Origin of the sequence: Sutcliffiella sp. NC1, assembly GCF_027594365.1 — a bacterium.
GTDB classification, from domain to species: domain Bacteria; phylum Bacillota; class Bacilli; order Bacillales; family Bacillaceae_I; genus Sutcliffiella; species Sutcliffiella cohnii.
The window spans coordinates 2163608-2221278 of sequence record NZ_CP115153.1 but is presented as its reverse complement, the minus strand read 5'-3'; the positions used below and the strand labels follow the sequence as shown (position 1 = coordinate 2221278).

Sequence of the window (57671 nt, the reverse complement as noted above, 5' to 3'; positions counted from 1 at the left end):
TAGCATTCCTTCCTTCCATTAAAATTTCAATAAAAAAATTAAAACCAATACGTCATTATTTCCCATATTCCTAGCACTATTAATATAATTCCAGTAATCTGTTGAAGAGCAACTCCAAACTTACGACTTTTCTTTACTAGTTTCTTTGCATCAAACAGCCATAATAGTATAAAGAAAAATAGCAATGGAACAGTTGTCCCAATTGCGAACAACCCAGGATAAATAAAACCAACTGGTGAGGCTAACGCTACAGGCATGAGCGTTAAAAAGAATAGTACAAACATAGTCGGACAAAAAGCGAGTGAAATCGTAAATCCTAATAAAAAAGGTCCGAATAACTTTATTCGCTTGACTCTTTCTGAAAGCTCGAAACTAGTCCAATTCCACCGCAAACGAAAAACTCCGAGAAAGAACAAACCGATTAATAGAAACATAGGTCCAACTAATTTTCTTAACAACGGAAAATACGGAGTTAACGCACTCCCTATTTCTCTACCAAACAACCAAACAATTCCACCTAACATTGTAAAAGCTACTATCTTTCCGACGGTAAACGAAAGCAATGGCAGGAAAACTCGTTTCTGTTTGACAGCTTGATTACTATATAAAAAGAAGACACCTGCATTACCAGTAATTTGGCAAGGAACAAGAGCACCTACGACACCTAGTAAAAATACAAAGAGTATCGGTACGTGTTGTAGTTGCTGGCTCAGTTGTAAAAACGGCTGACTAAAAAATTGGCTTATTTCACTTAATAGTTGGTACAAAGTACTTCTCTCCTGTATATTAAGATACATTCACCGCTGCTTTTAACTTTTGTTTATGCGAAAATAATAGCGCCATAATAAAAATTATGAGTGTTACCGTTATGAACGATCCATGCATGATCCACACCATTACTTCCATTGAGAACTTCTCTAAAATTGCTGGTGCAATAATAAATCCAACCGCAAACCCAAGCGATTTTAAGAGCATCCCTACTCCAAAAACTCTTCCCCTAATAGAATTATCTGCTTTCTGCAAAATGCTTGCATGTAACGTGTTAAAGGACGCATCGAATATGCCGGTAATAAATGCAAAAAGAAAAATGATAAATAGTATATTACTAGATAAAAACGTTATAAATCCTACCGACATGAACATTTCAGCTACAAAATAAACAAAGTAAATTCTATCATCTCTAACGATTTTTAGTTTTGGTAAAGTATATGTTGCGAGAATGGAACCAATGCCCCATACTCCCCAAATCATTCCGTAATAAAACGTTTGTCTTTCGAATGAAATACTTTCCGCCAATAGTGGAATACCTAGGTTATGAGAACTGCCTGCAAAAGCCCCAATTAAAAATACCGTGTTCACCATTAATAATAATGGTGCTACTTTTAAATAAGCAAATACTTCTTTCATATCAAACCAAATGGAAGTTAGTTTATTTTTTACACCGCTTAATACCTTTTTGGACGTTTTTGTACCTGCTTCCCATTTAACCGCTAGTAAAACTAATCCTGAAAAGATGTATGTTAAAGAATCAATCAATAATGTCACATTTGTACCTAATAGCTCCGTTATAATCCCCGCCCCGATAAAGCCAACTACTAAACTAATCGATGTCAGTCTTGCTACGAGTGAATTCGTCTCTACTATTTTATCTTGACCAAATATTTGTGGTATTTCAGAACTAAAGCTTACCATAAAACATGTGTTTAATAATCCGATGAGAAAGGCAACCGATACTACCATGATTGGTTCCGGAAACGGTATTAGGAGAAGAATGATTGCTGCACGGATAAAGTCCGTATATATCATTATTTTTCTTCTATTATATCGATCTGCCAATATTCCTGAAAATAAGCTTGCTACTACTCCTCCTATCGTTCTTGCAGCCATTACAGCAGCCATCCATACAGCGCTTCCCGTCGCCGTATACACAAGTACGTTTAAAATAATGATATCCATAAATGAACCAAAATCTGATAATGCCTTTGTATATAATATGTATTTCTTTTTCATCCTAGCTAATCTCCCTTATACTTATATGTTCATTATTTTAATCTTCACATAAGTATTTCGCAATACGAAATGATAGAGATATCGAAATATTTATTTAAGTTTCCTTTTTCTGACTTTATAATAGAAGTACAAAGGGGGTAACAGAATGATTCGATTAGAAAAAGTAAGTAGCGTTAATTTCCGACAATGTATTAATTTAAAAGTGGCAAAAGATCAAGAGCAGTTTATCGCACCTAATATGTACACAATTGCAGAGGCATATGTAGAAGAACATCTAATTCCATATGCAATTATGGTGGAGGAAGAGGTTGTTGGACTTTTAGCAACCGAAAATATTCCCGACGAAATGGAAGAGGATCGTTTCTGGATTCCGCGTTTTATGATTGGGGAAAAGTATCAGCGTAAAGGTTATGGAAAAGAGGCAATGCAAGAAATAATTCAAAACCTTGCAAAAGACCCTACTTGCTATCGTATACGACTCTCGGTTGTACCAGATAACAAGCAAGCAATGAATTTTTATAAAAATATTGGTTTTATTAGCACAGGAATAATCGCCCACGGAGAAGAAATAATGGAGTATATAGTAAAGTAACACGCCTACCAAAGTATGTAGTCAATGTATTACGAATTTATAATAATAGAAACAAAAGCTCACTACAAATGCGAGCTTTTTTCTATCTGACTGCCCCCTTTAATCAGTTAAATCCATCACAACTTCTGTTAATCGATGCCTAATAACTAGTTGTGTTTTTCGAGCTTGATTATGTAGATGTTCAATATCTTCTGTTTGTATTTCCCAGCCAAGCTTCGTTTCTTCCTCTAACTTTTTCACTTCCGATTCAATTATCGATTGATGTTTTATGTACAGTTGTTTTGCTATTTGCTCATCTTGGAATTCTTCCGGGAGCTTGAAATGTAGGTTAGCTAGCCATTCTTGAAATGCCTCTTCTCCTTGACTATTAAACCTGCTTTGGAGAGAACTAACTATGTCTGCTGCAAAGCTTGCGCTAAGCCCTATTTTTTTCATTCCCATCTCTAGATTTTTCATTGTAAGGTTATGTATATTGTTACTATGATTTAAAAACTTCCACATTTTATCATCTCCTTACTTATATAATAAGAAATAAACTCACTATTTGCGAGTCCATAAGACAAGGTGAACCTCGTTAGTTATCTTATACGATTACATTTTTAAATAGTTTCATATTCTATATCGGAAGTTTAATTTTTAAACATAAGACAAGAAAAAAACTCGGATCGAGCACGACCGAGTTTCTTCTATTATATATAATGGTTAATTGTTCTAATCATGTTCGTGTAATCATCGCATTTTTACGCTACAACTATACTTGAAACTGGTTTTATTTATCACCGAGTGCCATTTTTTTATCACCAAGACGGTTTTATTTATCACCGCGTGGCATTTATTTATCACCAAACTGGTTTTATTTATCACTGAGTGCCCTTTATTTATCACTGAGTGCCCTTTATTTATCACCGGATACCGTTTATTTATCACCAAACCGGTTTTATTTATCACTGAATGCTGTTTATTTATCACCGTGTCGGTTTTATTTATCACCAAGACCTTTTTATTTATCACCGGGTCCCATTTATTTATCACCAAACCGGTTTTATTTATCACCAAGACCTTTTTATTTATCACCGGGTCCCATTTATTTATCACCAAACCGGTTTTATTTATCACCTGTTCTCTCCATTACTTAACGCTATAAAATTGCTCTTCTTCCGTCGACCCTTTTAAAGCTTGAGTCGAAGCTGTACCGCCAGTAACTACTTTTGTTACTTCATCAAAGTAGCCTGTTCCAACTTCACGTTGGTGGCGTGTTGCTGTGTAACCATATTTTTCACTTGCAAACTCGTTTTGTTGTAATTCGGAGTAAGCACCCATGCCACGCTCTTTGTAGCCTCTTGCTAATTCGAACATACTGTAATTTAATGCATGGAAGCCAGCAAGTGTAACAAATTGGAATTTATAGCCGTATTCTGCAATTTTCTTTTGGAAGTTTTCAATCGTATCATCGTCTAATTTCGCTTTCCAGTTGAACGATGGAGAACAGTTGTAAGCTAACATTTTTCCTGGGAATTTTTCATGAATTGCTTTTGCGAACTTCTCCGCTTGCTCTAAATTCGGTTCTGACGTTTCACACCAAATTAAATCTGCATAAGGAGCATACGCTAACCCGCGTGCAATTGCTTGGTCAATTCCTGCTTTTGTACGGAAAAACCCTTCTGTCGTACGTTCGCCAGTTAAAAACGACGCATCGACTGGATCAATATCACTCGTAATTAAATCCGCTGCATCTGCATCTGTTCTAGCTATTAACACTGTCGGTACGCCCATAACGTCGGCAGCTAAACGTGCAGAAATTAAATTTCGTACAGCTGTTTGCGTTGGTAATAATACTTTTCCACCTAAATGACCACATTTTTTCTCTGAGGATAATTGGTCTTCAAAGTGAACACCAGAAGCACCTGCTTCAATCATGCCTTTCATTAGCTCAAAAACATTTAATTGTCCACCAAAGCCTGCTTCAGCATCAGCTACAATTGGTGCAAAATAGTCTACATCGCCACTTCCTTCTAAATGTTGAATTTGGTCCGCACGTTGTAACGCTTGGTTAATACGCTTCACTACACTTGGTACACTGTTTGCTGGGTATAAACTTTGATCTGGATACATTTGTCCAGAAAGGTTTGCATCTGCAGCAACTTGCCATCCACTTAAGTAAATTGCTTTTAATCCAGCCTTCACTTGTTGAATTGCTTGATTACCAGTTAATGCTCCTAGTGCGTTTACGTAATCTTCTTCTTGTAATAGTTTCCAAAGCTTTTCTGAACCTCGCTTCGCTAACGTATATTCAATATCAATTGATCCTCTTAACTTTAATACTTCTTCCGCCGAATACGGTCTAGTTACACCATTCCATCTTTCTTGTAATTCCCAAGTTTCCTCTAATTCTGCTACTCTTTTCTCCATTGTCATTTCGTTTCTCCCCTTTTTTTAAAATTATAATAAACGGTATGCAGGTAACGTTAAAAACTCTGTAAATTCATCTTCTATTACTAGTTGTAAAAACAACTCTACTGCTTGATCTAATTTTCCTTCAGAAAAGTGAGACGGGCCAACTTTCTTTAAGATTGCTTGTTTTTCTTCTTCCACAAACAGTCTCACTAGTGCTTCGTCAATATTTCGACCATCCTCTAAAATTGCTAAAGGTTGGCGAATCCATTGCCATAGTTGTGCCCTAGAAATTTCTGCCGTTGCTGCATCTTCCATTAAATGAAATATCGGAACTGCTCCTCTACCATCAATCCATGAAGCGATATATTCGATGCCTACATGTATGTTTTGACGAAGTCCAGCTTCCGTAATCTTTCCGACTGGTACTTGGAGAAGTTCTTCTGCTGTTACCGTGAAATCTTCACGTTTCTTTTCAATTTGATTAGATCCTGTCATATGTTCATCAAAAACTTCCATCGCAACTGGAACTAATGCAGGATGAGCAACCCATGTGCCATCATGTCCGTCCATCACTTCGCGCAGTTTATCTTGGCGAACTTTTTCAAAAGCAGCACTGTTCGCCTCTTCATCGTTCTTTACCGGGATTTGCGCAGCCATCCCCCCAATTGCATGAGCATTTCGTCGGTGACAAGTTTGCACAACTAATTGTGTGTATGCCCTCATGAACGGAACCGTCATCGTTACTAAACCACGTTCTGGTAAAAAGAAGCCGTCTTTATTACGGAATTTTTTTAAGAAACTAAAGATGTAGTCCCAGCGACCGCAGTTTAAACCTGCCGCATGTTCTTTCAATTCATACAGTATTTCATCCATTTCAAATGCAGCTGTAATAGTTTCTATAAGTACAGTTGCTTTAATGGTCCCACGTTCAATCCCTAATTCATTCTGTGCAACACAGAACACTTCGTTCCAAAGCCTTGCCTCTAAATGACTTTCTAGTTTTGGCAAATAAAAATATGGCCCACTTCCATTTTCGATTAATTTTTTTGCGTTATGATAAAAATAAAGTCCAAAATCGAAAAGACTTGCTGACACTTTTTCACCGTTTACTCTTACATGTTTTTCCTCTAAATGCCATCCTCGCGGACGAACGAGTAACGTTGCAATATTGTTATTTAGCTTATATTCCTTTCCATTATCAGCCACGAAATCTATTGTACGATGAACAGCATCTTTTAAATTTATTTGTCCTTCAATCACATTACTCCAAGTTGGGGCTGTCGCATCCTCAAAGTCTGCCATAAAAACTTTTGCACCAGAGTTTAATGCATGAATGATCATTTTGCGGTCAACAGGTCCAGTTATTTCTACTCTACGATCCTCTAAGTCTTTCGGAACAGAACCTACTGTCCAGTCACCGGTCCGAATATAATCTGTTTCTGTTAAGAAATGCAGCCTTTCCCCACTATCTAATCGTTTTTGTCTTTCCTTTCTTTCTAATAGCAAGCGATTCCGTTTTGCTTGAAACTGTATGTGGAGCTTTTCAATAAATTGCAATGCTCCTTCTGTTAGTACAGTGTCATAATGACGATTCATTGGACCAATTACTTCTACACCAACGGTTTCTGCCTTCAACTTCTCTCCTCCTATTCAAATCTGTTATCAAACAGCCATTACTAATTCATATGTATTATATAACACATATGATTCAAAATTAAATAGTTTTTTTAGAAAATTCTTTCGACTTTTTTTGACAAAAGTAAAAAAACCTTGATATATCAAGGTTTCCCCCTAATTATATAACGATAAATTTTCGTCTTTTCCTGTTTCAATCAAGTTTTTCACTATTCTACCCAACACCTGGTTATAAACTGTACCATTATCTCCGTAACCAAAAATGAAAAAACAACGAGGATACTGTTCATACATTTTTATCATTGGTAATCCATTATGTGTGCCACCATAGAAAGCGCCGAGGTAAAACTCTGCTTGTACATCTATGTTGGGGAATAACTTCTGAAATTCGGCCAACAGTAAGTCTCGTTTATGAATTATTTTTTGATCCCGCTTTTCTGGATTGGAAGTTGTTTCATCTAAGCCACCAATTATTACACGATTGTCTGCCGTCGTCCTCAGATAAATATACGGACGAGCAGTTTCCCATATTAATGTTTGCTTGTACCAACTGGATAAATCAGTAATTGGCGTCGTCACAATGGAGTAAGAGCTTTCCAACACTGCATTTTTATCCTTTTTCATATCTAAATTTTCGTAACCACCTGCAAAAACAACGTAATTTGCTTTAATACAGTATTTTTCTTTTGTATATAAAAAGGCCATTTCCTTTTCTAATCGCTTTCCAACTATTTCGGTATGTTCATATATTTCAATACCACTTTCTTTACAAGCTTCTAGTAATCCATATACGTATTTTAACGGATTCATTTCACCATCATTATAGGAATAGATTGCTGCCTCTTTTTCAAATGGATACCTTTCACGAATTTGTGACTTTGTTAACCAATCTACTTGAAACCCGTGTTTTTTTAACATGTTATAGTCTGTTTCCAGCTCATGTAAATCCTCTTTCGTACTAGCAAAATAAAGGCTATCACGCACCTTATACTCTGGATCAATCGGTAATAGGCGGCATGTGTTTTCAATTTCTGAAATCGCTTTTTGACATAGCTGGTAATGTAGTATTGTATTTTTTTCTCCAAATGAATTAACTAACGCTGTTGTCGTCTTGTCTCCTAATATTTGAATTAGTGCCGTATTTGTTGACGTACTGCCTGCACCAACTGTTCGTTTATCAACAACTACTACTTTTGCACCACTATCTTTTAACATATATGCAAGTTGTGCACCCGAACTACCTGCACCGATAATACAAATATCACATTCAATATCTTCTGATAAACTTTTATAAATTGGTTCGTTTTCCATTGTAGTTGGCCAGTATAGCTTTCCTGTTTGTAAATTCATCTCTTCACACATGCCCCCTTATTCCCTAATAGTAATATCCAATAATTGCAGGAATCATCAATCGTATAAATTGATAAGAATATTTAAAACTAACATTATGAATTATTTAGAAGTAGGTGAAGAAAAAGTATGAACAATCTACATGAAGGAGATTCGATCTATATATTTTATCGCAATCCTCATACACAAAACGTGGCAACGATTGAAGAAGCGACTATTGTACAAGATCCTCATAGTGGAGAATTAGCACTAGCGCTTTACAATACGTTTTATCCAATTACAGAAGACTTAGCTTATTACACTTCGCTAGAAGAAGCAGAAACAGTGTACAACGATTATTTCGGTGACACTTTTTAAGGGGAGAAAATTATGAGACCATTTGTTCCTCAACTCGTTTATATGGAACCTAGAGCGTTGGAATATCCATTAGGAGTTGAATTAAAAAATAAATTCGAAGCAATGGGTTTAGAAATTAGGGAAACAACGTCCCACAATCAAATACGTGATTTACCTGGTAAGAACGATTTTCAAAAATATCGAAATGCGAAATCAACGTTAGTAGTTGGTGTTCGTAAAACGTTAAAATTCGATACTTCCAAACCTTCTGCAGAATACGCTATTCCATTGGCGACTGGCTGTATGGGACATTGTCATTACTGTTATTTACAGACTACAATGGGGAGTAAACCTTATATTCGTACATACGTAAATGTGGACGAAATTTTTGAGCAGGCCGAAAAATATATGGCCGAACGCGCACCTGAACCTACTCGTTTTGAAGCATCTTGTACGTCAGATATTGTCGGAATTGACCATTTAACACATACGTTAAAAAAGACGATTGAATTTTTCGGTAAGAAAGAAGAAGGGTTACTACGCTTCGTGACGAAGTTTCATCACGTGGACCATTTATTAGATGCGGATCATCAAGGAAAAACACGTTTTCGTTTTAGTGTTAATGCAGATTTCGTTATAAAAAACTTTGAACCTGGGACGTCTCCGCTCGATTTACGAATTGAGGCAGCGGAAAAAGTGGCAAATGCAGATTATCCACTCGGATTTATCGTTGCACCAATTTATATACATGAAGGTTGGCAAGAAGGCTATAAAAATCTGTTTCAAAAGCTTTATGAAAAATTACCGAAACACGCGACTGAAAATTTAACTTTTGAGCTCATTCAACATCGCTTTACAAAACCAGCAAAACGGGTGATCCAACAAAATTATCCGATGACTAAATTAGAATTGGATGAAGCGAAACGACAGTATAAATGGGGTAAATATGGAATCGGTAAATATATCTACCCGAAAGATGAAGCGAATGAATTAAAAGATACACTTTCGGAGTATATTCAGTCTTACTTTCCACAGGCAAAGATTGAATATTTTACTTAAATAAGTAAACGCAAGTCTGCTTTGATAACAGGCTTGCGTTTTATTTTTAAGTTGGGACATAACTATTTTTATCAAAGTAAAAACCAACAAAAAATAGGACGGGTGAATAATTACTCGCTCCGGAAAACCGCGTTAGGCCGATTTTTATCATGGTCAACTTAATTTTTGTACCATCCTCTGTTTTTAATTAATATTTTACTAACGGTGATTGTACGTATTGTAATATTAATTTTTCTGTATTGTCGATAGACGTTTCATGCGTACGTTCGAAAGCATGAGAGGATTCAATTCCAGGACCAATCAAGCCATGTACGATGTCATGTCCAGAGCGGATAGCCGCTGATGCATCCGATCCGTAATAAGGATAAATATCTACCTTGTAATCAATGTTGTTTTCTTGTGCCAATTGAACTAAGTGTTTACGTAAACCGTAATGATACGGACCACTAGCATCTTTTACACAAATAGAAACCGTATACTCATCTGAAGATTGTCCATCTCCTAACGCCCCCATATCAACAGCTAAATATTCGACCGTTTCAGGTGTAATATTAGAATTACCACCATATCCAATTTCTTCATTATTAGAAATTAAGAAATGGGTTGTATATGGTAAAGTAACTCCTTCTGTTTGGATAAATTTAATGAGACGTAAAAGAATAGCAACACTCGCTTTATCATCTAAATGACGAGATTTAATATAACCGTTTTCTGTAATTTGTACCCGTGGGTCAAAAGATACAAAATCTCCTACTTCGATACCAAGTGAACGCACTTCTTCCGCATTAGACACTTTTGCATCAATACGAACTTCGATATTCTCATCGTTTCGTGGAGCGTCGCCAGCATTTTTATATACATGGACAGACGTTTGATGCATTAAAATGGTACCTGTATACGTTTTTCCTGAGGAAGTTTCAATTTCACAATATTCCCCTTCAACAGAATTCCAACGAAAACCACCAATCATTGCAAGTTTCAAGCGACCATTTGACTTTACTTCTTTCACCATTGCACCTAACGTATCAACATGCGCTGTTAACATACGATGTTCAGCTTCGTTAACACCTGGAATTGTTACAATTAATCCACCTTTGCGGTTGCGTTTCATTTCAACGTTATATTCTTTTAAGTAATTTTCTACGAATGAAATAACTTTTTCCGTGTTTCCAGACGGACTTGGGATAGATACTAATTCTTTAATTAACTGAAAAGTTTCTTTCGGATTTGGAAAACTCATATATGTACACTCCTATTTTCAAAATGTATTACTAGTATACTATATTTTCAGAAAAACAAGAATTAATAATAGTTTGTTCCCGAACAGATAATTTCACACCAACACAGGAAAAGAGTTGACAAATAATTTCCATGTAGTATAATAAATACTTGGCTTCAGTTTTGGTATGCAAATAGCATTACTAAAAGCCGTTAGTAACTTGATCTATCATAGAAAGGAAGAACGTTATGACATCTATTTTATCTCTAAAAGATTCACAAGGATGCACTGGCGTTCCATCTAGTTTTCACAGAGCTTAATCGATCTGGCACGGTCTAGGAACCGTAAGGACGTATGAGAGGTAGGGCTTACGTTGTTTAAGTAAGAAAAACTACCATGGAATTTTACCGCGGCAATGGGAAATTTTACATTAAACATTTGATATATACTTGTGAGGAAGCAAGTTACTATGAATTAGCAACAAAGTCTATGTCGATACACTAGGCACCGTTGCATTACAAAAAAGTAAGCTACATAACAGTAGCTTACTTTTTTTACGTACTAAATCCCCCCTAACTATCTCACTCCAGTCATCTCTTTCTATCCGCACAATGAATAAAAAACCTAAAATAATATTTATCTTAAGTGAAATTTAACTTCAATTTTCAACTCACAAACTAAAAAAATTTGCATAATATCTATTTATCTAGTAAAATAGGAAACTGTTTGTATAAACTGGGATTGAGGTGGAAAATATGTCCTTCCAAAGCTTATTTTTAGCAGAAGAGGATACGAGAAATAAAGAAGAATTAAAGCGCGACTTAGAAGAACTCGAATTTCAATTGTATCGTATGCAGGACAATATGAAAGAAATCGCAAGAAAATGGCAAGTAATTGGCATTGATCAAACGAAAGAAGATTCTTGGGTAATTGTCTATAAAGAAAAAGATGAAGATTCTTGTAAAATCATGTTATATGAATGTGACACTGCTTTTAGAGGAGAATGGGACTTCTCGATTCATGCAAAATATGAAGACAACGACACCATCTTTATCGGGGATATAAAAGGTCCAACAAATAAAGGATACGGCTCCATTTGTATGAAGCACCTGAAAGAAGTTGCGAAAGAGCAAAACATCCAATACATTACAGGGGATATCGCCGAAAGAGATTGGGACCACGTTGATCGATTAGTTCATTTTTATGAAAAACATAACTTTGAAGTTGATATAGATCAACATAACAAGTGTGGCGAAATTATTTGCCGACCCTTTACAGAAGAGTCTTGATGTAAGACTCTTTTTCTTCTACACTTAAGGTATTCGTAACAATTGTTGGCCTAAAGACGAAAGGAGCTGCACTTCATGCCAAACATACATGGAAGCTTAGTTGATAATAAAACAAGGTGTATACATTGGCACTCGAAAAAAGATATTATCGCCATTAAGTTTTACTGTTGTGGTAAATACTATCCGTGTTACAGTTGCCACGAAGAGCATGAAGATCACCCTATCACTGTTTGGCCACGAGATAAATTTAATGAACTCGCTATTCTATGCGGAGAATGCAAGCAACAATTAACGATTAATCAATATTTGTCATCAGGTTCTGTTTGTCCTTTTTGTAATGCAAACTTTAATCCTGGCTGTAGCTTTCACTACCATTTATACTTTGAAAAATAAACAACATAAAAAGAGCTTAAGGGAACTTAAGCTCTTTTTCGTGTTTACCTATATTTTTCAATTGCGGATTGCAGTTTTAGTGCTAGTGTAATATCCCCTTTTACTTTAAGCTTTCCAGTCATGAAAGCCATTGTAGTGTTCAATTTACCATCGATAAATTTAAGAACATCCCCAGAAGAAAGTTGTAGCGTACAATCTGCTTCTCTTTCTACATCTTCTAATATAAAGACTTGTCCTTCTTTGAAGACGATTTGATACGTTACATCGTCAGTTAGATCAAATTGATATACAGATGACAACCGTTGGATTCCTTCTGGATTTTCATTCATTTTTTTCTGCAAGTCTTCAAAGGCTTGTTTTACCGACATTTCTCTTCTCCCCTTTGTCTAACCTTAGTTATTTTCTTCTTTTTTTAATGCCTCTTGATAGTTACGATAGTTTTTTCTTAATAGAAATGCAGCATAGCCCATAATAACTAACGTTAACCAAAACCTAAAGTCGATTGCATCAGCTGTTCCATAATAAAAGGCAACAATTGCCAAAAAGATGACAAAAACTGTATCGACAATTACTAACACTTTATATCTTTTCGCCATGTATTATTACACTCCCTTCTTCAAATCTAAATTTCCAAGCTCATAGATAGCACGTGCATAAATGGCAGTTGCTTTTAGCAAATCTTCTATTTCGATATATTCATCTGCTTGATGGGCTGTCATTTCTTTTCCAGGAAAGCACATACCAAACGCTACCCCTTTTTCCATAAATCGCGCGTATGTTGCCCCCCCAGTAGAAAGCAATGTTGCCTTTTCGTTCATTTCTTCCTCATACACAGTTTGAAGCGTTTGTATCATCGGATGATCAGCACTAACATGATGTGGTAGTGATTCACGCAATTCCTCAATCATGAACCCTTTTGTATTCACTGCTTCTCGTAATCTGTTTTTCGTTACTTCAAAATCTAGAGATACTGGACAGCGTATATTGAGGCGAACAGCCTTTTCTCCTGACTTTTCATAAGAAATAACACCTGGGTTAACGGTTAATGGTCCTGTTATCTCGTCATGATACGAAATGGCTAAGCTTTTCCCATCATACCCCTCATGCAAACAGGATAAGAAAGATAAAAATGTGGAAGCTTGCTCGTCAAATGGAAGCGTTTCTAAAAAGCTAGCTAACAAAGTCGCGGCATTTTTCCCTTTATGTGGCTCCATACCGTGTGCTGACTTCCCTATGAGCGTAATATGTATTTGTTCCCCATCCTTCTCTATTGTACCTTCTACACCGTTCGTTGTACAAAACTTTTCATAATGAAGCTGGATGTTGTTCGCTACACCTTCTACAATGGCTATAGCTCGTTCAGGTACCATATTCGGTCTACTTCCAGATTGAAACGAAAGAAGTACTACTGTAGATGGATTTACTTCTTTTTCCTTTAGTACGACTTTTACATTTAACTGACCTTTTTCCGCATGAATGATAGGAAAATCCGCATCTGGAGCAAATCCGATCGTAGGCATCGCTTCTACTTCACGATAATGCTTCATACAGCTCATACCACTTTCTTCATCTGTCCCAAATATAATTCGTACGTTATTCTTCAGCGGTAAATTTAGTTCTTTCACTATTTTCAAACCGTAAAAGGCCGCTAGTGTTGGACCTTTATCATCAATAGCACCACGTGCAAATAGTTTTCCATCCCGTACGGTCGGCTCGAATGGTGGAGTAGTCCACTTCCCGGTTGCAGGAACAACATCTACATGACACAATAAGCCAATATGTTGCTCTTCTTCATTATTGCCGTACTGCGCATAGCCAGCGTACCCATCTACATTTTTCGTGTGAAAACCTGCGTTTTCTGATAGATTTAAGACGTACTCAAGTGCTTTTCCTACTTTTATCCCCATCGGATTGTTTATCGATTTTGTTGTCTCATCTTTAACACTATCAATTTTTAATAAGCCTATTAAATCTTGCATTAGCATATCTTCTCTTCTTAATACTTCGCCATACCAATTTATCATAACATCCCCTCCTACTATTAAATTACACGTCGTAGTAGAAGATTACAAACATTCTTTGAATGTAGAATATAATATTTTTAGTTAATAATTTTCATCATTACAAAAACGCGTACCCCTATTGTGTTTTGGATACGCGGTAACACTAATTATTCTTCTCAACGAAATATTCGATTACTTCTTCTAATGTTAGCCTTTGAATATGTGATATCGTAACATTATGACTTTCTAACTCCTGTTGAACTTGTTGAAAATCGTTCGTAGTAATTTGTAATGGTGCATGAGCTACATGTACGATATTAGGATGAGCTTTTAAATTTTCTGGGATTTCCGTTATCCATATCCTTGCCCAACTATCGTATATATCATCCTTTTCAAATGAATAAACGATTTTCCCCTCATCTAACAAATAAATGTAATCACATAGCTGTTTTACTTCCTCCATAATATGTGTTGATAAAAGTATACTTTTTTCGCCGTTTTCCATAAAAAGTGTGAGGTCTTCTTTCATTTTTCGTTGCGACACAACATCTACACCAGAGGTCGGTTCGTCTAACAATAAAATTTCGGGGTGATGGGAAATAGAAAAAATAAATTCTGCTTTCTTTTTCGTACCTTTTGAACATTTTCCATATTTTTCATTTCCGTCCATTTTATATCGGCTTAATAAATATTGAAAGTAGTCGGCGTCCCAAGTTGGATACCAATAGGAAATGTGATTTGCTAACTCCTTTATCGTTAAATGGCCGAACGGCTCTAACAAATCACCAACAAAACCAACTTTCTGTTTTGATTCCACTTCATTTTCTTTCATATTTTTACCTAGCAATGAAATGGATCCTTTATCCTTTTGAAGAATATTCATTACGATACGAAACAAAGTACTTTTCCCAGATCCATTTCCTCCTAACAAAGCTACGACTGTTCCTTTTTCAACTTGAAGATCAAGCGGACCTAAACTAAATTTTTTATAATGTTTTTCTAACCCTTTTATTTCTAGAGCTGAGGTAGTCATCTTGTACCTCCATTAATTTTTATTAAAATGATTTTTCATTACTTCTTCAAAAATAGTCATTATTTCATCTTTCGTACAACCAACCTGTATTCCATGCTCAATAGCTTTTTGAAGAGCATCATATAACACCTTATTCTTTGCTTCTTCTTTTAGAATTGTATCTATTTCTCGCACGAACGTTCCCTTTCCTTGTACAGTTTTAATGAATCCACTGTTTTCTAAATTATGATAAGCTCTCCTTGTCGTTATGACACTACATGATAAATGACTCGCCAATACTCGAATAGAAGGAAGTGGGGTTCCAGGTTGTAACTGACCACCAACAATTAATGCTTGTATTTGTGTTTCAATTTGATGATAAATTGGTTCTCTACTTTCTTCGGATACTTTTATCGGTAGCACCATGCACCCTCCTCCCTTCCACTACAAGTAATCCCTAGTATGCAATCGAGCAGTAAGCATTCTATACCACAAATAACATCCTAAAACTCCAATGAAAAAGGATAGTATTACAATCGGCCAACCTATATTCATTGCTAAATGAAGCGTCCACTCTACTATTCCTATTTGAAAAAAATAGTAAAAAACAAAAGCGACTACAATAAAAATCCCAATAAGGATATAAGGTAAAACATGTAACATCTTACCGTTCGTTCCATATTCAATAAACGTATTAACCCCGCCTATCGCTAACGAATAGCCGAACCAAATAAGAAACAATACGATAAATTCGCTCTTATGAACGAATTGGAATATATCGGCGCGCAATAAAACAAATATTGTACAAAAGTAAGTAGTACCCATAATTAACACAGTAACTAACATAATAAACGTCCTACTTAAAGAAATTACTTTAACAGGTATTGGTAGCGCCCGATAAAATGCCATGATTTTACTAAAGGGATCTTCTTTTATCGTCCTAAAGCTTAAATAAGGTCTAGACATAAAGATTGCAGCGAGTGATGGGGTTAGTATAAAAAACATAAAATCGATTACAACAAAGCTATAATATTCATCTCCTGAATCAAACATATATCTAATTGATTGGTCTAGTATTAAACTTGCAAATCCCGCAAAAACAATGGTTGCTATTATAGTAAAGATAATTGGAAAAATACTTTGTTTTAAATCTTGTCTAGCTAACCACCATGCTTGCTTATACATTTACAATCCCTCCGTGTTAATCATTGGATATCATATCATTAAAAAATCCTCTATCTCCATACCCTAAGAAATCAATGCCAAAATAAGTTAGTACTCCAAACACAAGTCCCCACACTATAATACTTGCCATCATCCAAACTGAAGTACTCTTTTTTGTTCCCCCAAAACTAATACTCATGAATGCAGTTAAATGACTTCCAACTAGTAAAGGTCCTATAAACGCTAATCCTGGTAAACCGTACTTTTTCCATAAACTTTGTGCACGTCTAGCTCGTTTACTAGGTTCCTTATCTACCTCATCACCTTTACGTTTCTTTCTCCATTCTTTTATTTTGTTAACAAAAAGAATTAATAATAAAACGGTTAAGATGTTACCAATCAACGCGATTAGAACTACCGGTATTGCTGGAAGTCCAGCAAAAATAGCTAGCGCAATAACTCCATACGCTTCAAAAAACGGAACTGCCGCAAATACAAAAACTAAAATATATGCCCATAATAAATCTAAAAAACCCATTAGTCTTCCCCCTAAAAGTGTTATAGTGTATATATCAATATACACACTATAACACTTGTGAGTGAGAAATAAAAGATTAAATTTAGTAAAAATAAAAAAACATCTTTCCTATTGGGAAAGATGTTAAGACGTCCTTAAAATAAAAAGGACTCTCATTAAAATGAGAGTCCTTTTTCATTATTATGCTTTAACTACGTTAGTAGCTTGAAGTCCACGTTGACCTTGCTCTGTGTCAAAAGTAACTTTTTGGCCTTCTTCTAAAGATTTAAAGCCTTCGCCTTGGATAGCTGAGAAATGTACGAATACGTCTTCTCCACCTTCAACTTCGATGAATCCGAAACCTTTTTCTGCGTTAAACCATTTTACTGTACCTTGTTGCATGTGTATTTCCTCCTGTGTGGCTTTTTGCCACTGTTTATTACTATTATTGCTCACAATTAGATATCAAAGGCGAAAAGTTTAAATACTTTATTTCCTTTCTAACGTACCGAACAAAAATAATTCTTCTTTATCATAACAGATTGGTCAGTTAATAGCAAACTTCTTTTAAAAAAAATTACGAAAAACTTTTTTTCGGCTATTTTAATAAGATACAACCAAACCTAAAATAGGTCTGGCTGTATTTTTAATATAATTACGCTTCTTTTTCTTTCATCATTTGTTTTTTCTCTTTACGACTTTCCATTAGACTGTAGATTACTGGAATTACAACAAGTGTTAATAAGGTTGAAGTAAACAGTCCACCAATTACCGCAATCGCCATCGGTGCTTGCATTTCAGTCCCTTCTCCAACTCCAATTGCTAATGGTAATAACCCTAGCATCGTTGTTAAAGCTGTCATAATGATCGGACGTAATCTTGCTTTTCCTGCTTCCACTAACGCTTCATGTACAGTTAAGCCTTTCGCACGTTGTTGGTTTGTATAGTCGATAAATACAATCGCATTGTTTACGACGATACCTACAAGGATGATAATGCCAATGAATGCTGTAATACCGAAAGCATATCCTGTTAACAGTAATCCTAATATTACCCCCGTGATTGCTAATGGTAAAGTAAACATAATAATAAACGGCTGTCTTAATGACTCGAACTGACTAGCCATTACCATGTATACAAAGATAATTGCTAAAATAAGCGCTATACCAAGTTGAGCAAATGACTCATCCATCATCTCCGCTCCACCAGCCATCTTAATGGTAAATCTTTCCGTATCAATATTTAAATCGTCTATCATTTCATTGATAGCAGTTTGTGCGTTAACCATAACAGATCCCATGTCTGCACCATCAAAGCTTCCTGATACGATAATAGTATCTTGTTGATTTTCGCGAACAACAGTTACCGGTCCTTCTCCACGTACTACTTCACCAATATCTTTTAATTCTACTTGTTGACCTGTTGGTGTTGAAATGATTAATTCTTCAATTGCTTCTTTTGAATTGGAAATATCGTTCACAGAAACGCGAACTTGCGTATCAAATATGGTTGCTGCAATTTGCCCTTGTAATGACTGATTAATGAAGGACGCAACTTGATAGGAAGTTAATCCATATTTAAATGCCTCATCTTTATCAACGATGTATTGGAACTCAGGTTTACCATCCTCGACTGAATCCGTCACAGTTTTAAACTGTTCATACTCGGATAGGCGGCTTGCTAATTCACTAGAGTACTCTTCTAATTGCTCTTTAGAATCACCTAGAAGAACAATTTCAATCATATTTGGTGCCCCAGCCATCGCCTCCATTGAATTCGACACACTTACAGAAATTTCTGCGTCCTCATTCCAATCTGCAATAACTTCTTCTAAATCATTTACTACTTCAAATGTAGATCGATTTCTTTCGTCACCAGATACTAACGTTACTGTTAAAGAACCTTCATTTTCTCCACTGCCTAAAACTGCCGCCATCATCGGATCAGAATTACCGATGGATGCCGTAACTAAATCCGTATCACTATCTTCTAAAATAACTGTTTCTAGTCTTTCGATTACTTCCATCGTTCTTTCAAATGTTGCCCCCATCGGAAGCTCTACATCAACTCGATATATTCCTTCATCTTGGGAAGGCATAAATTCTGTTCCGATTTTTGGAGTTAGTGCTAAAGACCCTATTAAAATAACCCCTGCAACCAATAATGTAATTAGTCGGTGACTCAACACCCATTTAATAATGGTTTGATACCATTTATACTCTCGCGGTTTTTTCACTTTTTCTTTTTTCAGTAATAATCCAGCTAACGTTGGAACGACCGTTAATGCTACTATTAGAGAGGAAATTAATGAGAAAGCTACTGTTAAGGAAAGCTCTTTAAATAAATCTCCAACCATTCCTCCTACGAAAACAATTGGTAAAAACACCGCTAACGTTGTTAAAGTAGAAGCCGTAATGGCACCGCCTACCTCACTCGCTCCGTTAATTGCCGCTTCTTTTCTCGAAGAACCGTTCGCTAAGTGACGATAAATATTTTCAATTACAACAATTGCGTTATCTACTAACATCCCAACCCCTAACGCTAATCCTCCAAGCGACATAATATTTAAAGACATACCGGAGAAATACATTAAAACGAACGTTGCAATTACTGAAAACGGAATCGCAATCCCAACAATAATGGTTGAGCGAATGGAACGTAAAAATAGAAGAATAACTGCTACTGCAAAAATACCTCCAAAAATTAGCGCAAGAGATACGTTGGAAACAGATTGGTTAATAATATCTCCCTGATCCATTGCAACTGAAATATTTATTTCAGAATGGTTTTCTTGTAAACTTTCAATTCTATCTTGAACACGATTTGAAACTTGAACTGTGTTTGCTGTACCTTCCTTCTGAACACTAATTAGTAAACTTTCCGCACCATTTAATCTTGCAACTGATGAAGAATCGACTGGTGCAAGCTCAACTACTGCTACATCTTCCAACCGAACAACTTCTAGTTCCGTTTCACTCGGCTGAATGCTTACAGGTAAATCTTTAAGCATATCGATTGATTCCACTTTTGCTAACACACGTAAGCTTAACTTTTCGCCATTTTCTTCAATCATTCCACCAGGAAACGTTAAATTATTAGCTTGAATGAGCTGTACTATTTGTTCTTGTGATAACCCATTTTCTATAAGCTTTTCTTCATCTAAACGAACACTTATTTCCTCTTCAAATCCACCAACAACACTTACACTTGCAACACCGTCAATATTCTGTAATTGCGGAACGACCACTTCATCGACTAGTTCTTGTAGTTTAGTTAAGTCTTCTCCACTAGTAATTGCAAATTGCATGATCGGCATCATCGTTGGGTCGAACTTTACAAGCATCGGACGTTCTACACCGTCAGGAAGTTGCACGAGACCAATCGTTGTACTTAAATCCTCTCGAACTTCCGATATATCTGCACCCCATTCGTATTGGGCGATAATTAAAGACGAATTCGAACTACTTCTAGACTGCAACATACTTAATCCAGAACTAGTCCCAATGACTTCCTCCAACGGTTTCGTAACCATTTCGGCTACTTCTTCTGGACCTGCACCTGGATATGTAGTCATAACCGCTACGACAGGTGGGTTTATATTTGGCATTAAATCTAGTTTCAATCCTGTTAATGATGTGAAACCTAATAAAAGCACTAGTAACATCATCATGATAGTTGTTACTGGTCTTTTGACGGCAAACTTTGGTATTTTCACTATATTTTCTCTCCCTTAATACTTAAGATGTTTTGATTACGTTCAATTGGTCAATTGACTACCTAGTCATCACAAGATATAATATAACTGACCACCTAGTCATAAGTCAACCAATATAGTATGTATCAGGAGATGTATTACTGTTGAAAGATAAAAAAGAATTAATTATAAAAGCTGGAATAAAATTATTCGCTCAAAAAGGGGTTTCTGCCACTTCTATTCAAGAAATCGCAACCGAAAGTGGAATTTCTAAAGGTGCGTTTTATTTACACTTCAAATCGAAGGACGAGCTATTACTTTCCATTTTTAAATATTACTACGAGGATATTAAACACAATTTTGCTAAAATCGATGAAATGAACTTACCACCGCGTGAGAAATTTCAGCTAGTGTTAACCGAACTTATTAAGTCCTTTCTCTCACATCGTGAATTCATTATTATGCAAACGAGGGAACAGGCATTACCTAAAACAGAAGAAGTGAAAGAATTCCTTTACCAAATGGTCATGGAAAATCATCTATTTATTTATACGAACTTGCAAGCAATCTATGGGGAAAAAGTTCACGATTACCTTTGGGACTTAACGATTAGTTTTGACGGGTTGTTCCAAGCATACTTAAAAATCATTTTTTTCGAAGAGTCGTCTATTAATGTGGAAAAACTAGTATCCTCTCTTCTACAACGAACAGATTATATTGTCGAAGGATTTTTACGGGATACTCCCGCCCCATTAATAGAAGAAGAAAAAATAAACTTAGCCATGTCAAAGTTTAAAACGAATTTTTTCCAAACAAAAGATGAAAGTATAGAGGATCTTTTAAAAGCGATGAGAAAAGAAATAGATAATTATGAAGATAATGAAAGCTTTCTCATTAGCCTTGAAGTCATTGAAGAAGAATTTAAACGGGAACATCCTCGAAAACCGGTTATCTCTGGAATACTTTCAAATTTTCAAGAATATCCTTCATTCGAAAAATATATAAATAAAATAAATAACTTAATAAAGAAATAGCAAACTTATCTCTACCGTATAGAGGTAGGTTTGCTATTTTTTTGCAGAACTTTCTCTCATTCCATGTTATGTTGTTAAGGGGGGTTTTATATGATAAAAGAAAGATATTTATGGCTGTTCATTATACTTATATTCATTAGTGCCGTCGGGAACTATTTATTTTTCCAATCAAAACAAATAAATGAACCAGTTTTCATGAAACATTATTATGTAAAAGAATATATGGAAGAAGATCCAGAAGTAAGGTTTTCGTTATATTACTTAGTTAATAAACATAATCCAGTTACCATTACAAGTGTAACGGTTGACGATTCATTTCATGCTTACACTGCAAATGAAAATTTCGGTTATTGGCATCATTCTAATCAAATTTCTTATGAACAACAATTTACTCACCATTATTTAATGACATCTACTCTTACTGTTAGGTTGAATTCGGAGATTGTAACGAATAATCCTAGTTTTTCTTTTCAGGAAGTAACCGTACACCTATCAGATGGAACGACTCAAACAGTTAATATCGGGGAAATAAAGATACACCCTATAAAGGAAAGAAACTACACAAATATTGTTGATCAGCGTTTGAGTGCAGGTAGTAGTGATCATAAACAAGAAAACTATTTTATCGCTTTGGAAACATTACGAATTGATAATGTGGTGAGTCCTTTCGACGAATTACTTGGAAACAAAATTAATATGAAAATCGATACCGATCACGAGAGAGTATTAGAAGCATATCGAAAATGGAACTCTCACCACTTTAGCGATTTAGCTGACCAAACATGGAATCAACTACCAGGGGTTCCATTAACGGAATCCAATATGCCCATATCGATAGACGAAGGTTACTGGGCTAATATTACGACAATAACTAATCAAGATTTTCCAAGTTACTTAGAATTCTCCATCGAAGTGGTGGGAGAAACTGAGTCTGGTAACAGTTTTAACTTCCCTATTTATATATACGACCGACCGTACTGGGATCAAGAACAAATTAATGAGTTAATTAAAAAAGATAAGTAGGTGTTGAATATATGAATGAAGGATTTGGAAAATTGTTTTGGGGATTTCTATTTGTGTTTATAGAAATTCATCTAGTTTTTATTGATATTTTACCTGATCCAATTGGATACATATTGATTTACACCGGACTAGGAATTATTGTTTCTAAATATCCTACTATCCACGTAAAAAAAGCGAGAGGATTTGCATTAGCACTTATTTTCTTTTCTGTACCAACTATATTTATTGCCCAAAACGAAATAAAAAAGCAAGTATTTACATTTTGGAGTACTTACTCCTTTTTATTAGAAATAGTGCAGTTTATATTAATCTTTTATACGTTCCAAGTAATGCTAGAGCTCGCCAAAAAGCTTGAATCTGATTTATTGTATAGAGGAACCTCCAATCTATTGAAAGTTTATACATCACTATTCGTCTTGTTAACAATATTACAAACATTTGGGATGAATTTTTATAGTAGTACTTTAACGGGTCTAATCATTTTTTTAAATGTCGTAACGTTTGTTGTCATGATCATATTTTTAGTACATCTTCGCCAATTTAAAAAATGGCCTTAAGATTGAACAACAAGAGGCGCTCCGAATTTGGAACACCTCTTCTTCCACTTATTCCTCTTCTTGATAACTAACTTGCCAGCCAATCCCAAACTTATCTGTAATTGAACCGTAACATTTGCTCCAAAACGTTTCTTGAAGCTCCATGCCAACTTTTCCGCCTTCTTTTAACTTATGAAAGTAAGACTCGATTTTTTCACGGTCATCACTAATGACTGCTAACGTAATGTTGTTCCCTTCTACGTGCGGTGAGCCCGGGAAATTGTCAGAAAACATAATAGGACTACCTTCTACTATCAGTCTCGCATGCATAATTAAATCTTTTGCCTCTTCTGGAAGCGGAAACTCCGGATTCGGAGGTGCTTCCCCAAACGTCATAATTTGTGCCTCTGTTTGAAAGGCTTCAGCATAAAATTCTACAGCCTCACGACAATTACCTTGAAACGTTAAATAAACATTTACACCCATCTTGTAAACACTCCCTTTTAATTATGTATTCCACCTATAAGGATGGACGAAAAGCTGTACTTCAAAACAAGTTATTTGTAAGATTGCGATTGTTTCTCCAATCTTTCCGCCTAAATAGTAGGAACCGTACTAAATGAAAATCGGTAGACTTTATATGCTAATGCAGGATGTTGGTTCATAAACTCATTAGAGAGATCATTAGAATCTTCTGATATGATTCTACTTTAACATATTCACTTAAAAAAAGAGTACAAAATCTTCAGTAGATTTCGTACTCTGTCTGCTACAATTCAACTATATTTTTCTCTAGTTCTTTTAATTCGTAAAAGTACCCATTAGCCACCATTAACTCTTCAAACGAACCATTTTCTATTATTTTTCCGTGGTCCATGACGATAATCTGATCCATTTTTTCAAGACCTGTGAGACGATGACTTACTAGAATAACTGTGTCACTTTTTGCGTGTTCCTCTAATAGACGATACATTCGTTGCTCCGTCCAACCGTCCAAGGAAGAAGTTGGTTCATCTAGCAACCAAAGGTTCCCACTCTTTACTAGTGCACGCGCCATTGCAAGTCTTTGCTTTTCTCCGCCAGATAAGTTTTCTCCTTTTTCTAAAACAGGATCAGTTGGACTAAAATGAGAAAGTTCCACTTTTTCTAGTAAAAACGCGACTTCTTCATCATGCATTTCTTCTGCTGCTAATAAATTATCTTTTATTGTTCCTGAAAAAAATTGATTTTCTTGTAAAATAACTTTTGTACTTGCCCAAATATTTTCTGCTTGAATGTTTTCAATTGGCACACCGCTAATACGAAAGGAGCCTTCATTTATTTGATACATTTTTAATAAAAGTTTTAGCAATGTTGATTTACCAGAACCACTGGCACCAACAATTGCCACTTTTGAGCCTGCTTTAATGTCCAAGGATACTCCACGAATCGTTTCACGTAGTTCTCCTGGAAAACGAAAGTGAACATGATCCAACGTAATAGACAGTGGTCCTTTTGGTAAGTCAACCGTATTCTCTTTGTCACTTTTATCTTCTGACACAACATCCTGCAATCGGCTTGCCGCTCTTTCACTTTCCTCGTAATACACTGGAAAAGCGGCCATCGGAGTAGAGTGTTCAAATACGTTTAAACTAATCATCACGATCATTGCTAAGAAGATACCATCTAACTGATTACTAGCAACTAAATAACCACCAACAGCTAAAACAGACCATAAAATAACAAACGATGCTCCTAAATTAATAGAATGGTTTTTATTCACCTCAGATTCGGACTTTCTATGTTCTTCTACATAAGCATCGGAGGCTGCAATTAACTGTTCTTCTTTCTTCTCTAATTGCTGGTGAATTTTCAACTCTCGGAACCCTTGAAACCACTCCGTAACTTCCGTTGAAAATTTTGCACGTTCTTCCCTTATTCCTCCACTTAATGCTCTCTGTTTTTTCGCAAACCACGCCGGGATAACAAAACCTGTGACTATTAACCCAACTGTTAACAGAATAACAACTTCTATCGAATAAAAAGAAAGAAAAAGTAACGTCGTTAAAAAGACAGTTACCATTAATATAGGTGGATAGACGACTCGTAAAAAGAAGTTTTGCAAGCTTTCCACATCTCCAACGATACGTGCGAGTAAGTCACCACTTCTAAACTGCTGAATTTTGCTAGGTGCCATTTTTTCAATACGCTCATAAAAATAAACACGTAAGTCACTTAACATCGTAAATGTTGCACGATGGGAAAAAAGGCGCTCTCCATAACGACTTGTCGCACGAATGATGCTTCCAATTTTCACCACCGCAACCATCCCAATTAATACGTATAAAGGTGGTTCAAGTGCAGCTTGAGAAATTAAAAATCCGTTCGCCGCGAACAAAGTGACAGCAGCAATTCCTGCTAAATAACCGAACAGAACGGATAAAACGACATCTCTTTTCTCTTTTAAAAGAACAGAAATAATACGGGTTAATTCTTTCACTGCACTTCCCCTCCTTTTTTAAATAATTGTTCGTAACCTATTACACTAGTTCTTAATTGTTCATCAGTACCGATCGCAGCTATTTCTCCATTTTGTACAAATAGAATCTGGTCCGCACTTTTTATCGTTTGTAATCGATGAGCAACTGTAATGACAAGTGCATGTTTCGCCATTTCTCTAATCGATTGCTGTAATAATTTTTCAGTCATTAAATCAAGCCCTGATGTAGGTTCGTCAAAAAGGATAATAGATGGTTTCTTTAAAAAAGCTCGTGCTAAAGCAATCCGTTGTTTTTCTCCGCCAGAAAGACCTCGACCACCTTCACCAATCACCGTGTTTACTCCATCTGGCAATGATTCAACAAGTTCTGTAATATTCGCTTTTTTAATTGCTTCTTCCATATCCGAATCATTTACCTTTAGTCCGAGAGCAATATTTTCTGCAATAGAGCCAGAAAAAAGGTACGGATGTTGTGTAATGTAACTAACGCGTTGAAACCATTCTTTCTCTTCATAGTCGTTTCTATTTTTACCGTTAATGATTACTGTACCTTCCGTAGGTTGCAGTAATCCTGCTACAACGTGTAAAAGAGTCGTTTTTCCTGCACCACTTCGACCAACGATGGCAATTTGCCCTGTGGCTGGAAATGTATAGTCGACTTTTTGGAGTGCAAAACCTTCCCCATAGGAAAATCCGACATTTTGTAGTTTAACTTCCATTCTATTATTAGGAAGTTTTTCTTGTCCCCATTGCACTTTTTTTCCTTGCTCTATTAGCGCCTCTTCTATTTTCGTTGCTGCTCCTGAACTGCTTCGCCCTGCATGGAAAGCACTTCCTAGTTCTTTTAATAGATGGAAGAATTCCGGTACTAAAAGTAAGATAAAAAATGCTGTGAAGAAGCTAATTTGTTGAAAGACAACGAGTCGCAACCCTAACTCTAGCGCTACGAGTCCAATACTTAACATCGAGATAAACTCGAGCATTAAAGAAGACATGAACGCAACTTTTAAAATGTCCATCGTGGAATCACGAAAATGAAGAGAGCTAGATCGAATCACTTCTTTATAATGGTGAGATCGACCGAATACCTTTAAGCTCGTTAACCCTTGAAGCGTTTCAAGGAATCGACCAGAGAACGTATTTAAACTATCTAGTTTTTCTTCCGATTTTTTTTGCGTTTGCATACCGATTATTGCCATAAATAACGGAATGAACGGTGCGGTAATGATGATAATCAACCCTGAATAGAAATGTTGCGAAAAGACCGCAATTAAAATAATGACCGATGCAACGGTAGATAAAATCCGTTGTGGAACATAGCTACTGTAAAAGCTATCAATTTCATCTACTGTATCGAGCATTACACTAACCTTTTTACCAGATTGACCTTTGTAAGATGTTAATAAAGATTGGCCAGAATAGGCTTGAAGAAGCTTTTTTCTAAAGTCACTTTTAACGACTGAAGCCATTTTCACACCAATTTGTCCAGAACTATATGAAAGTAGTGCCCTAATAAAGAGCACTACTGCTAAACCGATAAAAAATGGAATGACTTGTTGAAAACTTTTTTCGCCGAGGAATAAATCATCGACTATCGACACAATGAAGAAAGCTTGTGCAACGACGATGATTCCAAAAGCGATAGATAAACTATATAAACTGTAGAACCGTCCCTTTTGCTCACACGCTAACTTCTGAAGTGTTTTCATCCTAATTACTCCTCATATTTTGTACTTTTTCCTACTACTAGAAAAGAAGTGAAAATAGCTAACAATACGATAAGGAGCGGTGCATAAAACAGTAAAAAGTTATGCATTGTATTCTCCTCCTATACACCTTTTTTAATGTAAGGTTTATTCATAATAAATAGCTTAAACACTAAATATAGTGATGGAATTAATAACATTAATCCTAAAATAAATACAACTACTAATGATATTGCCATCGTTTCATTCGTAAAGCTGTCGTAAATCGTTAAGTTTGGATACAGTAAGTACGGATAGCGTGACACACCGTAAGCATAAAACGCTAATGCGAACTGCAGCACTACAAAAATAAACGACCAGCCGTATCTTGCTTTTTTCAAGAACCATAAGCTTACAGCAAACGCAATTGCGGATAAGGCAAACACCCACCATAAGTTTAGCATTCCTTGAAAATGGTCTTCGTTATGCCATTTCATCTCGATAATAATACCTAAAGCAGTGATAAGTGTTGGAAAACTCCATATCCACGTATATTTTCTAAATAACTTAAGCGCTCCTTTATCTTCCGCTACTGATGAATAATAAGCTAAGAAACTAGCAGAAATGAATAGAACACTTACTAAACTTAAAACAATAATGGACCATGCAAACGGACTAGTAAATAACGCAACATAATCCAACTCTAACGTACCTGCTGCCGTTTCTTTAATAAATCCACCTTGAGAAACAATTAACGCTGTCGTTAATGATGCAGGGATTAACACTCCCGTAACCCCGTACATTAACGTATATCCTTTATGTCCTTTCGTCCCATACGTACCAAAAGCATAATAGCTTCCGCGTAGTGCTAAAAGGATAATTGAAATACTAATCGGAATTAAAAGTACAGTTCCGAAATAATATGCCGTTTTTGGAAAGAAACCTACCATTCCTATGAAGAAGAATACAAGAAACACATTCGTAATCTCCCAAACTGGTGAAAGGTATCTTTGAATTACAGTGTTTACAATATGATGCTTTCCTGTTAAGAGCGTTTGCGCATTAAAGAATCCAGCCCCAAAATCAATCGAGGCAACGATTACGTAACCGAAAAGGAAAAGCCATAGTACGGATATACCTAATATTTCAATCGTCATACGGCAACACTCCCTTTCTCACGCATCTTTTCGATTTCATTTTCAACCGGATTTTTTCTAAACATCCGAGTTAACACGACAACTGTACCGACCATCAAAATAAAATATAAAACAGCAAAGGCGATAAACATTGCCCAGACGTATGGTGAAGTTGTCGCCCCTTCAGCTGTCGTCATATATCCTCTCATTATCCAAGGCTGACGTCCTAACTCAGTAAACCACCAACCAGCTTCAATCGCAATCATCGCCAACGGACCTGACGCAACTAAGCCCCAGCGGAACACTTTAGAACGAATGATAGACCAATTAAATTTAAGACCTATCACATAAACGAGTGACAATAACATTAGTCCTATTCCAATCGACACCATGATGTCAAAGAAGTAATGAATAATATACGGTGGATGATACTCTTCTGGAATATCGTTTAATCCTGTTACTACACCTGTAAAATTGTTATGCACTAAAAAGCTTAATGCATACGGAATTTTAATAGCATACTTTACTTCATTTGTTTCCGTAAGGACACCGAAAAGTACGAGTGGTGCTTCCCCTTCTGTTTCAAAATGCCATTCCGCAGCAGCTAATTTTTCCGGTTGGTACTCAGCAAGGAATTTACCAGATAAGTCTCCAACTAACGCTGTTGCTATCGTAAAAACAAAAGCAATTTTCATCGTTAACGCTAACCCTTTACGATGATATTCATGACGATTACCTTTCACTAAATGAAAAGCAGCAATTGAAGCAAGTATGAAACCTGCTGTCATATAAGCTGAAGTTAACACGTGTGCAACTTTCGTCGGCATTGCTGGATTAAACATCGCTAGCAGAGGAGAAATGTTTGTTAATTCACCATTTAATACAGCAAAACCTTGTGGCGTATTCATGAACGCATTTACGGATGTAATAAATAACGCCGACATTGCACCACCAATCAGCACAGGTGCTAGTAGGTAGAAATGATGCTTCGGGTTTTTAAAACGATCCCACGTATATAAATATATTCCTAGAAAAATAGCTTCAAAGAAAAACGCGAACGTCTCCATAAATAATGGAAGTGCCACTAGCTGACCAGCGAATTCCATAAACCGTGGCCATAATAATGCTAGTTGGAGGGCAATTGCTGTTCCTGTTACAACACCAACTGCTACACTAATGACATATCCGTGAGCCCAACGCTTTGCCATTAATAAATAATGATCGTCATTCCGCTTTAATCCAAGCCAATGCGCAACCATAATAAAAAGCGGTACCCCAACCCCGACCGTCGCAAATACAACGTGAACGGATAGTGTTAACATAGACAAGTACCTACTAAACTCTACTGATTCCATTTATGTCACCTCATTTACTGTTCCTTTACACATTATATATACAGTATAAACCGAATTTGTTTGTGAAATATATCACATTTTGAACAGATTTGTTACGAATTAGTAGCGAATTTGTGACGGAAGAATATGGGAGGGTTAGAATGTTTACTAAGAAGTTTACATTATATATGGAGTAAATGCTTGAAACAATAGACAATAATGCAGGTTCCTTGCTCTAGACAGGAAGATGTAAGTTTGGTGCTGCTTGAGGTGGCGGGAATGTACTTGTGACTGATTTTTGTATCGAGGTAAATTTTATGCTGACTTTTGCCGCTCGATTGCACCAGTTTCGGAGATTTATGCACCACTTCCGGGTTGGATTGAACCACTTTTCCGGGCTTATGCACCAGTACGGTTTTTTGCTAACTTTTGCAGCTCAATTGCATCCTAGGATACTAGACCGCACCATTTCTCCAGTTTTATACATGAAACTAAAAAAAGTGACAACCTACAAAGGCTATCACTCTCTTATTAGTTTATATATTTCTTCTATCTATTACCGCCTCACAAACTACATCATACATTTTTTCCACACCCTTTTCTGATGCTTCGAACTGGAAGGCATTATCGATAGATATGCCGAGCGAATCTGCTTCTTTAACGGCATCTATGTTTGCTCCCATAAAAATGAATTCCCAGTTATATTTTTCTTGTTGATGAGTAATTAGCTTTTTTACTTTTTCATAAGTGAATTCACGACTGGCATTTTCCATGCCGTCCGTTGTAATAACGAAGATTACTTTGCCTGGACGATCCTTTTCTGAAGTACTCTTCAATCGGTTGCCTACCGACACGATACTTTTTCCTACAGCATCAAGCAAAGCAGTGGTACCTCGAACGAAATATTCATTGTCCGTTAATGAAATAGAATATGCAGAAACACCCTCCCATAAGATTTCATATTCGTCATCAAATAAAACAGTTGTTAACTTAGTTTCTCCCGGTAACTCACCTTGCCTTCTAACGAACGTATTAAACCCTCCAATTGTGTCACTTTCTAAACCAGCCATAGAACCGCTTCTGTCTAATAAAAAAATTATTTCTGTTAATTTGTTGTTCATCTAAATCATCCTTCCATCTGTTTATGCTATAATAATAGCCAATTAAAACCAATAAATGGTCGCCTTAAAAGCGACATTTTCGGAGGATGAAGGAATGATAAATCCTGAATTATTAAAACAATTAGAAGCATACATCTCACTACATATGGAACCAAAAGTACTTTACTCTATGGATGCGGATTATTATTTGGAGAAACAAATTTCCGAAAATGTTATCAATATCGAATTACAACAATTTATTAAAAGAAAACAGCAACCTACTTTGACCGAAGTGCTGTTTCAGTTTATAGATAAGAAAGGTTTGAAAGATTCGGAGGTATATAAGAAGGCCGGCTTAGACCGAAAGCTTTTTTCAAAAATACGATCCACGCCTAATTACCGACCACGGAAAAACACGATAATCCAATTAGCATTAGCGCTAGAATTAGATAAAAAACAAACCGACAAACTATTACGTTCCGCCGGTTATACGTTATCTGATAGTGATATGTTTGATCTAACGATACTTTTTTGCTTAGAGAAAAAAATATACAACATATATGAAGTAAATATTGCTCTTGAACATATAGGAGCAAAACTATTAGATTCTTAAATATTGATAGTGACTGTCTAAGTTGTAACTAGGAAAATGTTTAGCTTTTTTTCTGTCTTCCTAAAACCGTTCCAATCTGCAATAGTTTCATCATTCGTTTTGTTGTTTCGTAGAGAAGTGTCTCACCGTTTGTAATTGCCTCTTTTAACGACATTGGTCCGTCTACAATCGAAAGAATAGCTTTAATTCCTTCCTGTTCAAGCAAAGAGGAATTTTCACCGATGGAACCCGCAATGACGATAACTGGCACATCATATTCTTTCGCAATTCGAGCAAGTCCTACTGGCACTTTTCCCATTAAAGACTGGCCATCAATTTTACCTTCACCTGTCACAACTAAGTCGGCCGTCTTTACATGTTCACGAAAATTCGTCATTTCTACAATAAGATTAAGGCCACTTTCGAACTGTACATCTAGCAATGATAATAAACTAAAACCAATTCCTCCAGCAGCTCCACTACCAGGATACAACCTGTAATCCTGTACTGACACATTGTTCATTACATATGAAAAGTGTTCCATTCCTTTTTCAAAGTATGGAAGCTGTTCTGTCGTAATTCCTTTTTGTGGACCAAACATGTACACAGCGCCCTTTTCACCTAATAGTGGGCTCGTAACATCTGATGCAATGGTCAGTTTGACATTATAAAGCCTTGAATCAACGTTTGCTATATCTATACTATGTATTTCGTGTAAACGTCCACCTACTCTATCGATCTCGCATCCTGTTTTATCTAGGACGATTAAACCAAGCGCTTGAAAAAGTCCAACACCAGCATCGACCGTTGCACTACCACCAAGTCCTAAAATTATGTTTTCTGCACCTCTATCAAGAGCATCTTTTATTAACTGTCCAGTACCAAAGCTAGATGTTTGTAACGGATTAAGTTCTTCTAAGGTTAATAACGGGAGCCCCGATGCGGAAGCGGTTTCTATAATGGCCGCCTTTTTAAATTTGAGCCATCCATAACTTGCTTCTATTAAACGTCCTAACGGATCTTCTACCGTGCAAGTTATTTCTTCCCCACCGATTGTTTGTAATAACGCGCAAACAGTTCCTTCTCCACCGTCAGCCATTGGGATTTCGACCACCTCTATTTTGTGATCAAAATCTTTTATCGCTTGGCTAATGATTTGAGTTGCTTTTAAACTGTCGAAGGAACCTTTGAAGGAATCTGGTGCAACTACAATTTTCACTTTGTCTCCTCCTATCACATAGATCCATTCACTCTATTTGAAGCTCATTTAACGTAAGTTAATTTACTTCATGATGTTAAGGCGTTCTCAATTGTCTTCATCACATCATACGCTCCTTCTGACTTATTAGAAGGAATGACAACTGTAAGTTCATTGCTTGGGTAAAAAGCTGAGTGAAAACTAACACCAGGGTCGTAACCCATTACATGATATTTGAAGATTTCATTTTTCTTTTTAGCAACCCATACACCGTAACCGTAACAATCATCCTCTTCTACAACAACATGTGGTGCTAAAAGCATGTTTGTTAATTGTTCCGATAATAATTGAAATCGAAGCAAACTCTGCCAAAACTTAACCATATCTGCTGCAGTAATAAAAGCTCCCCCATCGGAACCGCCTTTTACTGGTATAGAGTAAATATTTGTTTTCCATGTACCATCTTCGTTATCAATGTAACCGAGGGCAGTTTGTGCTGGTAGACTATGTAACTCAAAGTAACCACTACCTTCCATACTACATCGGACAAATATATTCTTCTCTACGTATTCCGTAAACGGTAAACCACTCTGTTGTTCTACGATTAAGCCGAGTAGTATATAGCCTGCATTATTATAATGAAACTTCTCGCCAGGCGTAAACATCATTTCATTATGCTGAAACATCGGTAAAAAGTCATGTAGACGCTCGATTGTATACATAGGACGCTCTTTCCAAAGATCAGCAAAGTCGTCCATAACAGCTTCATCAAAGTAATCAGGAATTCCAGATGTGTGCGTTAACAATTGATGAACTGTTATATTTTCATCAAAGTTCGAAAAAGTGATTGGTAAGCAATCTTTCAATCTAGTTTCGAACGAAAGTACTCCCTTTTCTACTAATTGACTTATTGCAACAGCCGTGAATATTTTACAACCAGAAGCAATTCCAAATCTCGTATCCATTTTGTTATTTATTTTATCACTTCTATTAGAAAGACCGTATGCAGATTGAAAAAGTACTTCTTGGCCCTTTTGTATAGATACTACTCCAGAAAAATCAATTGATTTACATGTTTGTTCTATTAACATCTTTAAATTTTTCATAATCATCCCCCTTCTTTTTATTATACCACTATTATTAGAATTTTCTAGGAGAATCACATTCGGTCTTTTATTTGCATTTGTCAGGTTTTATTTGCAATAATCTTATTGGTAGAGAAAATAGGATAGTTAATATCCTTGTTAAGACATAATTGAAATAAATTAGAGGAGGAATGACATGATCGTCGTTACGAACAGAATAAAAACTAAAAAAGGATTTGCAAAAAAACTAGCACCTAATTTTACGAAAGAAGGACCGCTTCAAGAAATGGAAGGCTTCATTAAAGTTGAAGTACTAGTTGCCGAGAACTTTGAAGAATATGATGAACTAAGTGTTAACATGCATTGGGAGAGTCATGCACATTTTATGGAGTGGAGAAACAGCGATATTTTTAAACAAGCACATAACAGACCGAAAAATGCTGATGATGGGGAATCTCCAATGTTAGGTAGCCAAATAGTCGTAGCAGAAGTTGCTTCTGTATTACATGCCCTTCCTAAAGAATAATAAAGCCATTAGATTATATGAAAAAGAGCATTTCCAAATTTGAAAATGCTCTTTTTCATTACTTTACTATTTTACAAGTGTAGAGAACAAGTTACTTTCTTTTATTTTATCAACTGCTCGTAATAAAAGACTTTCACTTTGGACAAGTGCGATACGTACGTATCCTTCCCCCTCTTGACCAAATGCATTACCTGGAGTCACAACAATTCCAGCTTCGTCTAACAATTTATAAGCAAAGTCCATGGATGTATATCCCTGTGGAATTTTTGCCCATAAGAACATCGAAGCTTTCGGGGACTCTACATCCCAACCGATACTTTTTAATCCTTCTACTAAAACATCTCTTCTATTTTTGTACGTTGCTCTTAACGTATCCGTAAAGGAAGCAGAATAAGTTAATGCTTGAATCGCTGCTTTTTGAATGGGGATAAACACACCGTAATCGAGATTAGATTTTAAACGATTAAGCCCATCTATGACTGTTTCATTTCCGACTACATAGCCAATTCGACAACCAGCCATATTAAAGCTTTTCGAAAGCGAGTTAAATTCTACACCTACTTCGCTCGCACCTTCGATGGATAGGAAGCTAATCGGCTTCTCGTCATAATATAGCTCCGAATAAGCAAAATCATGTAAAACAATGATATTATACTCGTTTGCAAATTGGACAACATTAGCAAAAAACTCTTTAGTAGCTAATGCAGGGACTGGATTTCCTGGAAAATTCAAAATCATTAATTTAGTCTTTTCCAATACGTCTTGCGGAATAGTTTGCAAATCTGGCAGAAAATTATTTTCTTCTTTTAGTGCCATTGGATAAGGTTTTGCACCTGCTAGGGAAATAGCTGCTTCGTACGCAGTATAACCAGGATCAGGCACTAATATATAATCGCCAGGGTTCGCGAATGCTAACGGTAAATGAACTAGTCCATCTTGTGATCCCATAACCATTAATACTTCCCTGTCCTGATCAACATCTACTTGAAATTCTCGCTTATAGTACCCTCGAACTGCTTCATGGAAGGAAGGAATACCCGTTAAAGAGTAACCGTATTGTGTTTCGTCTTGAACTAGTTTCGCCAATTCTTCTCTTACAAAATCTGGTGGTGGTAAATCTGGACTCCCAACACTTAAATCAATTATTTCTTTCCCCTCTTGTTGTAGTTTCTTTTTATATGCTAATAGTTCTGAAAAAATTAGCGTTGGAAATTCATTCATCTTTTGTGAAAATGTAATCTTCACATTAGCCACCTCTTTATTTATTTGAAATTGTATAAAAACTTATTTTAACATTATAACAAGTTTTCGCTTTAAAGGAATAAAAACTTTTAATTTTTTATGTTTTTTCAAAAAATTAAACTATATATCTTTTTTGATTGTCTTCCTTCCAACCCTAAAATAATTTATAAATGAATAATAAAAAAGGTCCAAAATCAGTCTAGACCGAATTTTGGACCTTTCCATTTATGAAGTTGATTCTACTGCAAGATTCATTTCGTTAAAATCTTGTTTAATAGCTAAAATTTCATCCTCTAAAACAGTAACTAAATCTTTATATTTTGCGGAAATGCTGCTACTTGTTATTCCGAAATCTTCTGCAATTCCACTTTGTGTCAAATCTTTAGAGTAAGGACCTAGCTTGTCAATTAAGTAAATCAATGCTCCTGCATAAAGAGCTGGCTTTTGGATTCTCGGGTTTTTTCGACTACAGAATTGTTCCCATAACGAAATTCCTAAACTTGCAAAAGCTTCCTCTCCCCAATATCGTGCTACATTTTCTTCTAGTAATTTTGCTACTTCTTTTTGGGAGACTGTATTCCATTCCATATCTTCTGTTGTTACAAGTACATCATCCAAACCTTGAACGGAATCAAATTCATCTAAAATAAACCATTTAATCAATTCAATAAAGTTTGATTGTAAGTATTTTGCAGGTTCAGATTGGCTTAACAATTTAGACGTTATGTTGTTCGCTTTTTCCCGAGTAACGGTTAGCATCTCAACGAAGAAAATATATTCTTCTTCATTAGGTAGAATCGTTCCAAACAATAAACTACCAACTTCCGTCTTTTGAACAGTATCTAACGCACGGACAATTATATGTTCATTTGTCACAACGTTACGAACATGCATATTAGCTTGTTCATCAATACGTTCAACAACCGAAACAGTAAGCGTGGCAGCTTTCCATGATGCTACTATATCAACTGTCTTTTGTCTTGTACTTTTTATTTCACTGTTTTCTACATATTCTTCTAGTATTGTTTTTCCTTCATTCCGCTTAACAGTCGTTATGTAGGATAATACACTATAATAGTATAACGATTCATTACTTTCATCTATGTCCGGTTTAACATATTCATCAATTTCAGATTTATATTGACTTAATGCAAAATGGATAATCTCTTTTTGTATGTCACCTAGTTCTTTTCTAACTAACTGTTCCACCGAGACAATCGTTTTCTTTTCACAGCATTTTTTATATTTTTTTCCACTACCACACGGGCAGTTATCATTTCTACCAACTTTTGTCATTGGTGTCACCTCTTTCGTGTTGAAAAATATGCGCATAGACTAAATTAACATGTTTTCATAAATAAACATAGTATTTTTCTTTTTTCAGAACATTCCCAACATAAAAAGTACCAACTAGAACATTGCCTAGTTGGCTCTTTCATGACTTTTCTTACACTACTGACACTTGTCTAAAGTTCTCAGCGAATGTTTTCTCTTTTACAATTTGACCTTCTTGTTGCGCTTCCACTTCTGCTCTTCTCATCAGTTCAAACTTTTTTAACGTATCTTTGGAAAAATTCATTTCAGCGATAGCTTCTGTTAAAATTGGTGCTAAAATGTGTGCATCTTTTAGGCCGGCATTAATTCCGATTGCTCCCGTCGGTGTCATCGTATGCGCTGCATCTCCTATAATGACAAGCCCATCTTTTACCCAAGTTGCCGTTTTAGAACTATGAACATGGAAGCAGATAAGATCCCTCCAAGACTGTAGTTCAGCTACTGATTGTTTTAGTTGCGGAAAGCTTTTCGTTAACGGTTCCATAAATGTTTCGAATGGTGTTTGTTTCAATTCATTAAATGAGCCTTCTTTAATGTTCCAACCAATTTGAATATATCCACCTGTTTGAGTAAAAAGTGCAAGCTGATTACCTTCGACTTGAAGCATTCGAACAGTCGGCTCCCAGTCAAATGGAGCAGTTATTTTCGCCCATAACACATCATACCCATGATGAATGGTTTCGACCGGTATATCAGCTAACTTCCGTACAGTAGAAAAACGTCCATCCGCACCAACAACGATCGAGCTACGAATCGTAAAATGCTCGTTTTCTTTCTTTACTTTCACTCCACAATACGCGCCATTCTCATCCTGTAAAAGTTCAGTAACGGTTGTGTTATAAAAAAGCTGAAAATGCTTAAGTTTACTAGCTTCATCTAAAATAGTATGAATAAGATGATCTTGCGGAACGTGGATACCTACATGGTCGGCCGTATCATTCGGTGTAATTTGTTTTACTATTCGCTCGCCATCTACGTATTCTACCTTTTTCATTTTCAGTAGACCTTTTGTTTCTACCTTTTCATATAATCGGTGCTCTTGTAAAATAGCCTCAGATTCAGCATTAATATGCTCGCCTCTAAAAGCACCTACCTTACCAGACGTACGTTCAATAACAATAGTCGATACGCCTTCTTTTGCTAATAAATATCCAAGTAATGCTCCGCTTGGCCCAGCACCAACTATACATACATCCACATGGACATTCATCATTTTTCACCTTCTCACATTGGGACTTTTAATTTTTGTATATGTCCTGATTTTTCTACTTTTGTTTGTAAATAACGCTCATTATATACGGACACATCTCCCCATAACGAAATGTGGGACGTTATATCTATATCATAGTTTCTTAAAGAAGCTAATTTGTTCGGATTATTTGTGATCAAACTAACAGGTTTATTTCTTAACGATTTTAATACACGGATTGCTTCTTCGTAAGAACGGGAATCATCTTTAAATCCTAACTGCTCATTCGCTTCCACTGTATCGAAACCTTCTTGTTGAAGAATATAAGCTAACGATTTAGAGAATAGACCTATTCCTCGCCCTTCGTGATTAGCGATGTAGAATATAGCGCCACTGCCATTTTCTACAATCATTTTCATCGATTGTCGTAATTGATAGCCACAATCACATTTTTTACTACCGAAAATATCTCCAGTATGACAAATGCTATGAAATCGAATAAGCGCGTTGTCGGCATGAGCAAAGTCTCCGTACACTAAAACGGAAGATTGCTGTGATGATGCTAAATCTGCTTTTGGCAATGAAGCTAGTAAACTATTTTTTTCACTAGGTAGTCCATCTAAATTGAGCCAAGTGTACCAATTAAACAGCACTTCTTGTTCGTCTAACTGAACAGGAAGATTTACTGGTCCAACTACAGCCATGTTTGGTTTTTCATGTTCATGTATAATTTCAATTTTTTCATCCAATAATTTCAGTATATTATCGTTCATTATCATCTCTCCTTTAATAACTATAGGAAGTATATATTAAAATTCCTCAGAATGATAATAATAGGCTTTGAGTTTTTTGTTAATTTTTGTGATGATTATAGTATATAGCAAAAATTCCAATAGGTTTCTAAATATGAAAAAAAGTTAATTATAGAGTAACAAAATGGGCGTTGCTCGTCAACAATAAATTTGCTAATATGAATATATGTTTCATATTAGAGAAAACGAGGTGTCTTTATGGATATCGGTTCAACCATTCGTTCCATAAGAAAAAGAAAGAAAATAACGATTGCTGAAATGAGCTGTGGAACAGGCTTGTCCAAAGGCTTTATTAGTAATATGGAAAACAACAATACGTCTCCGTCCATAAGCACGTTAGAAACGGTTGCAAATTTTTTAAATGTACCATTAACGTATTTATTATTAAAAAAAGAAGATCGTATCCAAGTTGTTAGACAAGACGAAAGAACGTTAACGATTTCCCAACAAGGAAAAATGAAAGTTGAGACTGTTTCCTCACGAGGAGGATTGCGGATCATGCACGTTGAGCTTGAACCAGGTGCATCATCTGGAGTAGAGCCCCATGCTCATCAAGGCGAAGAATGTCACGTCGTTTTAAAAGGGACAATTCTTGCTGAACAAGGGGAAGAATCAATTATTTTGAACGAGGGAGATTCCTTCAGCTGGAACGCTAGTGTACCTCATATCGTGAAAAACATCGGGGAAGATCCTGCTGTTGTTTTAATTGCTGTTTATTCAACAAACTAAAAAGGTGGCTTCAAACGAAAAATCGTTGAGCCACCTTGTTTTTTATTTTAATGTACGAATAAGTTCCTGCAATTCTTCATTTAGTCCTTTAACTGCTTTATCTCCCACTACAGTAACAGGAACACCCATAAAGCCAAATTTTTCTACTTCCTTTTGATACTCAGCGCTTGACATTACATCACGTACTTCAAACTGTACGCCTTCCTCTTCTAACATTTTTTTTACGAAAGTACATTCTACACAGCCTTCGGTAGAATAAACGATAACTTGTTTACTCATGCACCGAATGCCTCCTTAATGGAATCTTTCGTAATTTTCCAATGAGAAGTGTTCCAAACAACTTTTCCATCTTCTATTAAGAAAATTTGTGGTGATTCATGCTTAATTTCAAAGCTTTCCGCAACTTGGTTTGAAACAGGACGATCTTCGATTACGTGTACGATAGCTGCTGATGGATCAAACTCGGTAACATAAGCTTGAAACTCTTCGTGAGCTTTGGCACTAATTGGGCAAGTAGTACTATGCTTGAAAAGTAATTTCTTACCTGGTTGTGCTACAAATTCGTTTAATTGTTCAACACTTGTTAATTGTGTTAAAGCCATTTTAAACACCATCCTATAATTTTATTCGAGATTATATCTTCGCGTATACTTTACCATAAACCTACATAATAATACTATTTTTTTGTTTTGTTTCGAACTTACTAAATACTATTACGTTTTTTGCATAATAAAAGGGCCAGCTAACTGACCCTATACCTTATGGGTTTGTCGACCATAACCCTGCTGATTTAATGAAAATACGTGGATGCAACTTAAGTTGTGCCACAATATATTCTGCTAAATCTTCTGGTTGCATTACTTTTTCAGGATTACCATCCGTTAAGTTTTCTTTAAATGCTAATTCCGTTGCTACCGTACTTGGCGTAAGAGCAGTAACTCGAATATTATGCTTGCGCACTTCTAGAGCAAGTGACTCTGTTAAACCTAGTAAACCAAATTTAGAAGCACTATACGCACTCGTTACAGGCGCCCCTTTTTGCCCAGCAGTTGAAGAAATATTAATAATATCTCCACCACTTTTTTCTATTAATTGCGGAAACACTGCTCTCGTTACGTAGTAGACTCCCATTAAATTAATATCGATCATGCTTTTCCATTCTTCTGGTGATAATTCTAAAAATCCACCAAACTTTCCGATACCTGCATTGTTAATTAATATGTCAAAGGAACCTAATTTGTCAGTCACAGATTTAACAGCATCTTCAACTTGTTCTAATGAAGAAACATCCGCAGTAGCATACGCCACTTTTACCCCATAAGATTCGATTTCAGATGCAACTACCTTTAAATCTTCCTCCGTACGGGCTAATAAAGCAACATTTACACCTTCCTTCGCTAGAGCAATAGCTGTCGCTTTTCCAATACCTTTTCCTGCACCAGTGACAAGTGCAGTTTTACCTTGTAATGATTGTCCCATAATAAAAAGCTCCTTTCTAAATTCAATAAAATTCAGTATATGTAATCTAGGTTATTATCATACGGGATGATGAAAAGAGGTGTCAAAAAATATGACTCCGAGTGATAACTATTCGACATGCTTAGTTGTCTTTGTTAGATTTCATAAAAACAAAAGAAAAGCACCATTAAAAAAGTGCTTTTCCTCCTATTACTTATTACACTGTTTGTAATGCTAGATTAGAAGCAACATCCGCTACTTTGCGTAAACCTTCTGCGATGATTTCTTCTGCTTTGTCCGGCATTGCATTATGACCTTCGATAATTACTTCTTCCATAATTTCCATTCCGAATACGCCACCAACGACATTTTTAATATAGTTTGCAGACATTTCTAATGGTGCCATTTCTGGTGTTGAGTAAACTCCACCACGAGCACTTAAGATGATTACTTTTTTGTCTGTCATTAAGTTAACTAACTGACCATTTTCATCGTATTTGAATGAGTAACCAGCTTCATAAACATAATCAATAAATGTTTGAAGAGTTGCAGGAATTGTTAAGTTCCATAATGGGAATGCGAAAACAACTACGTCAGCTGCAGAAAGCGCATCTTTTGCCTTTTGCTTCGCTGCTAAAATACGTTTCTCAACATCTGTCATTTCCTCCCCAGATTGTAATTTACCGAAAGCGTTAAATAGATCTTGTCCGAAATACGGCATATCTTCTGCAAAAACATCAAACGTCGTAACGTTCGCACCTTTAACATTCTCGATAAATGTTTCATACATCTTACTTGATACAGCTTCAGAAGCTGGACGGTTATTTGCTTTTACTACTAATACGTTCATTTTATATGAACCTCCTATATGTTGAATTAAAAAATCTTTAATTCATAATATATCAGAATAACTTAAATTACGTCAAACAAAAAAACTCCACAATAGATAATAAACAAAAAAACCAAATTTCTGATTAAATATTATTGTCAAATAATTATTTTTAATTAAATTTTAAATAATTGACTGAATAATATAAATAGGAATAAAATAGAAATGTACTTACTTTTTATAAGTATCTTATAGGAGAGGACGGTTTAATCTTGAGTGAACATAAAGTAAAGCCTAAGGCTGGCGAAATTTCAGAAGACGGATCATTTAAAAGACAAAAAAATAAGTTTACTAACCCGTTTGGTAATAACCCTGGTAACTTACCGGTTGAAGCAAATCGATATCGTTTATTATGGACCCCTGCGTGCCCTTGGGCACACCGAACTGTTATCGTTCGAAACATCCTTGGACTTGATCAAGTAATTAGTTTAGGTACCGCAAGTCCGTTACGACCGAAAATTCCTCAAGTAGATTGGGAGTTTTCGCTTGACGAAAAAGGAGTCGATCCAGTATTACAAATTCGCTATATGAGTGAAATTTACAAAAAAACAGAACCGGAATATAGCGGTAGACCGACAGTACCAGTAATGGTCGATTTAAAAACAAACACCGTTGCTAATAACGATTATTTTAAGCTTACTAATTACTTAGAAACTGCGTGGAAACCGCTTCATAAAGAAAATGCACCAAACCTATATCCAGAAGAGCTACGAAACGACATTGATGAACTTAACGATGTAATCTTTCATGACATAAATAACGGTGTGTATAAATGCGGTTTTGCCTTATCGCAAGAAGCATATGAAGAAGCGTACGACCGATTATTTGCTAGATTAGATGAATTGGAGGATCGTCTTTCGAATCGCCGATTTCTGTTCGGTGATTATATTACAGACTCCGACGTCCGTCTATACTCCACATTAGTTAGATTTGACGCTGCTTATTACACTGCTTTCAATACGAATAGAACATTAATTAGAGAGTTCCCTAACCTTTGGGGATATGCACGTGACTTGTACCAAACAGCTGGTTTTGGAGACACGACTGATTTTGATTCAATAAAGAAGCATTATCATGTATCCATCACTATTTTTGTAGATAAAGAGGATGTGAAAATACTACCGAAAGGACCTGACCTTTCCTGTTGGAATGAGCCTCATCACCGTGAGCAAATTAGTGGTAAAAAAGAAAAATTTCTTATTCAAAATTAGGAGGCAGCATCATGTTGAATGTAAGAGGTGCTTTAGTAAGTGAAATAAAAGACATAAGAAATCAACGTGTGGAAGCTTACTCGGAATACGAGAATTTGCTGCCTGCTGACCATTGGAAGGCGTTAAAGCAATCTATATTATCTGAAACGGACTTACAAGATGGAGTCGAGATTATCGTTGCGGAACTCGAAGGAAACGTTGTAGGAAGTGTTGTCTTATTTCCACCAAAAATAAAAGCATATGAAGGTTTCGGTGATGTATTAGATCATTCTGAAATACGAATGCTTGCCGTTTCCCCTACTGTGCGAGGAAAAGGAGTTGCTCTCGCATTAGTGAAGGAATGTATGAATCGGGTAAAAGCAAAAGGTTATTCTTCTATCGGGTTACATACTGGAGAATTCATGAAAGGTGCCATTAATTTATACGAACAATGCGGTTTCAAAAGAATTCCCGAACACGATTTCGAGCCGGCAAATGACGGAATAATCGTAAAAGCGTTTCGGTACGATTTTTAGGAAAATATCATTATCTTTCCTTTAGAAGGAAAGCCTGAGGAACAATAAAAGGGACAGTTTAACTTCTGTCCCTTTATTTATTTACTATACTATCCTTTAATGTCGCTACTTTATTTAATGCCTTTTCAATATCATCCACAGGAACCTGGAATTGAGCAAGTGCAGCGTGCAAATGTTTTACAATAGCCTCAAAATCTCTTTCCTGAATGTCCATTCCTTCGTGTGCCTTCTCCATAGATTTCCCAGTATATTGATTTGGTCCTCCTAATGCAAAACTAATAAATTTTGTTTGATGACGACGTTGCTTTTCCATATCCGTTTCATCAAAAAAATGCTTTACCGTTTCATCTTTTAATACAAGTTCATTGTAAAAATAATCAACAACGGTTTCAATTGCTTCCTCGCCACCTATTTTCTCATAAAGTGTAGGCTCCATTTTATTTTCACCTCTTCTTATGTTTACAGATTCTATTATCCGCACCGAATTACAGATTATTCCTTTTTATGCAAATCGGTAGTATATTAATAAAAACGTCGCGAGGACAAATAAAAAGTTAAGAAACACAAAAATCATTTGATTCAGCAAACTTTTATGGATTTTTATTGGTGGGTCATAGAATGATACCCCTTCGATGATAAATATAATTAATACAATGTGAATCATAAAATGACCGATAATTTCAGTAATTCCAAATAACATCGTAGTAGAAATAAAAATTAACGTTAACACAAAAGCCAAAACTCTATTTAATATACCTACTACTAATAAATAACCTACAACAAATTCAATAAAGGCTGCTAACACAACAAAGGTTTCTGGTGGAAATCCAAAAGTCGGAACTTGGTGGTTTTGGATAATGTCGATACTCATAACAGGAAATACCCATTTTTCTACCGCTACCCAACATAATGATAGCCCGGTTCCTAAGTATAGAAAAGGAAAGCCCCAATTTTCTAATTTCGTTTTACCAACTAACAAAACTCCGATGATGGCAACGTAAAAACCGTAATCCAACATATGAAACAAGCCAGCAATTTGCAATTGATAGATGAACAATCCTAGTAAAATAATTGACCCAGCTTTTGTTGAAAAGTGATGTGGTATTACTAATAAAGCGATCGTTATCCATAATAGGATTGTTACAAAACCGTCTTGTATTGGAAACTCAGGAGCGAAAATGGTCCCTGATACAGCCTGTATAATAAGAGCTAAAGCTGTTCCATATTTTAATAAATATCGAGAATACTTTCGAAATCGATCAAGAGAAATATCTAATTTTTTCAACAATGGAATTCGCTCCACTAACGGCTCTGATAATTGAGTTAACACAGCAAGAAACAAGGCGATTAGTAAAGATAGCGTCATAAATAATGGCGAGAGGATATTTTCTATCATCTCTTTCTCAGGTGCAACTTCCGTAAACCACTTTACATGAGCACTAACTAAGCTTGGTGAAACTATTACAATAAAGAAGATGATAAATGTTGGCACCGTTCTTGCGTTTATTATTTTGTTCATATGTAATCCTCCCCTCCCCTTCAAACCATCCCTTTTGGATCGAGCGCTTTTTCAATTTCAGGAGTTAACAGTCCTTGCTCCTCTAACACTTGTTGAATGGATATTTTCCTCTCATCCGCCTCCATCCCAATCTTTGAAGCTCTGTCATATCCAACAATGGTACTAATACCTGTAACTAAGCCGAGGCTCGCATTCATCCATTGTTTACAATTTTCCTCTTCAGCCTTTATACCACTAATGCATTTTGTCACTAACGTTGGAAGTGCATTGGAAAGCAATTCAATTGCATCTAAAAACGTATGAGCAATTAACGGCATCATCACATTAATTTCTAATTGCCCAGCCATACCTGCAGTTGTAACGGACGCTTCTCCCCCAACAACTTGGCAACAAACCATATGTACCATCTCTAAAACGGCTGGATTGACTTTACCTGGCATTATCGTGGAACCAGGTTGAACAGATGGGAGCGTAATTTCAGCAAATCCGGTTCTCGGACCACTTGATAATAACCGTAAATCACTTGTTATTTTTATTAAATGCATGGCGAATTCTTTTAGTACAAGCATCACTCGAATCGGTGCATTCGTATTTTGCATAAACGAAAACATGTCTACAGGCTCACGAAATGGAAGGTTTGTGAAACGACTAACCTCCTTTATCACTTTTTCACTATATTGTGGGTGAATATTATTTCTCGTCCCAATTGCCGTACCACCTATACCAATCTCATACAAATAATCCGTTGCTTTTTCTAGCTGGTGGTATATTTCATGAACTGTTTCGGCATAGCCTGAAAACTCCTGTCCTAATCGAATCGGAAGGGCATCATGTAAATGCGTCCTACCTGACTTCATAACTGGCATAAGCTCTATTGATTTTCGTTTTAATTCATTATGTAATTGTTGAACAGCTGGGAGAAGACGATGGACTATATTCTCAGCACCAGCGATATGTATTGCTGCATGAAACGTATCATTTGTTGATTGGGACATGTTAACGTGGTCGTTTGGATGAATACGATTCCCTTCTAGGGTTTCACCTAAAATCTCTGTTGCTCGATTAGCAATTACTTCATTAGCATTCATGTTTTGTGAAGTTCCCGCTCCTGCTTGATACACATCGACAACAAAATGGTCATCCAATGTTCCATCAAGTACTTCCTCTGCAGCCTTTATTATTGCTTTCGCATAAGAAGGTTGAAGAAACCCATTTTCCATGTTCGCCTTGGCAGCAGACGCTTTAATAATTCCTTGCGCTCTTATAAAGGAGCGAGGCAAACTTCTTCCACTTATTTGATAGTTCTCTACAGCACGTTGCGTTTGTGCACCGTAATAGGCATCGCTAGGAATTCGCACTTCCCCCAGCGTATCACTCTCTATACGAAACGTTTTAGAAGATGACATTTAGACTCTCCTTACATGTAATAATCGTTACGAATAGTGTTACCAACTATGCTAATTTAAACCAGCGAGAGATTTCAAAATCACTTCGCTATATTTTGAAAAAAATAAAAGGACCAACAATAATTTTGTTGATCCTCTAAAAAGACTCTTATATAAGTTACGCATTCAATTCTTTTAATCGATATAATATTTTTAAAAATATTCCCCGCTTACAAGCGTAATCCCAACTTCCTTCTGAAAATCGTTCCGCTCTTATATAATGAGTAAGTACCGCCTTTAAAACATGTAAATCAGCTTCCGCAATTTTTTTCTCGTAATCTTCCCGGTCTATTTCTTTCAACACCTCAAAATAATCATGCACGATTAAATCGGTACTATTACATTCATCAATAAAATTCAAAAATACTTCTTCATAATCTGGGTATGCAAACTGACCCTTACTAGTGGAAGTCCAACTACAACACTCAACTAAATCATTTTCAAAATATGAAATGTAGTTAATCAGCTTTTCGTATTTCACCATACTCCCTCATTTCCTATAACTAGAAAAGAAATACCATATATCTATCAACATGTTAAAAGGTAAACAAATCGCATTATTATAGAACTAGAGTTTAGTTCACACATCAATCAGTAACTTACTTCATTGATTCGACAAATCCCTCAAAATCCCTTCCCTTACATAGGAAGAAAGTAATGTATTTTTATTCTCCGAAAAGAACTGCATTAAAGTACATATAGAATTGATTCGTAAAAAGCATAGAAATAATTCAAATATCATGATATGGTAAATGAAAGAATATTTAGACATACGAAAGAAGGATGTATATGAACGGTGCAATACGCTGGCCATTTTTTCTCGTTGGCGTTGTTATTTTTAGTTTAGGAATCTCTGTTACGATTAATGTGCAGCATTTAGGTGTTCATCCATGGGATGTTTTAAATATAGGACTCTATGAAAAATTCGGAATATCCATTGGGTTTTGGAATATTATGTGCGGCATGCTTTTAATCATCGTTTCATGGTTTTTAAACAAAAGTTACATTCGATTAGGTACGTTTCTAAATGCGTTTTTAGTCGGAGCATTTGTAGATTTCTTTTTATGGAGCGATATTTTACCTAGTGCAACACATACTTGGATCGATGTACCGATATTATTAATCGGCATTGTCATTATGGGCTTCGGTGGTGGTGTTTATAATGCTGCTGGAGTTGGTTCTGGTCCTCGTGACGGCTTTATGCTTTCCATCTCCGACAAAACCGGCTTCCGAATAAGTAGGGTACGGATTGTCACTGAAAGTAGCGTGCTAGTACTTGGCCTTATTTTAGGTGCACCTGTATTTATTTTCACGTTTTTATTTACGTTTATTCAAAGTCCAATTTTTCAATTTTTTTATTTAAAATGTAAAGCATTCATTGAAAAATTAGAAGAAAGAAGCGGCAAACGGCAACCAACAGAATCTACGATTGCAAAATAAAAGGGGTCAGAGGCTAGTCTCTGATCCCTTTTTTACTCACTTTCTTCGATTTTTCGCTTTTAGTAATCTTGCCATTCTTTCTGCTTGATTGTCATTGGAAACTTCACTCTTTTCCGTAACAACTTTCTTCTTCTCTTCTTTCCAGTCTAACGTCTCGTCCCTACTCCCCTCAATGATTGGAGCCTGCGCTTTTTCCTGTTTTTGCGATTTAGGTTTCGTTTTCTTTGGAACTCTACTTCGTTTTGCCTCCGGTTTTGATTTTCGACGGAACAATAGGCCAAGTTTATGAAGTGGAGTAAAACCGAATCTTCTTATCGCAACTTCAAGGAAAAACAATAAAAACGCTAAAACGATAAACGGTGTTATAACCGTTTGTGTTCGATAAACATTTCCATTCCAATCACGAAATGCTTCTACTGGATCCTCTAACACTTTTCCACCTGTCATAGTCGTTAGTTGCTCCATTAAAAGTGCATTCATCGGCTTTTGCTCGAACTCTGTTGAATATGGTACGACAATCCCTGTGGAGTACGTGTTTATCGGCACATCGTTATCACCTTGCGAGACTGTTAAAAAGTACATATTTGGAAGCGCTGGAAAAGTAACCTCGTATTGTCCAGGGCCGGTTTGCTTTGTGATAGCCTCGACTACTTCTCCATCATTGCTTGAAACTACAACTTGCAGTGGCATAAATGGGTCCTCTAACGCTTCAATGTTTACAGTTGCTTTTCCATCTGTTATCGATTGATGAACATCATATTGTCCACTTTCAAAAGATGGTAGCGACCATGTAACAATTTCATTCCACAAACTACTCCAACCTGTCCAAGCTGGCCAATCTCCACTCCATGCACCTGTAACGTCTGAAGTCCACGCTACCGTTCTTCCAATTCCGTAATTCATTCGGGCTAAAACCGGATCATCCTTTTCACTAATTACAAGCTCTTCCGCTCGTTGCTTAATCGTAGTCGCAATATACGCATTTAACGAAGGCACTCCTTCTGTAAAATGTCTACTCCAATCGTAGCCGCCTACGATAGATGGATAATGCGGGTTATCCTCAATATACGTTTTTGTTGTTAAGGCTGTTTCCCTAGAAAGAATACTCGGCACAGAACTTGCATCTATTACATCGTAATATCGACCAGTTCCATACTCCGCTAACTCTTCTAACAAGCTACGGTCTGCGTCTCCGCCAATCGCCACAGTAGATAAAGTAACATTATTTTCTAACCCTTCTTCAATTAGTGATTCATAATCACCATGTGGGGAAACACCATCCGTTAAAAGGATTATATGCTTTCTCTTTAACGGGAGGTCTACAAGCTGTTCATATCCTAGTTGTAATGCTGTGTAAATTTCTGTTCCACCCCCGAGTGGCGTAGACCGAATTGTTTCCATTACTTCTGCTTTATTTTCAATCGGTTCTGTTTCAACGACAATCCAAGGCTCTGTGTCAAAAGCAATAAAACCGAACGTATCCTCTTCTCGTAACAATTCTACAGAACGTGCAGCAGCTTCTTTTGCAAGGTCAAACTTTTCACCCATCATACTCCCAGAACGGTCTAACACAATGACTAGCCCTAAAGAAGGGATTTCTTTCTTTCCTTTCACGTCCATATCTACCGGTAGAATCCGTTCAATCGGTGTTTTAAAATATCCACCTAACCCAAACGATTCATTTCCTCCGGTCATGACAAAACCGACTCCGAAATCTCTTACGGCAGTTTCCATCATGTTCATTTGACTTTCACTTAAATGATGCGCAGAAACATTATGAAATAAAATGCTGTCATATTGGAGAAAGCCAGCTAGACTAGTCGGTAAAAGCTCTGATGACACTTGATCAACGTTCCAACCACTCGTTTGTAACGATTCATAAATGTTTTGACCGTTTCCATCGTTATGGACGACAAGTACTCGAGGTTCTCCACTAACATTAGTAATCGCATAAGAGAGATTGTTTTCAACAACTTCATCCGATTGTGCGATTATTTCTGCTTTAAACGTATACATACCTGTTTGTTGTAGAGGAACCTCGTACGCGAAATAATTTCTTCCTTCTGCTATTGCTACTCTTTCACGAATAACCGTTTCATTGTTTTGCGTAACAATTAATTCTCCTTCACTATCTACGTTTGATTCTACCGCTATCGTTAAAGGAATCGTTTCCCCGACAAAACCACTTTTCGGAGTTGTAAAATTACTAATTAATACGTCCTTCACATGTGCTGGTTGAAACGGAATGACATCTACTTCAACGTTTTTCGCGGCTAACAATTCAGCTTGTTTCAGAACATTTCCGCTTGTTTCTACCCCATCTGTTAAAAGTACTACTCTCCCTTTTGCATCAGGAGGAATATATTGAGAGGCGAACGTAAGACCTTCTTCTAAATTTGTAAAATACGTTTCATCATTTTTGGAAACCGAAGATAATTTTCCCGGCTCTGTTGAAAACGCTCGTTCTAGAGTCGTTTTATTTGCGAGTGTAGCAACTGCCACCGCATCCTCTTTCCCTTTACTAGCAACTGCAGTGTTAACTGCCTTAAGCATTTCATTCTCTACTCGTTTCACACTTTCTGACTGATCGACGATAAAGATCGTATGAAGTCCTTGAACGGGATACAATAGTTGCGGCACACTAAGCGCTAAAATAAGAAGTAAATAGACGAAAGTTCGTAAAGTTAGTATCGTATATTCCTTCACACCTTTTTTCATCTTTAACTTTAAATAGAAAACCAAACTTACTATACTCGGCAATAGCAGCAGCAACATGAGAGGTTTCTCAACTTGAAATAGCACGGCGATAAACCTCCCATTCTATTAATAATAGAAAAAAAGCTAACAATAAAAAGATAAAACTAACATCCCTTACAATTAACCCCTCTTCTCGCTCTACCTTGTCAGCACCAATAGAAAAGCTAGGTGCCGGAGTGATTGTTTTCTCACTGTCTTCTAACAATATATAAAGATATTTTTCTTCCACTTTATCCTCATATGTTTCGCGAATCGTATACAAACCTGGTTCGACTGGTAGTTCAATTGGCTCGTCCAAACCTTCCATTTTTGTAATGTGATCTCCATTTATTAATTCTAGGTTTTCCACTAACGGAGATACATCATAATTCAATATTTCCCCTGGAATAAAATACCCTATTAAACTGCTCTTCTCTAATAAAAATTGCAACGAATTGTAAAAAAACAATGGAAAACTAGGGTGTAATGGCCAATCCGAGTCTTCAATGTCAAAGCCTAACACGACGATTGGATACCCTTCATATGTACCAGCTTGAATGAGCGGTACACCTTCCGCATCTACAATCGTTTCTAACCCTTCTATCTCTGTATCATAGGCATTTGCAATATAAACATTTTGCATATCTACTAAATGTAGTAATCGATGTTGGGCATCTAAACGATATTTTCCTTCAATCGGATTTTTAGCTCCCTTATGTCCGAATACAACTTTCGGACCGACCGGCCATTCCTCTTGATCGAGACCTTTCACGAAATGTACCCCTGCATTTTCACCATTTGAAGAACCAGATACGTGGATCGTATTTGCACCGCCAATTTCAACGGCTTTCGTAACAAACGGATGAATTCCACTATGTAGATATACGTCCGAAGGTTGTTCCTCTATTAAAAAGGTAAATTGATTATTGTCGAGCTTGTAAGCTTCATCACCTGTAATAACAGCTTCATAGTAAAAGGCTGGGGTAAGATCCTGTAATGAAACGGTCACTGTAGACTGAGCATCCACATCGGTTGTTTGTTCATTAATCTTTTCTCCATCGCCATAAATAATAAGCTCCACTTCTTTTGCTTTTAGTGATTCATTATAAATCGTCGTAATCCCAATTATTTCATCATGACGCTTTGCAACACCAAATGTATGTACAGCTACATTTTCCGTAGCACTTCCAACATTTTGAACATGGAGAGAGATGCCATCGTTTATTGTCGGTAATTCATCTCTTTTATCATATTGATCTGTAAATACATAAATTTGTCCAGTCGATTCCCCAATCAACCCTTGTGCAAGAACGATCGAATCAGTAATATTCGACTGGGCGTAACTAAGTTGTAAACTTTCCACTGTATTTAACCAATCACGTTTCGTATTACCTGCTTCATTAAAAAGAGCGGGAGTACTTTTTGCCTCAAGCACGGTAATTTTCTGGTTATCTACTTGACTAATAAGCTGCATGGCTTGTTCCTTACTTAATTCTAATCTCGTTTTCCCTTCATTCTCTAATGTACCCATTGAAGCTGAAGTATCAAAAATAAAGACAATATGTTCTCCTTCTAAACCTTTCATTTCATAGAATGGCTTCACTAGAGCAAAAATGAGTAAGAGTAATATGAACAATTGCAAATACATAAGGAGGTGATGTTGAAGCTTTTTCCACCAAGCTTGAGCTTCATATTCATACATCCACTCTTTCCACAACAACACAGACGGTATTGTTTTTGTTTCGTATTGTTTGCGAAAAAAATACATCATTATTACAAACAATAAAAATATAGTAAATAAAAAGTATATTGGATATAAAAATCCCATTAATATCACCTTATCCAACCTTGAGAGGTCATTCTTTTAAACAATATATCTTCAATTCTTTCAGAAGACGAGCAAAGTAAGTAAGAGATGCCTCTCTCAAAGCAAAAACTTTTCATATATTCAATCCGGTTGTTCATTTTCGTTATATATGACTTTCGCGTGTAATCCGTAACAGTTACATTTACACCTTGCTTCGTTTCACTGTCTTCCAGCAAAAAATCACCCGTAAAAGTTGGCTCTAATTCCTCTTTGTCTACTAAATGAAGCAATAACACTTGCTGTCGATTTGCTTGAATTTTTTTCAACGTAAGTTCAACAGAGGAAATCGGCTCCATTAGATCCGTAATAACAATAGAAATACTACTCTTTCGTTGAATAGTTTGCGCCACTTCTTCACTAAAAAGAGCTGTTGTGTCTTTCGGTTTTATGTTTTCTACTACGCGAACCATCTCATACAAATACGACTTTCCTTTTCGATAAAGATAAGGAGCATCTTCACTATGAACAGGAATGATTGAAATACGATCATCATTACATAATCCAATGTAAGCGATGCTAGCGGTAAGTTGCTTTGCTAACTCCCACTTTTCAGGAAGAACACTCATTGATTTTGTACAATCTAAATAGATGGATACGCTCAATTCTTGTTCGTCTAAATATCTTTTAATATAGTGCTTGTTCGTTCGTGCATAAATGTTCCAATCTACTTGCCTTAAGTCATCACCAGGCTGATAGACTCGATAATCGGAGAAATCATGAGAAGAACCGAATCTTGATGACTTCCTAGACCCTTTTTGCCAGCTTCTCTTCAATTTTCCGCTTTGAATCGAGTACGCTTGAAGTTGCCGTGATAATTTAGCACTTAACAAGGTAATCACCTTTTTTCCAATTTAGTCTATATGTTGCATAACGTCTTCTAAAATTTCATCAACTTCTACACCGGATGCTTCACCTTCAAAGTTTAAGAAGAGGCGGTGACGAAGAACTGGAAAGGCAGTTTGTTTTATATCTCCTTTCGAAACATGAAAACGTCCTGCGCAAAATGCCCTAGCTTTTGCGATCCGAATTAAACTTTGTAATCCACGTGGACCTACACCGTACCGGACATATTGTTTTACTTTTTCACTAGCATGCTCGTCACTTGGATGTGTTGCCATAATTAGCTTTACTGCATAATCTACCATTTCATCAGAAACTAAAATTTCTTTTACACTTTGTTGAATCTTTATAATCATTTCTTGATTCATGACTTTTTCTGGTTTTGTGCTTTCTACCCCTGTTGTACGATTAATAATTTCATAAAGATCTTGCTTGCTAGGGTATCCCATATTTATTTTTAATAGAAAGCGGTCCATTTGCGCCTCTGGTAGCGGATACGTACCTTCCATATCAATCGGGTTTTGCGTAGCTAATACGAAAAAAGGAGCCGCTACTTTTCTCGTTTCACCCATTATCGTTACCGTTTTTTCCGCCATCGCCTCTAATAACGAGCTCTGCGTTTTCGGAGTAGCCCGGTTAATTTCATCTGCAAGTACCACATTGGCAAAAATAGGACCTTCATGAAACACGAATGACTGTTTACCATCATCTTGTAACTCAATCATTTTTGTTCCTGTAATATCAGACGGCATTAAGTCTGGCGTAAATTGAATCCGTGAAAAACTTAACTCCATTACATCCGAAATTGTCCGAATAAGCATCGTTTTACCGACTCCAGGCATACCCTCTAACAGCGCATGCCCTTCTGCTACCATTGCCCAAATTAATTGTTCAATTACTTCTTCTTGACCAACAATTACTTTACTTATTTCTGCCTTCACCTGTTTAATATGTGATTGCAAAAGCGCTAGTTCTCTTTCTCTTTCTTCCAAGCTAATCACTCAATTTTCCCCTTTCGGATCAATCTCACTGTAATAGTTTTTTACGATTTCTTCGAGTTTTGATGGCAACTTCATTCGCTCAAGTGATTCGCGATATGTTTTCTCGTACGTCGCATAATACTCTTCATACGACTGCACTTGTCCCCTAATGACTGGTGAATTCGGATCAACCTCATATTCCGAATTTCCTTCTCCTGTTGGGCCACCATCAACTTCTGTATTCCCTTCTCCATCCACATTGGAAGGAAACGTTAATTCCCGTGATCCAGTTCCAATTCCTGCACCTGAACCACCTTGGCCTTGGCCTTGACCCTGACCTTGTCCCTGGCCTTGACCCTGACCTTGTCCTTGACCTTGTCCTTGACCTTGGCCTTGACCTTGACCTTGGCCTTGACCTTGACCTTGACCTTGACCTTGGCTATTTTGTTGGTTCGGATTACTGTTGGGTTGATTCATATTCGAAAGTGCTAAGGTTGATGGATTTAAGCCAGCACTTGACATCTTTCCATATTGATTAGTCGCTAACGATTGTAAACCAGCTAATAAACTTTCTAATTCTTCTAAAGAGGCTAGTTCGTCAAGTAATGCCTCTAATTCTTCTAATAGTGCAGCTAATTCCTCTTCACTTAATTGATCCATCTCTAATTTGTCTTGATCAAGCAAACTTTCTGCAAGCTGTTTTAACTGTTCCAATTGCTCGTCGTTTAAAGTTGCGAGGTTACTCATTAGTTCATTCATTTTTTTATCCAACTCATCATAATTTCCTTTTAGAGCAAGTTCCGCTAACTCATTTTTCGGATTTTTATCGGATAAATCTTTCAATGCTTCCTTCTTTTCTTCAAGCTCCTTTAAACGTTCATTTAAATCATTTTCTTTTTTCATCAATTCTTTTAGGAGCTCGTCGGATTTTTCTATTTCTTTTAACGGGTCTAGTTTCGCAACTTCTGCATCAACCTGTTCTTTTTCAAGCTTTTCTTCTACTAATTCTTTTAACTCATCCTTCGTTTCCTTCACAATTTTCTTATCTTCTTCTAACATTTTTGCTTCTGACATCGTTTCGTTAGGTAAAACAAATAATACACTCGATATTAAAATAGCAAAACAAGCGATGAACAGCCGTTTCCAATAAAGAGATGGCAGCTTCTCATTCAAAATTACGTCTTCTTTTTCACTAAGTCTGCTTACTGTTTCTTTCCGCTGAAGCTGTGCCATTAACGAATTTTGTTTACTAAATGAAAGTGCTGTAGAAAGACGGTTATCCCCCATGAATTGATCGGCGTACGATGCAGCATCATAAATAGATGGCTTTTTCCATAAATAGTAACCAATAAAAACTAGAAGTACTAGTACACCTATAAATAACGCTTTTTGCAAAACATAGAGAGTTACAACGATACGCGCAAATAAGAAAACAGTTAAGATGGACAAACTCGCATACATCATTCCGGTTTGCACATTTCGATTAAAAAATTGCACACGTAGCTTCCGCCGAACCTTTCGTAAAAGACTCGTTAGCTTCTCATTATCGTTCATGATTACCCTTTCCTTTTCGTTGGTCTCATGTTTGGTCTAAGCTTTTTAATGCTAATAAAGATTAATAGAGCCGAAAGTAAAAGATAGGAAATGACCATACCTATTCCTAAAGACATTGTAATACCAGTAATTGTTTCGAATTCAATTTTGAAATGCTGCTCAAAATTTAACATTAAGTAAATAAACGGGTTAAACATCGCAATAAAATACGGTGCTGGATTTGTACTTGGCGTTGTCATACCTTGTTGTGTATAAGCTATTGTAAAAAACGTGAGTACTGCTGTACCTGCTGCTAAAAAGAAAGCTACACCGTACGTACATATCATAGCGACAATGGTCTTTTTAATGATAGTTGAAAAGAATACCCCAATACTTCCCAATGTAAGCATCGTTAAAAGGTACGTACCGAACGTTATAAATAATAACGACGGCGAAATTCCACCGAATAAGAAAACAATACTGTAAAGTGGAAGTGATGAAAGAACGATTAATAATAAAAACGACAACGAAGATCCAAGTTTACTTAAAATAATGCTTGTCGACGTTTGCTGCGTTGTTAATAGAATATTTAATGTTTGTTTTTCTCGTTCACTACTAATAACACCAGCTGTTAAACCTGGCGTCATAAAGAAAATTAACGCAAGTTGTACGAAAGCCATGACCATAAACATGGATTTACTCTGTTCCGGTCTAAACATTCCCATCGAGCTATACCTCGTTGTCATGTAAATGAAAAATAGGGCAATAGCTCCTAACACAATTAAATATAGTAGGATGGCAAGGAAGCTTTTAATAGTTCGAAAGCGTAATTTAAATTCTTTATTTAACATCGGATTAATCATTTGGGCTTTCATTACTCCACCCCTTTCGTAATTTCTAAAAAGATGTCTTCTAAATTTGATTCTTCCTGACTGAAACTCAAAATCATAATTTCATTATTTAATGCCGTTTTTAAAAGATTGATTTGATCTTCGTCTGTCCCTTCAAAAGCAAACGAAATAACATTTTCCTTTTGTTCACTGCGTTGAATGTTAGATACAGCAGGAATATCTTCAAAAAATTGAATAGCTCGTTGAACATCACTTAGTAACGATACTTTTAACACTTTATTTGATTGTAACTGTTGCTGAATTTCTTCTACCTTTCCTGTCGCAACTAACTTTCCACCATTAATAACACCTAGTACATCACACATTTCTGCTAACTCTGGGAGAATGTGAGACGAAATCATGATTGTTTTCCCCATATGTTTTAATTCTCGTAATATTTCTCTCATTTCAATACGCGCCCGTGGATCAAGTCCAGATGCAGGCTCATCTAATATTAATACTTCTGGATCATGGATTAGTGATCTTGCTAAACAAAGTCGTTGCTTCATTCCGCGAGAAAGTAAATCAACGTATGCATCTTTTTTATGACTTAGGCTAACTAAATCTAACAATTGTGGAATTAGTTTTTGACGTTCTTCATAAGGAATTTGATAGCTAGCACCATAAAAGTCTAAATACTCTTCCA

General features: G+C 36.3%; 58 protein-coding genes (1 of these 58 cut by a window edge). 14 read left to right on the top strand and 44 right to left on the bottom strand.

The features are described 5' to 3' along the window. Positions 1 to 38: 38 nt before the first annotated feature. Both O1A01_RS11575 and O1A01_RS11570 read right to left on the bottom strand, forming a co-directional pair. Positions 39 to 767: an urease accessory protein UreH domain-containing protein gene (locus O1A01_RS11575; RefSeq protein ID WP_066420173.1), complete on the bottom strand. Its 729-nt coding sequence runs from the start codon at positions 765 to 767 to the stop codon at positions 39 to 41. 19 nt (positions 768 to 786) lie between these two features. Next, positions 787 to 2010, bottom strand: a complete 1224-nt coding sequence (locus O1A01_RS11570) for an MFS transporter (protein WP_270066309.1) — start codon at positions 2008 to 2010, stop codon at positions 787 to 789. A 145-nt stretch (positions 2011 to 2155) separates the two neighbouring features. Here O1A01_RS11570 and O1A01_RS11565 point away from each other — a divergent pair, with 145 nt between their 5' ends. Next, on the top strand, positions 2156 to 2602 hold the full coding sequence (locus O1A01_RS11565) for a GNAT family N-acetyltransferase (RefSeq protein WP_066420170.1): 447 nt from the start codon (positions 2156 to 2158) through the stop codon (positions 2600 to 2602). 99 nt (positions 2603 to 2701) lie between these two features. Here the strand turns inward: O1A01_RS11565 and O1A01_RS11560 are convergent, their stop codons facing one another. The 4 genes from O1A01_RS11560 to O1A01_RS11545 form a co-directional block, all read right to left on the bottom strand. Then, a complete protein-coding gene (locus O1A01_RS11560; protein WP_066420168.1) occupies positions 2702 to 3103 on the bottom strand; it encodes a hypothetical protein in 402 nt (133 codons plus the stop codon). Between the two features lie 627 nt (positions 3104 to 3730). Then, entirely contained in the window at positions 3731 to 5011 is a 1281-nt protein-coding gene (aceA, locus tag O1A01_RS11555) for an isocitrate lyase (RefSeq protein WP_094366295.1), read from the bottom strand. A gap of 30 nt (positions 5012 to 5041) precedes the next feature. Next, complete coding sequence (aceB, locus tag O1A01_RS11550) at positions 5042 to 6631, bottom strand: malate synthase A (RefSeq protein ID WP_443081804.1); 1590 nt, start codon at positions 6629 to 6631, stop codon at positions 5042 to 5044. A 156-nt stretch (positions 6632 to 6787) separates the two neighbouring features. Next, a complete protein-coding gene (locus O1A01_RS11545) occupies positions 6788 to 7981 on the bottom strand; it encodes an NAD(P)/FAD-dependent oxidoreductase (protein WP_270066308.1) in 1194 nt (397 codons plus the stop codon). A 129-nt stretch (positions 7982 to 8110) separates the two neighbouring features. Between O1A01_RS11545 and O1A01_RS11540 the strand changes: the two genes are divergently transcribed. Both O1A01_RS11540 and splB read left to right on the top strand, forming a co-directional pair. Continuing rightward, positions 8111 to 8338: a transcriptional regulator SplA domain-containing protein gene (locus tag O1A01_RS11540; protein WP_270066307.1), complete on the top strand. Its 228-nt coding sequence runs from the start codon at positions 8111 to 8113 to the stop codon at positions 8336 to 8338. Between the two features lie 9 nt (positions 8339 to 8347). Continuing rightward, on the top strand, positions 8348 to 9376 hold the full coding sequence (gene splB / locus O1A01_RS11535; RefSeq protein ID WP_066420156.1) for a spore photoproduct lyase: 1029 nt from the start codon (positions 8348 to 8350) through the stop codon (positions 9374 to 9376). A 187-nt stretch (positions 9377 to 9563) separates the two neighbouring features. On the opposite strand, the gene O1A01_RS11530 is transcribed toward splB, so the two are convergent. Next, on the bottom strand, positions 9564 to 10616 hold the full coding sequence (locus O1A01_RS11530) for a M42 family metallopeptidase (RefSeq protein WP_066420154.1): 1053 nt from the start codon (positions 10614 to 10616) through the stop codon (positions 9564 to 9566). A 734-nt stretch (positions 10617 to 11350) separates the two neighbouring features. On the opposite strand from O1A01_RS11530, the gene O1A01_RS11525 reads away from it, so the two are divergent. Together O1A01_RS11525 and O1A01_RS11520 are read left to right on the top strand one after the other, a co-directional pair. Then, the gene (locus tag O1A01_RS11525) at positions 11351 to 11884 is read left to right on the top strand and encodes a GNAT family protein (RefSeq protein WP_066420153.1); all 534 of its coding nucleotides are present in this window, start codon (positions 11351 to 11353) and stop codon (positions 11882 to 11884) included. Positions 11885 to 11959: 75 nt separating this feature from the next. After that, entirely contained in the window at positions 11960 to 12277 is a 318-nt protein-coding gene (locus tag O1A01_RS11520; RefSeq protein ID WP_084380669.1) for a CHY zinc finger protein, read from the top strand. A 44-nt stretch (positions 12278 to 12321) separates the two neighbouring features. Here the strand turns inward: O1A01_RS11520 and O1A01_RS11515 are convergent, their stop codons facing one another. The 9 genes from O1A01_RS11515 to O1A01_RS11475 form a co-directional block, all read right to left on the bottom strand. Continuing rightward, on the bottom strand, positions 12322 to 12645 hold the full coding sequence (locus tag O1A01_RS11515) for an SCP2 sterol-binding domain-containing protein (RefSeq protein WP_066420150.1): 324 nt from the start codon (positions 12643 to 12645) through the stop codon (positions 12322 to 12324). Positions 12646 to 12669: 24 nt separating this feature from the next. Beyond that, positions 12670 to 12873, bottom strand: a complete 204-nt coding sequence (locus O1A01_RS11510; protein WP_066420147.1) for a hypothetical protein — start codon at positions 12871 to 12873, stop codon at positions 12670 to 12672. A 6-nt stretch (positions 12874 to 12879) separates the two neighbouring features. Beyond that, complete coding sequence (pepV, locus tag O1A01_RS11505; protein ID WP_066420146.1) at positions 12880 to 14301, bottom strand: dipeptidase PepV; 1422 nt, start codon at positions 14299 to 14301, stop codon at positions 12880 to 12882. Positions 14302 to 14443: 142 nt separating this feature from the next. Further along, entirely contained in the window at positions 14444 to 15313 is an 870-nt protein-coding gene (locus tag O1A01_RS11500; RefSeq protein WP_066420144.1) for an ABC transporter ATP-binding protein, read from the bottom strand. A gap of 12 nt (positions 15314 to 15325) precedes the next feature. Next, complete coding sequence (locus O1A01_RS11495; protein WP_066420143.1) at positions 15326 to 15718, bottom strand: GntR family transcriptional regulator; 393 nt, start codon at positions 15716 to 15718, stop codon at positions 15326 to 15328. 18 nt (positions 15719 to 15736) lie between these two features. Beyond that, entirely contained in the window at positions 15737 to 16477 is a 741-nt protein-coding gene (locus O1A01_RS11490; protein ID WP_270066306.1) for a hypothetical protein, read from the bottom strand. 16 nt (positions 16478 to 16493) lie between these two features. Then, on the bottom strand, positions 16494 to 16994 hold the full coding sequence (locus O1A01_RS11485) for a small multi-drug export protein (RefSeq protein ID WP_066420141.1): 501 nt from the start codon (positions 16992 to 16994) through the stop codon (positions 16494 to 16496). Positions 16995 to 17174: 180 nt separating this feature from the next. Then, positions 17175 to 17375, bottom strand: a complete 201-nt coding sequence (locus O1A01_RS11480) for a cold-shock protein (RefSeq protein ID WP_066411691.1) — start codon at positions 17373 to 17375, stop codon at positions 17175 to 17177. Between the two features lie 253 nt (positions 17376 to 17628). Beyond that, positions 17629 to 20688 carry an efflux RND transporter permease subunit gene (locus O1A01_RS11475; protein ID WP_066411692.1) on the bottom strand — a complete coding sequence of 1020 codons (3060 nt, stop codon included), beginning with the start codon at positions 20686 to 20688 and terminating at the stop codon, positions 17629 to 17631. Between the two features lie 143 nt (positions 20689 to 20831). Between O1A01_RS11475 and O1A01_RS11470 the strand changes: the two genes are divergently transcribed. The 3 genes from O1A01_RS11470 (at position 20832) to O1A01_RS11460 (ending at position 23281) form a co-directional block, all read left to right on the top strand. Further along, positions 20832 to 21701 carry a TetR/AcrR family transcriptional regulator gene (locus O1A01_RS11470; protein ID WP_270066305.1) on the top strand — a complete coding sequence of 290 codons (870 nt, stop codon included), beginning with the start codon at positions 20832 to 20834 and terminating at the stop codon, positions 21699 to 21701. A 90-nt stretch (positions 21702 to 21791) separates the two neighbouring features. Next, entirely contained in the window at positions 21792 to 22724 is a 933-nt protein-coding gene (locus tag O1A01_RS11465; RefSeq protein ID WP_270066304.1) for a hypothetical protein, read from the top strand. 11 nt (positions 22725 to 22735) lie between these two features. Further along, positions 22736 to 23281 carry a hypothetical protein gene (locus tag O1A01_RS11460; protein WP_270066303.1) on the top strand — a complete coding sequence of 182 codons (546 nt, stop codon included), beginning with the start codon at positions 22736 to 22738 and terminating at the stop codon, positions 23279 to 23281. A gap of 48 nt (positions 23282 to 23329) precedes the next feature. Here the strand turns inward: O1A01_RS11460 and O1A01_RS11455 are convergent, their stop codons facing one another. From O1A01_RS11455 to O1A01_RS11430, 7 genes are all read right to left on the bottom strand, one after another. After that, positions 23330 to 23746 (bottom strand): VOC family protein, encoded by a 417-nt coding sequence (locus tag O1A01_RS11455; protein ID WP_066411701.1) that lies wholly within the window; start codon positions 23744 to 23746, stop codon positions 23330 to 23332. Positions 23747 to 24029: 283 nt separating this feature from the next. Next, on the bottom strand, positions 24030 to 25739 hold the full coding sequence (gene cydC, locus O1A01_RS11450; protein ID WP_270066302.1) for a thiol reductant ABC exporter subunit CydC: 1710 nt from the start codon (positions 25737 to 25739) through the stop codon (positions 24030 to 24032). Beyond that, entirely contained in the window at positions 25736 to 27448 is a 1713-nt protein-coding gene (cydD, locus tag O1A01_RS11445) for a thiol reductant ABC exporter subunit CydD (protein WP_270066301.1), read from the bottom strand. The genes cydC and cydD overlap by 4 nt, the downstream gene beginning before the upstream one ends. A gap of 5 nt (positions 27449 to 27453) precedes the next feature. After that, a complete protein-coding gene (cydS, locus tag O1A01_RS25455) occupies positions 27454 to 27555 on the bottom strand; it encodes a cytochrome bd oxidase small subunit CydS family protein (RefSeq protein ID WP_412766289.1) in 102 nt (33 codons plus the stop codon). 12 nt (positions 27556 to 27567) lie between these two features. Beyond that, entirely contained in the window at positions 27568 to 28581 is a 1014-nt protein-coding gene (locus tag O1A01_RS11440) for a cytochrome d ubiquinol oxidase subunit II (protein ID WP_270066300.1), read from the bottom strand. Continuing rightward, entirely contained in the window at positions 28578 to 29915 is a 1338-nt protein-coding gene (locus tag O1A01_RS11435; RefSeq protein ID WP_270066299.1) for a cytochrome ubiquinol oxidase subunit I, read from the bottom strand. Before O1A01_RS11435 ends, O1A01_RS11440 begins: the two co-directional genes overlap by 4 nt. A gap of 515 nt (positions 29916 to 30430) precedes the next feature. Beyond that, entirely contained in the window at positions 30431 to 31015 is a 585-nt protein-coding gene (locus O1A01_RS11430) for a vWA domain-containing protein (RefSeq protein ID WP_270066298.1), read from the bottom strand. Positions 31016 to 31109: 94 nt separating this feature from the next. Between O1A01_RS11430 and O1A01_RS11425 the strand changes: the two genes are divergently transcribed. Then, positions 31110 to 31607, top strand: a complete 498-nt coding sequence (locus O1A01_RS11425; protein WP_270066297.1) for a hypothetical protein — start codon at positions 31110 to 31112, stop codon at positions 31605 to 31607. A gap of 40 nt (positions 31608 to 31647) precedes the next feature. On the opposite strand, the gene O1A01_RS11420 is transcribed toward O1A01_RS11425, so the two are convergent. Both O1A01_RS11420 and O1A01_RS11415 read right to left on the bottom strand, forming a co-directional pair. Then, positions 31648 to 32805, bottom strand: a complete 1158-nt coding sequence (locus tag O1A01_RS11420) for a glycerate kinase (RefSeq protein WP_270066296.1) — start codon at positions 32803 to 32805, stop codon at positions 31648 to 31650. A 68-nt stretch (positions 32806 to 32873) separates the two neighbouring features. Continuing rightward, positions 32874 to 33890, bottom strand: a complete 1017-nt coding sequence (locus tag O1A01_RS11415) for a serine hydrolase domain-containing protein (RefSeq protein ID WP_412766290.1) — start codon at positions 33888 to 33890, stop codon at positions 32874 to 32876. Positions 33891 to 34065: 175 nt separating this feature from the next. On the opposite strand from O1A01_RS11415, the gene O1A01_RS11410 reads away from it, so the two are divergent. After that, complete coding sequence (locus O1A01_RS11410; protein WP_066411730.1) at positions 34066 to 34395, top strand: heme oxygenase; 330 nt, start codon at positions 34066 to 34068, stop codon at positions 34393 to 34395. Between the two features lie 66 nt (positions 34396 to 34461). On the opposite strand, the gene O1A01_RS11405 is transcribed toward O1A01_RS11410, so the two are convergent. From O1A01_RS11405 to O1A01_RS11390, 4 genes are all read right to left on the bottom strand, one after another. Then, positions 34462 to 35640, bottom strand: coding sequence for an LL-diaminopimelate aminotransferase (locus O1A01_RS11405; protein WP_270066294.1), 1179 nt, complete (start codon positions 35638 to 35640; stop codon positions 34462 to 34464). Between the two features lie 222 nt (positions 35641 to 35862). Next, on the bottom strand, positions 35863 to 36933 hold the full coding sequence (locus O1A01_RS11400) for an SEC-C metal-binding domain-containing protein (RefSeq protein WP_270066293.1): 1071 nt from the start codon (positions 36931 to 36933) through the stop codon (positions 35863 to 35865). Between the two features lie 151 nt (positions 36934 to 37084). Further along, entirely contained in the window at positions 37085 to 38185 is a 1101-nt protein-coding gene (locus O1A01_RS11395) for an FAD-dependent monooxygenase (protein WP_235858044.1), read from the bottom strand. Positions 38186 to 38196: 11 nt separating this feature from the next. Further along, entirely contained in the window at positions 38197 to 38934 is a 738-nt protein-coding gene (locus O1A01_RS11390) for a GTP cyclohydrolase II (RefSeq protein WP_270066292.1), read from the bottom strand. A 237-nt stretch (positions 38935 to 39171) separates the two neighbouring features. Here O1A01_RS11390 and O1A01_RS11385 point away from each other — a divergent pair, with 237 nt between their 5' ends. Next, a complete protein-coding gene (locus O1A01_RS11385; RefSeq protein ID WP_066411740.1) occupies positions 39172 to 39702 on the top strand; it encodes a helix-turn-helix domain-containing protein in 531 nt (176 codons plus the stop codon). Between the two features lie 42 nt (positions 39703 to 39744). On the opposite strand, the gene O1A01_RS11380 is transcribed toward O1A01_RS11385, so the two are convergent. The 4 genes from O1A01_RS11380 to O1A01_RS11365 all read right to left on the bottom strand — a co-directional run bounded on the left by O1A01_RS11380 (position 39745) and on the right by O1A01_RS11365 (position 42010). Next, positions 39745 to 39981, bottom strand: a complete 237-nt coding sequence (locus tag O1A01_RS11380; protein WP_066411746.1) for a glutaredoxin family protein — start codon at positions 39979 to 39981, stop codon at positions 39745 to 39747. Next, positions 39978 to 40304 carry a bacillithiol system redox-active protein YtxJ gene (gene ytxJ / locus O1A01_RS11375; RefSeq protein WP_066411749.1) on the bottom strand — a complete coding sequence of 109 codons (327 nt, stop codon included), beginning with the start codon at positions 40302 to 40304 and terminating at the stop codon, positions 39978 to 39980. The genes O1A01_RS11380 and ytxJ overlap by 4 nt, the downstream gene beginning before the upstream one ends. A gap of 157 nt (positions 40305 to 40461) precedes the next feature. Next, positions 40462 to 41181 carry a 3-ketoacyl-ACP reductase gene (locus O1A01_RS11370; RefSeq protein WP_270066291.1) on the bottom strand — a complete coding sequence of 240 codons (720 nt, stop codon included), beginning with the start codon at positions 41179 to 41181 and terminating at the stop codon, positions 40462 to 40464. A gap of 196 nt (positions 41182 to 41377) precedes the next feature. Beyond that, positions 41378 to 42010, bottom strand: a complete 633-nt coding sequence (locus O1A01_RS11365) for an FMN-dependent NADH-azoreductase (RefSeq protein ID WP_270066290.1) — start codon at positions 42008 to 42010, stop codon at positions 41378 to 41380. Between the two features lie 251 nt (positions 42011 to 42261). Between O1A01_RS11365 and O1A01_RS11360 the strand changes: the two genes are divergently transcribed. Together O1A01_RS11360 and O1A01_RS11355 are read left to right on the top strand one after the other, a co-directional pair. Then, complete coding sequence (locus O1A01_RS11360; RefSeq protein WP_270066289.1) at positions 42262 to 43260, top strand: glutathione S-transferase family protein; 999 nt, start codon at positions 42262 to 42264, stop codon at positions 43258 to 43260. Between the two features lie 11 nt (positions 43261 to 43271). After that, on the top strand, positions 43272 to 43775 hold the full coding sequence (locus O1A01_RS11355; protein WP_270066288.1) for a GNAT family N-acetyltransferase: 504 nt from the start codon (positions 43272 to 43274) through the stop codon (positions 43773 to 43775). Between the two features lie 73 nt (positions 43776 to 43848). Here O1A01_RS11355 and O1A01_RS11350 read toward each other — a convergent pair whose 3' ends face one another. The 4 genes from O1A01_RS11350 to O1A01_RS11335 all read right to left on the bottom strand — a co-directional run bounded on the left by O1A01_RS11350 (position 43849) and on the right by O1A01_RS11335 (position 47223). After that, positions 43849 to 44211 carry a group I truncated hemoglobin gene (locus O1A01_RS11350; protein WP_270066287.1) on the bottom strand — a complete coding sequence of 121 codons (363 nt, stop codon included), beginning with the start codon at positions 44209 to 44211 and terminating at the stop codon, positions 43849 to 43851. A 66-nt stretch (positions 44212 to 44277) separates the two neighbouring features. Then, positions 44278 to 45294 (bottom strand): DoxX family membrane protein, encoded by a 1017-nt coding sequence (locus O1A01_RS11345; protein ID WP_270066286.1) that lies wholly within the window; start codon positions 45292 to 45294, stop codon positions 44278 to 44280. A 20-nt stretch (positions 45295 to 45314) separates the two neighbouring features. Beyond that, on the bottom strand, positions 45315 to 46700 hold the full coding sequence (locus O1A01_RS11340) for a class II fumarate hydratase (RefSeq protein ID WP_270066285.1): 1386 nt from the start codon (positions 46698 to 46700) through the stop codon (positions 45315 to 45317). A 157-nt stretch (positions 46701 to 46857) separates the two neighbouring features. Beyond that, a complete protein-coding gene (locus O1A01_RS11335) occupies positions 46858 to 47223 on the bottom strand; it encodes a DUF6508 domain-containing protein (RefSeq protein WP_270066284.1) in 366 nt (121 codons plus the stop codon). Between the two features lie 305 nt (positions 47224 to 47528). On the opposite strand from O1A01_RS11335, the gene O1A01_RS11330 reads away from it, so the two are divergent. Next, positions 47529 to 48179, top strand: coding sequence for a YczE/YyaS/YitT family protein (locus tag O1A01_RS11330; RefSeq protein ID WP_066411772.1), 651 nt, complete (start codon positions 47529 to 47531; stop codon positions 48177 to 48179). Positions 48180 to 48215: 36 nt separating this feature from the next. Here the strand turns inward: O1A01_RS11330 and O1A01_RS11325 are convergent, their stop codons facing one another. The 7 genes in view from O1A01_RS11325 to O1A01_RS11295 are tightly spaced (at most 21 nt apart) and all read right to left on the bottom strand, a layout consistent with a single transcriptional unit that may run on beyond the window. After that, positions 48216 to 50981, bottom strand: a complete 2766-nt coding sequence (locus tag O1A01_RS11325) for a VWA domain-containing protein (protein WP_270066283.1) — start codon at positions 50979 to 50981, stop codon at positions 48216 to 48218. Next, positions 50965 to 52743, bottom strand: coding sequence for a vWA domain-containing protein (locus tag O1A01_RS11320; RefSeq protein WP_270066282.1), 1779 nt, complete (start codon positions 52741 to 52743; stop codon positions 50965 to 50967). The genes O1A01_RS11325 and O1A01_RS11320 overlap by 17 nt, the downstream gene beginning before the upstream one ends. Positions 52744 to 52748: 5 nt before the next feature. Beyond that, the gene (locus tag O1A01_RS11315) at positions 52749 to 53612 is read right to left on the bottom strand and encodes a DUF58 domain-containing protein (protein WP_328225239.1); all 864 of its coding nucleotides are present in this window, start codon (positions 53610 to 53612) and stop codon (positions 52749 to 52751) included. 21 nt (positions 53613 to 53633) lie between these two features. Continuing rightward, positions 53634 to 54623, bottom strand: a complete 990-nt coding sequence (locus O1A01_RS11310; RefSeq protein WP_443081803.1) for an AAA family ATPase — start codon at positions 54621 to 54623, stop codon at positions 53634 to 53636. Further along, positions 54624 to 56156 (bottom strand): DUF8809 domain-containing protein, encoded by a 1533-nt coding sequence (locus O1A01_RS11305; RefSeq protein WP_270066280.1) that lies wholly within the window; start codon positions 56154 to 56156, stop codon positions 54624 to 54626. It abuts the gene before it with no gap. A gap of 2 nt (positions 56157 to 56158) precedes the next feature. Then, complete coding sequence (locus tag O1A01_RS11300; RefSeq protein ID WP_270066279.1) at positions 56159 to 57010, bottom strand: ABC transporter permease; 852 nt, start codon at positions 57008 to 57010, stop codon at positions 56159 to 56161. Next, positions 57010 to 57671 carry the 3' portion of an ABC transporter ATP-binding protein gene (locus tag O1A01_RS11295; protein ID WP_270066278.1) on the bottom strand. The gene runs 271 nt beyond the window's last position, so only the last 662 of its 933 coding nucleotides appear in the window; the start codon falls outside the window, past its right edge; it ends in the stop codon at positions 57010 to 57012. The genes O1A01_RS11300 and O1A01_RS11295 overlap by 1 nt, the downstream gene beginning before the upstream one ends.

What these genes read in the sequence shown, in the direction of transcription:
- O1A01_RS11305 (WP_270066280.1), bottom strand. Translation starts at nt 56,156, where the DNA reads ATGAACGATAATGAGAAGCTAACGAGTCTTTTACGAAAGGTTCGGCGG.
- O1A01_RS11395 (WP_235858044.1), bottom strand. Translation starts at nt 38,185, where the DNA reads ATGATGAATGTCCATGTGGATGTATGTATAGTTGGTGCTGGGCCAAGC.
- O1A01_RS11500 (WP_066420144.1), bottom strand. Translation starts at nt 15,313, where the DNA reads ATGACTACCTCAGCTCTAGAAATAAAAGGGTTAGAAAAACATTATAAA.
- O1A01_RS11495 (WP_066420143.1), bottom strand. Translation starts at nt 15,718, where the DNA reads ATGGTGCTACCGATAAAAGTATCCGAAGAAAGTAGAGAACCAATTTAT.
- O1A01_RS11380 (WP_066411746.1), bottom strand. Translation starts at nt 39,981, where the DNA reads ATGAGTAAACAAGTTATCGTTTATTCTACCGAAGGCTGTGTAGAATGT.
- O1A01_RS11510 (WP_066420147.1), bottom strand. Translation starts at nt 12,873, where the DNA reads ATGGCGAAAAGATATAAAGTGTTAGTAATTGTCGATACAGTTTTTGTC.
- O1A01_RS11565 (WP_066420170.1), top strand. Translation starts at nt 2,156, where the DNA reads ATGATTCGATTAGAAAAAGTAAGTAGCGTTAATTTCCGACAATGTATT.
- O1A01_RS11435 (WP_270066299.1), bottom strand. Translation starts at nt 29,915, where the DNA reads ATGGAATCAGTAGAGTTTAGTAGGTACTTGTCTATGTTAACACTATCC.
- O1A01_RS11540 (WP_270066307.1), top strand. Translation starts at nt 8,111, where the DNA reads ATGAACAATCTACATGAAGGAGATTCGATCTATATATTTTATCGCAAT.
- O1A01_RS11365 (WP_270066290.1), bottom strand. Translation starts at nt 42,010, where the DNA reads ATGAACGTATTAGTAGTAAAAGCAAATAACCGTCCAGCTTCTGAAGCT.
- O1A01_RS11345 (WP_270066286.1), bottom strand. Translation starts at nt 45,294, where the DNA reads ATGAACAAAATAATAAACGCAAGAACGGTGCCAACATTTATCATCTTC.
- O1A01_RS11485 (WP_066420141.1), bottom strand. Translation starts at nt 16,994, where the DNA reads ATGGGTTTTTTAGATTTATTATGGGCATATATTTTAGTTTTTGTATTT.
- aceA (WP_094366295.1), bottom strand. Translation starts at nt 5,011, where the DNA reads ATGGAGAAAAGAGTAGCAGAATTAGAGGAAACTTGGGAATTACAAGAA.
- O1A01_RS11355 (WP_270066288.1), top strand. Translation starts at nt 43,272, where the DNA reads ATGTTGAATGTAAGAGGTGCTTTAGTAAGTGAAATAAAAGACATAAGA.
- O1A01_RS11350 (WP_270066287.1), bottom strand. Translation starts at nt 44,211, where the DNA reads ATGGAGCCTACACTTTATGAGAAAATAGGTGGCGAGGAAGCAATTGAA.
- O1A01_RS11480 (WP_066411691.1), bottom strand. Translation starts at nt 17,375, where the DNA reads ATGCAACAAGGTACAGTAAAATGGTTTAACGCAGAAAAAGGTTTCGGA.
- O1A01_RS11430 (WP_270066298.1), bottom strand. Translation starts at nt 31,015, where the DNA reads ATGAACAACAAATTAACAGAAATAATTTTTTTATTAGACAGAAGCGGT.
- O1A01_RS11525 (WP_066420153.1), top strand. Translation starts at nt 11,351, where the DNA reads ATGTCCTTCCAAAGCTTATTTTTAGCAGAAGAGGATACGAGAAATAAA.
- O1A01_RS11400 (WP_270066293.1), bottom strand. Translation starts at nt 36,933, where the DNA reads ATGACAAAAGTTGGTAGAAATGATAACTGCCCGTGTGGTAGTGGAAAA.
- O1A01_RS11335 (WP_270066284.1), bottom strand. Translation starts at nt 47,223, where the DNA reads ATGGTGAAATACGAAAAGCTGATTAACTACATTTCATATTTTGAAAAT.
- O1A01_RS11425 (WP_270066297.1), top strand. Translation starts at nt 31,110, where the DNA reads ATGATAAATCCTGAATTATTAAAACAATTAGAAGCATACATCTCACTA.
- O1A01_RS11460 (WP_270066303.1), top strand. Translation starts at nt 22,736, where the DNA reads ATGAATGAAGGATTTGGAAAATTGTTTTGGGGATTTCTATTTGTGTTT.
- cydS (WP_412766289.1), bottom strand. Translation starts at nt 27,555, where the DNA reads ATGCATAACTTTTTACTGTTTTATGCACCGCTCCTTATCGTATTGTTA.
- O1A01_RS11300 (WP_270066279.1), bottom strand. Translation starts at nt 57,010, where the DNA reads ATGAAAGCCCAAATGATTAATCCGATGTTAAATAAAGAATTTAAATTA.
- O1A01_RS11415 (WP_412766290.1), bottom strand. Translation starts at nt 33,890, where the DNA reads ATGAAAAATTTAAAGATGTTAATAGAACAAACATGTAAATCAATTGAT.
- O1A01_RS11560 (WP_066420168.1), bottom strand. Translation starts at nt 3,103, where the DNA reads ATGTGGAAGTTTTTAAATCATAGTAACAATATACATAACCTTACAATG.
- O1A01_RS11530 (WP_066420154.1), bottom strand. Translation starts at nt 10,616, where the DNA reads ATGAGTTTTCCAAATCCGAAAGAAACTTTTCAGTTAATTAAAGAATTA.
- O1A01_RS11390 (WP_270066292.1), bottom strand. Translation starts at nt 38,934, where the DNA reads ATGAACGATAATATACTGAAATTATTGGATGAAAAAATTGAAATTATA.
- O1A01_RS11330 (WP_066411772.1), top strand. Translation starts at nt 47,529, where the DNA reads ATGAACGGTGCAATACGCTGGCCATTTTTTCTCGTTGGCGTTGTTATT.
- O1A01_RS11340 (WP_270066285.1), bottom strand. Translation starts at nt 46,700, where the DNA reads ATGTCATCTTCTAAAACGTTTCGTATAGAGAGTGATACGCTGGGGGAA.
- O1A01_RS11465 (WP_270066304.1), top strand. Translation starts at nt 21,792, where the DNA reads ATGATAAAAGAAAGATATTTATGGCTGTTCATTATACTTATATTCATT.
- O1A01_RS11520 (WP_084380669.1), top strand. Translation starts at nt 11,960, where the DNA reads ATGCCAAACATACATGGAAGCTTAGTTGATAATAAAACAAGGTGTATA.
- O1A01_RS11490 (WP_270066306.1), bottom strand. Translation starts at nt 16,477, where the DNA reads ATGTATAAGCAAGCATGGTGGTTAGCTAGACAAGATTTAAAACAAAGT.
- O1A01_RS11570 (WP_270066309.1), bottom strand. Translation starts at nt 2,010, where the DNA reads ATGAAAAAGAAATACATATTATATACAAAGGCATTATCAGATTTTGGT.
- pepV (WP_066420146.1), bottom strand. Translation starts at nt 14,301, where the DNA reads ATGATAAATTGGTATGGCGAAGTATTAAGAAGAGAAGATATGCTAATG.
- O1A01_RS11545 (WP_270066308.1), bottom strand. Translation starts at nt 7,981, where the DNA reads ATGAATTTACAAACAGGAAAGCTATACTGGCCAACTACAATGGAAAAC.
- O1A01_RS11410 (WP_066411730.1), top strand. Translation starts at nt 34,066, where the DNA reads ATGATCGTCGTTACGAACAGAATAAAAACTAAAAAAGGATTTGCAAAA.
- O1A01_RS11515 (WP_066420150.1), bottom strand. Translation starts at nt 12,645, where the DNA reads ATGTCGGTAAAACAAGCCTTTGAAGACTTGCAGAAAAAAATGAATGAA.
- O1A01_RS11440 (WP_270066300.1), bottom strand. Translation starts at nt 28,581, where the DNA reads ATGACGATTGAAATATTAGGTATATCCGTACTATGGCTTTTCCTTTTC.
- O1A01_RS11455 (WP_066411701.1), bottom strand. Translation starts at nt 23,746, where the DNA reads ATGGGTGTAAATGTTTATTTAACGTTTCAAGGTAATTGTCGTGAGGCT.
- ytxJ (WP_066411749.1), bottom strand. Translation starts at nt 40,304, where the DNA reads ATGGCTTTAACACAATTAACAAGTGTTGAACAATTAAACGAATTTGTA.
- cydD (WP_270066301.1), bottom strand. Translation starts at nt 27,448, where the DNA reads ATGAAAACACTTCAGAAGTTAGCGTGTGAGCAAAAGGGACGGTTCTAC.
- O1A01_RS11385 (WP_066411740.1), top strand. Translation starts at nt 39,172, where the DNA reads ATGGATATCGGTTCAACCATTCGTTCCATAAGAAAAAGAAAGAAAATA.
- O1A01_RS11320 (WP_270066282.1), bottom strand. Translation starts at nt 52,743, where the DNA reads ATGGGATTTTTATATCCAATATACTTTTTATTTACTATATTTTTATTG.
- O1A01_RS11370 (WP_270066291.1), bottom strand. Translation starts at nt 41,181, where the DNA reads ATGGGACAATCATTACAAGGTAAAACTGCACTTGTCACTGGTGCAGGA.